This is a genomic window from Oceanicaulis sp. UBA6590 (assembly GCF_002433705.1).
GTDB lineage: Bacteria > Pseudomonadota > Alphaproteobacteria > Caulobacterales > Maricaulaceae > Oceanicaulis.
Genome location: NZ_DJIQ01000068.1, coordinates 1 through 45832 on the forward strand (window position 1 = coordinate 1; position 45832 = coordinate 45832).

Here is a 45832-nt window from a genome sequence, read left to right on the forward strand (position 1 = left end):
CGGGGCGTTTTGCATGTGGGGGTGTGGCGATCGTGATGATTCTCGCAGTCGCATCTGCGACGGTCTGTTGTGAATCAACCGCGCTCGGGATACATACGCGGTGTCAGCGTCGAGTCACTCGCCGCACCGGACGCTTTGGCGTCGTTTAAGCTCTTTGACAGCCCGACAGGGCGATCAATTCCCCGTCTGTGCGTAAGCCGCACCTGGCGAAGAGTTTAAACTGCCGATGTGGTGGTGAATCTTGTGACTAGGTGTTGACGGGGAGGGGCGGAACGCGTATTGCACGGTCCCTCTGACGAACTGGCAGTGCCCTTGGGCAAACGCAGTTCTCGAAGCGAAAAAAAATTGGATTGCAAGAGCTGCCGGGGCGTTCCGTCCTTTGCGCGGCTCTTGTGCATGTTGGGACCGGACCGATGGCGCAACAAAACATCAGAATCCGCCTGAAGGCGTTCGACCACCGCGTGCTCGACACTTCGGCGCGTGAGATCGTTTCCACCGCAAAGCGCACCGGCGCGAATGTGCGTGGACCGATTCCGCTGCCGACGCGGCTGGAGAAATTCACTGTTCTGCGCGGTCCGCACGTCGACAAGAAGTCGCGCGAGCAGTTCGAAATCCGCACGCACAAGCGGATGCTGGACATCGTAGACCCCACCCCGCAGACCGTGGACGCGCTGATGAAGCTCGACCTGTCTGCCGGCGTGGACGTCGAGATCAAGCTGGGAGCGTAAGGCCATGAAGCAGGCTGCATCCATGCGCACTGGCCTTCTGGCCAAAAAGCTGGGCATGACCCGCGTCTTCACCGAAGACGGCGATCATGTGCCGGTGACGGTGCTTCACCTGGACGGTCTCCAGGTGGTGGCACAGCGCACCTCTGAAAATGATGGCTATACCGCTGTCCAGCTGGGCGCGGGCAAAGCCAAGGCCAAGCGCACCTCCAAGGCGATGCGCGGCCACTTCGCAAAGGCTTCTGTCGAGCCCAAGCGCAAGCTGGTCGAGTTCCGCGTGCCGGAAGATGCGCTGATCGAAGCGGGCGCCGAGCTTTCCGCCGAGCACTTTGTGGTCGGTCAGAAAGTCGACGTGTCCGGCACCTCGATCGGTAAGGGCTTCGCTGGCGGCATGAAGCGCTGGAACTTTGGTGGTCTGCGCGCCTCGCACGGCGTGTCGATCTCTCACCGTTCCCACGGTTCGACCGGCCAGTGTCAGGACCCGGGCAAGGTCTTCAAGGGCAAGAAAATGGCCGGTCACCTCGGTTCCGAGCGTGTCACCATCCAGAGCCTTGAGATCGTCCGTGTCGACGCTGAGCGCGGCCTCGTGCTCGTGAAGGGCGCCGTGCCGGGCTCCAAGGAAAGCTGGGTCGAGATCCGCGACGCTGTCAAAGGCGTTGGCGCTGAGGATCTGCCGTATCCGGCCAAGCTGCTCGAAAAAGCCGATTCGGCTCCGGCCGAGGCTCCGGCTGAGGCTCAAGAAGCCCAGGACGAAGGGGCTAACTGATGAAACTCGATGTTGTGACGCTCGATGCCGGCAAAGCCGGCTCGATTGATCTCTCTGATGCCGTGTTCGGTATCGAAGAGGTCCGCGCGGACATCCTCCAGCGCGCCGTCAAGTGGCAGCTGTCGCGCCGTCAGGCCGGCACCCACAAGACGAAAGAGCGCGGTGAGATCGCCCGCACCAAGAAAAAGTTTGGTCGCCAGAAAGGCGGCGGCGGCGCCCGTCACGGTTCCCGCAACGCCCCGATCTTCGTGGGCGGCGGCGTGGCCCATGGCCCGCGCGTTCGCTCCCATGCGACCGAATTGCCGAAGAAAGTGCGCGCCCTGGCGCTCAAGCACGCCCTGTCCACCAAAGCCGGCGCCAAGCAGCTGGTGATCCTGGACGAGGCGCGTCTTGATGAAGCCAAGACCAAGGCTCTGACCGAGAAATTCTCGAAGCTGGGCTGGTCGAACGCGCTGATCATTGATGGCGAGACGCTGGACGAGAACTTCGCCCGCGCCGCCCGCAACATCCCGCTGATCGACGTTCTGCCGGCGCAAGGCCTGAACGTTTACGACGTGCTGCGTCGTGACGTGCTGGTCCTGACCAAAGCGGCTGTCGAGAAGATCAACGAGCGGCTCGCGCCGCAGGAGGCTGCGTAACATGCCCGCTGCTCGCCATTACGACACCATTCTGTCGCCGGTGATCACCGAGAAGGCCACCATTCTCTCTGAAGAGAACAAGGTCGTCTTCCGCGTGCCGCTGTCTGCGAACAAGAAAGACATCGCCGAAGCGATCGAAGAGCTGTTCAAGGTCAAGGTTAAGGCCGTGAACACCATCGTTCAAAAAGGCAAAACCAAACGTTTCCGCGGTATTGCGGGCAAGCGTGACGACGTCAAAAAGGCGGTTGTGACCCTGGAAGAGGGCCACTCCATCGACGTCAGCACCGGCCTGTAAGCGCGCAGAGGAGAGAGACCCATGGCTCTGAAGACTTTCAAGCCGACCTCGCCTGGCCGCCGCGCTCTCGTGCTGGTGGACAAGTCCGAGCTGCACCCCGGTCGTCCGGAAAAGACCCTCGTTGAAGGTCTGACCAAATCCGGCGGTCGCAACAACACCGGTCGCGTGACGTCTCGTCGTCGCGGCGGCGGCGCCAAGAAGCTGTATCGCGTCATCGACTTCAAACGTCGCAAGTTTGACGTGCCGGCGACTGTCGAGCGTCTGGAATACGACCCGAACCGCACCGCCTTCATCGCACTCGTGAAGTACGAAGACGGCGAACTGGCTTACATCCTGGCTCCGCAGCGTCTGTCTGCCGGCGACATCGTTGTCGCAGGCGAGCGCGTGGACGTTAAGCCGGGCAACGCCATGCCGCTGAAAGCGATGCCGGTCGGCACCATCATCCACAATGTTGAGCTCAAGCCGCTCAAAGGCGGGCAGATCGCCCGTTCCGCCGGCGCTTACGCTCAGCTGGTGGGCCGCGATGCCGGTTATGCTCAGGTTCGCCTGATGTCCGGCGAGCTGCGCATGGTGCACCAGGACTGCATGGCGACCGTTGGCGCGGTCTCCAATGCGGACCACCTGAACACCAATCTGGGTAAAGCCGGTCGCAAGCGTCACATGGGCAAACGCCCGGCCGTTCGCGGCGTGGCTATGAACCCGGTCGATCACCCGCACGGCGGCGGCGAAGGCCGCACCTCGGGCGGTCGTCACCCGGTCACCCCGTGGGGCAAGCCGACCAAGGGCCGCAAGACCCGGTCGAACAAAGCCACTGACAAATTCATCATTCGCTCGCGCCACGAGCGCAAGAAACGCTAAGGGACGGCTGCGCCATGCCTCGTTCTGTCTGGAAAGGTCCGTTTGTCGACGGATACCTCCTGAAGAAAGCCGAAGCTGCTCATGACGGCGGCCGCAAGCAAGCGATCAAGACCTGGTCGCGCCGCTCGACGATCATGCCGCAGTTTGTGGGTCTGACCTTCCAGGTCCACAACGGCAACAAGTTCATTCCGGTTCTCGTCTCCGAAGAGATGGTCGGTCACAAGCTGGGCGAATTCGCTCCGACTCGGACCTATTACGGCCACGCGGCGGACAAGAAAGCCAAGAGGAAGTAAGCGATGGGCAAGGCTGCAAATCCCCGCCGCGTCGCGGATAATGAAGCGCGCGCAAAGCTGCGGATGATCCGCATCAGCCCGCAGAAGCTCAACCTCATTGCCCAGCTGATCCGTGGCAAGAAGGTTGAACGCGCTCTGGCTGACCTGGAATTCTCGCGCAAGCGTCATTCCGCCGACGTCAAGAAGGTGCTCGAGAGCGCCATCGCCAACGCGGAAAACAACCACGGTCTGGATATCGACTCTCTGGTCGTGTCCGAGGCCTATGTGGGCAAAAACCTGGTCATGAAACGCTTCCGCGCCCGTGCGCGTGGTCGCGGCGCCAAGATCCTGAAGCCGTTTTCCGAGCTGACGATCGTCGTGCGTGAAGTTGAGGAGGCCGCCTAATGGGTCAGAAGGTTAATCCGATCGGCCTGCGCGTCGGCATCAACCGCACCTGGGAATCGCGTTGGTTCGCCAAGGGCGAGGAATACGCCGATCTGCTGCACGAAGACCTGCGCATTCGCGAGTACCTGAAAAAGGAGCTCAAGAACGCGTCCGTGTCGCGCATCATCATTGAGCGTCCGCACAAGAAGTGCCGCATCACCATTCACACGGCGCGTCCGGGTGTCGTGATCGGCAAAAAAGGCGCGGATATCGAGAAGCTGCGTCGCAAGGTCTCGAAGATGGTTGAGGGCGAAGTGTTCCTGAACCTCGTCGAAGTGCGCAAGCCGGAAGTCGACGCGACCCTGGTCGCCGAGAGCGTGGCCCAGCAGCTCGAACGCCGCGTGGCCTTCCGCCGCGCCATGAAGCGTTCGCTGCAGACCGCCATGCGCATGGGCGCCCTGGGCTGCAAGATCATGTGCGGCGGCCGTCTGGGCGGCGCCGAGATCGCACGCGTCGAGAAGTATTCTGAAGGTTCGGTTCCGCTGCACACCCTGCGTGCGGACATCGACTACGGTTTCGCTGAAGCCAAGACCGCGATGGGCATCATCGGCATCAAGGTCTGGATCTACAAAGGCGAGATCATGGAACACGACCCGATGGCGCAAGAGCGTCGCATGCTCGACTCTGGCGAGCAGCGCACCCGCTCTGGCCGTCAGGCAGCGTAAGCGGAACGAGGGAGTAGCACCATGCTTCAGCCGAAGCGCACCAAATTCCGCAAGGCGCACAAAGGCCGCATTCACGGTCAGGCCAAGGGCGGCTTCACGCTGACCTTTGGATCCTATGGCCTGAAAGCGGTCGAGCCGGAGCGGATCACCGCCCGTCAGATCGAGGCGACCCGTCGTGCGATCACCCGTCACATGAAACGGGCCGGTCGCGTGTGGATCCGGGTGTTCCCGGACCTGCCGGTGTCCAAGAAGCCGACCGAAGTCCGGATGGGTAAAGGTAAAGGCTCGCCGGAATACTGGGTGGCCAAAGTCAAGCCGGGCCGGATCATCTTCGAAATCGATGGTGTTCCGGATGATGTGGCACGCGAAGCACTGCGCCTGGGCGCAGCCAAGCTGCCGATCAAGACCAAAGTCGTCACCCGTCCGGGTGAGTAAGAGGAGGGAAGCATGAAAGCCGAAGACGTCCGCGCTCTCAGCGACGATCAGCTTCAGGACGAACTCCTCAAGCTGAAAAAAGAACAGTTCAACCTGCGTTTCCAACAGGCCACCGGCCAGCTGGAAAACACTGCGCGCTTTAAGCAGATCCGCCGGGACATCGCCCGGGTCAAAACGGATCAGCGCCGCCGCGCGCTTGAAAATTAAGGGGGCTTGGGTCCATGCCGAAGCGCATCCTTCAAGGCGTCGTGGTGAGCGACAAGCAGGCTAAAACCGTGATCGTGCGCGTTGAGCGCACCTTCCTGCACCCCCTGCTGCGCAAAACCGTGCGCCGTACGAAGAAATATCACGCCCACGACGAGTCGGGCGCGATCAAGGTTGGCGAGCGTGTCCAGATCCAGGAATGCACGCCGAAGTCGAAGCTCAAGCGGTGGGAGGTCGTCTCCGACCAGGCGTAAGCCTGATCGTGGATGATCCACTATTAACGGAGGATCGCGATGATCCAGATGCAAACCAATCTGGACGTGGCCGACAATTCCGGGGCCCGCCGCGTGCAGTGCATCAAAGTGCTGGGCGGCGCGAAACGCCGCTATGCCGGCGTCGGCGACATCATTGTCGTCTCGGTCAAGGAAGCCACGCCCAAGGGCCGCGTTAAGAAGGGCGACGTCCGCAAGGCCGTCGTCGTGCGCACCGCTCGCGACATCAAGCGTCGCGACGGCAGCGTCATCCGTTTCGACGGCAACGCGGCTGTTATTCTGAACAACAACAACGAGCCGGTCGGCACCCGGATCTTCGGCCCGGTTCCCCGTGAACTGCGCGCCAAGAACCACATGAAGATCGTCTCGCTCGCGCCGGAGGTCCTGTAACCATGGCTGCGAAGATCAAAAAGGGCGACAAGGTCATCGTTCTGACCGGTCGCGACAAAGGTAAGACCGGCGAGGTCACCCAGGTCCTTCCCAAGGAAGACCGTGTGGTGGTGTCGGGCGTCAACGTGGTCAAGCGCCACCAGCGTCCGTCCCAGACGACCCCGGGCGGTATTGTTGAGAAAAACGCGTCTATCCACGTGTCCAACGTGGCTCTGGTCGATCCGAAATCCGGCGAAGCCACCCGTGTGGGCTTCAAGGTCGAGGACGGCAAGAAAGTGCGCGTGGCCAAGAAATCCGGTGAGGTGATCGATGGCTGACGTTGCTGAATACGAACCGCGCCTGAAGACGAAATACCGCGAGGAAATCCGCGCGCGTCTGAAGGAAAAGTTCGGTTATGCGAACGAGATGATGATCCCGCGCCTGGACAAGGTCGTGATCAACATGGGCGTTGGCGAAGCGGCTCAGGATTCCAAGAAAATCCGTGGCGCGCTTGCCGATCTCGAAGCCATCGCCGGCCAGAAGCCGGTTGGCACGGTCGCCAAGAAATCCATCGCCGGCTTCAAGCTGCGCGAAGAACAGATGATTGGCGCCAAGGTGACCCTGCGCAAGGATCGTATGTACGAATTCCTTGATCGCCTGGTGACCATTGCTCTACCGCGCGTCCGCGACTTCCGCGGTCTGAACGGCAAGAGCTTCGATGGCCGGGGCAACTATGCGATGGGCTTGAAAGAGCACATCGTCTTCCCCGAGATCGACTACGACAAGGTTGAGAAGATCCGCGGTATGGACATCGTCGTCTGCACCACGGCCCGCACCAACGAAGAAGCGAAGGCCCTGCTGGCCGAGTTCGACTTTCCGTTCTCGAACTAACGCAGCAGGAGAGCGGGACCGTGAGGGTCTCGCACGCGAGGAGAAAACTGAATGGCTAAGAAGAGTGCAGTCGAACGCAATCTCAAGCGCCAACGCCTGGCTCAGCGTTTTGCTGCCAAGCGTGAAGCTCTGAAAGCGATCGCACGCGACACGGACAAGCCGGTTGAAGAGCGCTTTGCGGCGCAACTGAAGCTGGCCTCGCTGCCGCGCAACTCGGCGCCGTCCCGCATCCGTAACCGATGCCAGGTGACCGGCCGCCCGCGCGCGTATTATCGCAAGCTGAAGATGTCGCGCATTGCGCTGCGTCAGCTGGCCAGCCACGGGTTGATCCCGGGCATGGTCAAGTCGAGCTGGTAGGAGGGATTTAGATGTCCGTGAACGATCCTCTCGGCGATATGCTGACCCGTATCCGCAACGCGCTGATGCGCAAGCGGACCTCCGTGGTGACCCCGTCCTCGAAACTTCGCGGCCGCGTGCTCGAAGTGCTCCTGGAAGAGGGCTTCATCCGCGGTTACACCGAGACCACCGACGCCAAGGGCTTCAAGCAGTTCGAGATCGAACTGAAGTACCATGAAGGCCAGCCGGTGATCTCCGACATCAAACGCGTGTCCAAGCCGGGCCGTCGCGAATACCGCAAGGTGCGCGATCTGCCGCTCGTCATGAACGGCCTGGGCATCGCCATCATTTCGACCCCGCAAGGCGTGATGAGCGACGCAGTCGCTCGCTCCAAGAACGTCGGCGGCGAAATCCTTTGCCACGTCAGCTAGAGACAGGGAGGCCAGAACTATGTCGCGTCTAGGCAAACTGCCTGTCGAAATCCCCAACGGTGTGACGGCGAACGTCACCGGGGCGCAGGTGTCGGTCAAAGGCCCGAAAGGCGAACTCAGCTTCGAAGCGCCCGCATGCGTGCGCATCAAGCAAGAGGACAACGCCATTTCGGTCGAGATGGCTGAAAATTCGAAATTCGCGAAAGCCATGTATGGCACCGCGCGCGCCCGCATCAAGAACATGGTGCAAGGCGTGACCGAGGGCTTCAAGAAGGACCTCGAACTGATCGGTGTCGGTTATCGCGCTCAAATGCAGGGCAACGACCTCAAGCTCTCGCTCGGCTTCTCTCACGACGTCGTCTACACCCCGCGCGCGGGCGTGAAGATCGCGACGCCGAAGCCGACCGAGATCACCATTGAGGGCGCTGACGCCCAGACCGTGGGTCAGACCGCGGCGGAAATTCGCGAATTCCGTCCGCCGGAGCCTTACAAAGGCAAAGGCGTGAAGTATTCGAACGAATATGTCCGCCGTAAGGAAGGCAAGAAGAAGTAAGGGGCCAGGCGATGAAATCTGCTGCAGAACAAATGCGGCGCCGCGCTCAGCGCACGCGCACCCGGCTCCGCAAAATGGGCAACGGCCGTCCGAGACTCTCGGTCTTCCGTTCGTCCAAGAACATTTACGCCCAGATCATCGACGATGCGAACGGCGTGACCCTGGTGTCGGCTTCCACGATGGAAAAAGACAACAAGATCACCAAGTCCGGCGTCGAAGCGGCTGCCGAGGTCGGCAAGCTGGTCGCAGAGCGGGCGAAGGAAAAAGGTTTGACCGATGTGGTGTTCGACCGCGGCGGTTACATCTTCCACGGGCGTGTGAAAGCGCTCGCTGACGCCGCTCGCGAGGGCGGTCTGAACTTCTAAGGAGCGAACGCATGGCACGAGAAGACAATCGCGGCCGCGATCGCCGCCGCCGGGACGACGACAACGCCGAACCGGAACTGGTCGACAAGCTGGTCCAGATCAACCGCGTCGCCAAAACCGTGAAAGGCGGCCGGAACTTCCAGTTCGCCGCACTCGCGGTGGTCGGTGACCAGAAGGGCCGCGTCGGTTTCGGACAGGGCAAGGCGCGTGAAGTGCCGGAAGCCATCCGCAAGGCGACCGAAGAAGCCAAGAAGATGATGGTGCGCGTGCCGCTGCGTGAAGGCCGCACCCTGCACCATGATGCGAAAGGCCGTTGGGGCGCCGGCAAGGTGATCCTGCGCTCCGCCCCTCCGGGCACCGGCGTCATCGCCGGCGGTCCGATGCGTGCGGTGCTGGAATCACTCGGCGTTCAGGACGTGGTCGCGAAATCGACCGGTTCGTCCAACCCGTACAACATGGTTCGCGCCACGTTCGAGGCCCTGAAGGCCCAGAACAGCCCGCGCACCGTGGCCGCCAAGCGTGGCATCAAGGTCGCGGATCTGGTCGAGCGTCGCCAAGATGGCGCCAGCTCGCCGGAAGCCATCGAATCCTAGGAGGGACGCATGGCTGACAAGAAAACCCTGGTGGTGCGCCAAACCGGCAGCCCCATCCGCCGTCCGAAGGACCAGACCGCGACCCTCAAGGGTCTGGGCCTGGGCCGCATCGGCCGCGAGCGCGAGCTTGAGGACACCCCGTCTGTTCGGGGCATGATCCGCAAGGTCGCTCACATGGTTGAGATCGTGGAGGAGCGCGGTTAATCCCGCGCCCTCTCACCAAGGAGACAAACGATGCGCTTGAATGAACTGCGCGATAACGACGGCGCGACCAAGTCGCGTATGCGTGTCGGCCGTGGCATCGGCTCTGGCAAGGGCAAAACCGGCGGACGCGGCGTTAAAGGCCAGAAGTCTCGCTCGGGTGTCGCCATCAAGGGCTTTGAGGGCGGCCAGATGCCGCTCTATCAACGTCTGCCCAAGCGCGGCTTTAACAAGCCGAACCGCCTGGCGTTCGCTGAAGTGACCCTGGCCAAGCTGCAAGCCGCTGTGGACGCTGGCAAGCTCGACGCGAAAGCGCCGGTCGACGCCGAAGCGCTCATCAAGGCTGGCGTCATCCGCCGCGCCAAGGACGGCGTGCGCGTGATCGGCGGCGGCGAGCTGAAAGCGAAACTTGAGCTGACGGTGGCTGGCGGCTCCAAGCCGGCGATCGAAGCGGTGGAAAAAGCAGGCGGCAAAGTCACCGTCCTCGCCAAATCCGCCAAAGATCAGTCCGAATAAGCTGGCGTTGAGATAGACCGCTTCCTAACTGGAAGCGGTCCCTCCGCGCTTTGAGGGCTTTCTCAGGGAGCATCCGACCGATATGGCGTCAGCCGCTGAACAGCTCGCCCAGAACATGAATTTCGGGGCGTTCGCCCAAGCGAAGGAGCTGCAGAAGCGCATTCTGTTCACGCTCCTGGTCCTGGTCATCTACCGTGTCGGCACCTTCGTGCCGGTCCCGGGCATCGATCCCGCACAGTTTGCGCTGGCCTTCCAGCAGCAATCCCAAGGCGTGTTGGGCATGTTCAACATGATGTCCGGCGGCGCCGTCGAGCGCATGGCGATCTTTGCGCTGAACGTGATGCCGTACATCTCGGCCTCCATCATCATGCAGCTCATGGCGGCGACCATTCCGTCACTGGAGCGTCTGAAGAAGGATGGCGGGGAGCAGGGTCGCAAGCAGATCAACCAGTACACCCGCTATCTGACCGTGGTTCTGGCCGCCGCCCAGGCCTTCGCGATCGCCATCGGCATGCAGACCGTGACCGACGGCGCGTCCATCGCCATCAATCCGGGTCCGTTCTTCCTGATCACGACCGTCACCACCCTGGTGGGCGGCACCATGTTCCTGCTGTGGCTGGGTGAGCAGATCACCGCTCGCGGCGTGGGCAATGGCGTCTCCCTGATCATTTTCGCCGGCATTGTGGCCGAGCTTCCGCGCGCGCTGGTCAATGCGCTGCAGGCGGGCGCTTCAGGCAGCATCGCCGGTCCGGTCATCATCGCCATGCTGGTCGGCATCGTCGTCGTGCTGGCGTTCGTTGTCTTCATGGAGCGCAGCCAGCGTCGACTGCTGATCCAGTATCCCAAGCGTCAGGTGGGCAATCGCATGATGGGCGGGGAATCGAGCTTCCTGCCGCTCAAGCTGAACACGGCGGGCGTGATTCCGGCGATTTTCGCCTCCTCGCTGCTGCTCCTGCCGGCGACCATTCAGGGCTTTTCCCAGTCCGGTCCGGACTGGCTGGCCAATATCGTGGCCATGCTTGGCCCGGGACAGCCGCTGTTCCTGGCCTTCTACGCCGCCATGATCATCTTCTTCACCTTCTTCTACACCTCGCTGGTCTTCAATCCGGAAGAAACCGCGGACAATCTGAAGAAGTATGGCGGCTTCCTGCCGGGCATCCGTCCTGGCAAGCGCACCGCCGAGTATCTGGACTATGTGCTGACGCGCCTGACGGTCATTGGCGCTGCGTATCTGACTTTGGTCTGTGTTCTCCCCGAGTTCCTGAAGGCGCAAGTTTCGGGCATTCCGTTCTACATTGGCGGCACCTCGCTGCTGATCGTGGTGTCGGTGACGCTCGATACGGTTGGTCAGATCCAGTCCCATCTGCTGGCCCACCAGTATGAAGGCCTGATCAAGAAGACCAAACTGAGGGGGCGCAAGCGATGAACCTGGTATTGTTCGGCCCGCCGGGGGCGGGGAAGGGCACCCAAGCCAAGCGTCTGGTTGCCGATTACGGATGGCTTCAGCTCTCCACGGGCGACATGCTGCGCGCCGCCATTGCGGCCGGCAACGAACTGGGCCGTAAGGTCAAGGATATCATGGACCGTGGGGATCTTGTTTCCGACGAGATCGTCATCGCCCTGATCGAGGAACGCCTGCCGGAGGCTGAGATCGCCGGCGGCGCCATTTTCGACGGTTTCCCGCGCACCGTGGCCCAGGCCGAAGCGCTGGATGAACTCCTGGCGTCACGCAGCACGCAGATCGACAAGGTCGTGCGGCTTGTGGTGGATCAGGACGAGCTGGTGTCGCGTATGGAAAAACGCGCCGCCCAGGAAGGCCGCGCCGACGACACCGTCGAGGCGTTCAAGGTTCGGCTCGAGAATTACAACGCCCAGACCGCGCCGCTGATTCCCTACTATGAGGGGCAGGGCAAATTGTCTGATGTGGACGGCATGGGTCAGATGGACGAGGTTGCTGCACGTATTGCAGCGGCGCTCGACCAGTAAAGAGCAGCTTCCAGGCCGGTCCGGTCTGGAAAAACAGGACGGGTGGCTTCCTATCGCGGTTGACGCGACAGGTGAGCGCCTATAATAAGCGCCCTTCGCTCGCAGGGGCAGACGTCGAAATAAGCGCCGCCAAACCGGTTGCGCTCTTTCAGCGTCTTCTGCTGCGAAGGCTGATGAGACAAGGAGAGCGTCGTGGCACGTATCGCCGGCGTCAACATTCCGACTAACAAGCGCGTCACGATCGCGCTGCGCTATATCCACGGCATCGGCCCGGCTATGGCGGCGGAAATTTGTGAAAAGGTGGGTATTCCCGCCGAGAAGCGTGTGAGCCAGCTCACCGACGCTGAAATTCTGCAGATCCGTGAAGCCATCGACGCTGGCTACACCGTGGAAGGCGATCTTCGCCGTGAAGTCGCGGTGAACGTGAAGCGTCTGATGGATCTGGGCTGCTATCGTGGCCTGCGTCACCGTCGTGGCCTTCCGGTCCGCGGCCAGCGCACGCACACCAATGCGCGCACCCGTAAAGGCCCGGCCAAGCCGATCGCCGGCAAGAAGAAATAAGGAACGAGGGTAATGGCAAAAGAACCGTCCCGCGTCCGCCGCCGCGAGCGCAAGAACATCACGGCTGGCGTCGCGCATGTGAACGCCAGCTTCAACAACACCATGATCACCATCACCGACGCGCAAGGAAACGCGATTTCCTGGTCCTCGGCTGGCGCCATGGGGTTCAAGGGCTCGCGCAAATCCACGCCGTACGCTGCGCAGGTGGCTGCTGAAGATGCAGGCCGCAAGGCGCAAGAGCACGGCGTCAAGACGCTTGAAGTCAAGGTCTCCGGCCCGGGTTCGGGACGTGAGTCCGCGCTCCGTGCGCTGCAGTCTGTCGGTTTCACGATCACGACGATCCACGACGTGACCTCGATTCCGCATAATGGCTGCCGTCCGCCGAAGCGCCGCCGCGTCTAAATTCTTTCAGCGTCCGAGGCGCTGATTGACGACTTTGGTCCGGCGCGCAGCCTTCTGGCTGTCGCGCCGCACGCCTGAAGGGGTGATGTCCGTGATTGAAAAGAACTGGCAGGAACTGATCCGCCCGATGAAGCCGGAAATCCAACCTGGCTTTGATCCGGTGCGCCAAGCCAAGATCATTGCTGAGCCGCTCGAGCGCGGCTTCGGCATGACCCTGGGCAATGCGCTGCGCCGCATTCTGCTGTCCTCGCTGCAGGGCGCGTCGATCACGGCGGTGCAGATTGATTCCGTTCTGCACGAGTTTTCGTCCATCAAGGGCGTGCGGGAGGATGTCACCGACATCATCCTGAACCTCAAGCAGGTCGCGCTTCGCATGCATGGCGAAGGTCCCAAGCGTCTGACCCTGAAAAAGCAGGGCCCGGGCGAAGTGACCGCCGGCGACATCGAAGAGACTGCTGACGTCGAGATCATCAACAAGGATCACGTCATCTGCACCCTCGACGAGGATGCGGATGTGCGCATGGTCCTGACCGTGAACACCGGCAAGGGCTATGTCCCGGCTGACCGCAACCGCCCCGAGGACGCCCCGATCGGCCTCATCGGCGTGGACGCGCTCTACAGCCCGGTCAAGCGCGTCGCCTATCGCGTGGAAAACACGCGTGAGGGCCAGGTGCTCGACTATGACAAGCTGATCCTGGAAGTCGAAACCAACGGCGCTGTGACCCCCGAGGACGCCGTGGCTTATGCCGCTCGCATCCTTCAGGACCAGTTCCAGATCTTCGTGAACTTCGAAGAGCCTTCCGAAGCCCGTGCGGCCGAGGACGACAAGCCGGAGCTGGACTTCAACCCGGCCCTCCTGAAGAAGGTGGACGAGCTGGAGCTGTCGGTGCGTTCGGCGAACTGCCTGAAGAACGACAACATCGTCTATATCGGCGACCTCATTCAGAAGTCCGAGGCGGAAATGCTCCGCACCCCGAACTTCGGTCGCAAATCGCTCAACGAGATCAAGGAAGTTCTCGCACAGATGGGTCTGCATCTGGGCATGGACGCGCCGAACTGGCCGCCGGAGAACATCGAAGATCTCGCCAAGAAATATGAGGATCAAATCTAGGAGGAACGCCGCGAGGCGTCCCTAACCGGGATTGAAGGAGAAAACCGATGCGTCATGGCGTCGCCCACCGCAAGCTTAACCGCACCTCGACTCACCGTCGCGCCATGTTCGCCAACATGGCCGCGTCGCTGATCGAGCACGAACAAATCGTCACCACCCTGCCGAAGGCCAAAGAGCTCAAGCCGATCATGGACAAGCTCATCACCCTGGCCAAACGCGGTGATCTGCATGCTCGCCGTCAGGCGATCTCCAAGATCCGCAACAAGGATCAGGTGGCCAAGCTGTTTGAAACCCTCGGCCCGCGCTACGAAGAACGCAATGGTGGTTACACCCGCGTTCTGAAAGCCGGTTTCCGTCATGGCGACAACGCGCCGATGGCGGTTATCGAGCTGGTTGATCGCGATCCCGAAGCCAAAGGCGCCGCCGATCGTGCGCGTGAAGAGGCTGTCGAGGGCGCTGAAGACTAAGGCCTTCGCACTTTCGAACGAGACAAGGGCCGCATCCTTCGGGATGCGGCCCTTTTCGTTTGCGCGGGACTAAGCGCCTCTAGGCGTTGAAACAGATCTTGTTGCCATCAAGATCGCGCACATAGGCGGAGTAATAGGGGCCGCGTTGTCCCGGCTTTCCCTCATCCGTCCCGCCCAGTTCGAGAACTCTCCTGTAGATCGCGTCGACCTGCTCGGGCGCGCCGACATGAAAACCGATCATTGTTCCGTTGCCGTGTGTCGCTGGCTTCCCATCAAAGGGGTCCGCCACCGCAAAGGCGAACCCGTCGCCCAGCCAGTTGGACATCCGGTCGGTCTGTGCGGCCTGTACGATGCCGAAATGGCTGAAGAGCTGGTCGTAGAAGCGGATTGCAGCCTCCATATTGTTGGTGCCGGCGACGAAATAATTCATTTGCACGTCTGTCTCTCCTGAGTGCGTCTGTGACGTTGAGAGACAAGGTTATTTCCAAATATGACATTTTATGTCGTATTTGGTGAATGACGAGATCAGACGCGTCCACCAGATTGCAGCGGCTTGAAAGGCTCACGGCGCAGCTGCAAGCTGAACCGTTTTGCGTCATCAAGGATTTGGCCAAGACCCATGGTGTCAGCGAGCGCACCCTGACGCGGGACCTGGCGTTGTTGCGCGAGCAGGGGCTGCCGATCGAGACTGATCGCGGACGCGGAGGCGGCGTGCGACTGGATCGCCGCTGGGGCGTCGGACGACTGAACCTCGCTTATGCAGAGGCGGTGGATCTGCTCATCGGCATCGAGGTGGCGCAGCAATTGGGATCGCCGATCTTCCTGGCCAGCCTGGACGCGGTCCGACGCCAGCTGATCGCGTCCTTCTCGCCAGAGAAGCGCGAGAGGGTGGAGGCGCTGAAATCGAGAATTCTCGTCGGCGTCACCTCGTCCACTTTTGTACAGGCGAGCGCGTCTTTGCCGCCCGATCCAGTGGTGAAGGCTTTGCACCAGGCGTTCATCGACAAGGAAGTCCTCGATATCTGCTATCAGCGCGAGGACCTGATGGTCACAGAGCGGCGGATCGAGCCGCATTACCTGCTGCTGAAATACCCGGTCTGGTATGTCATCGCCTTTGATCATCTCAGGGGCGAGCCGCGGACGCTGAGATGTGACCGGATCCGGGAGGCGCGGCTGACCGGCGCACGCTTCACGCTTCGGCCCAAATCGCAATTCGAGCATATCTGGACTGAAGGCGGTCTGCTCGCCTGAGGTCGGCTAATCGCCGCCAAGCGCCTTGCGGGCCTTGGCGCGGTGCGTATCGGTAATGGCGCCGCCAACTTGCAGGATGATGGTCGTCAGCACTGTGCCGTCATCGGCATAGCCGACGAGTCCCAGAAAATCGGGAATGATGTCGACGATCCACAGGAAGTAGAGCAGGCCGAAGGCGAGGGCGGCGCGGGCCTGCAAGGGCGTCTCAGGATCGCGCATGGCGTAATAGGCGGCGACCAGATCCTCCAGGAACGGGATCTGGCGCGCCACACGCTGGACCTTCGGCCAGAAATTGGCCTCGACCTTGGCTTCATCCTGCTCGAACTCCGCCTCGGTACGCTCGGATGCTTCCTCCACCCGCTGATGGGCCAGCTCTTCCGCCCGGTCGAGCGCTTTGGTCCGGCCGTCCTTGTAAAGCGGCGCATAGGCTTTCTCGGCGCGGGACTGGATCTTCTCCAGAGCCTTGTCGCCCTTGCCGCGTCTGAAGATGAAGGTCTCGATCTGTTTGCGCATGATGCATCCCCCTGGGGGCAGTATATCCCGTTTGAGAGCGAACGCCGCGACGATCTTGCGAAACCGTAATCGCTCAGCCCCTGTTCAGGCCGCTTGCCTGATCTTACATCGGCCTATCACTATTTTCGTGTTTGCTGGCTTAGCCCGAGGAGATTGCTCCATGATCCGAACCCTGTCGCTTGCGCTGTTGACCAGTGTGGCCCTTGTCGCTCCGGGAGCGGCGCAGGAGCGGGCGGTCCCTGAAACACAGGCTCAGGTTCAGCTCTCCTTCGCCCCTGTTGTGCGGGAGGCGGCGCCGGCTGTGGTGAATGTCTATTCGCGTCGCGTGATTGCTCAACGCACCCCATTCGCAGGCGATCCCTTTTTTGAGCGTTTTTTCGGACCGCAGGTGCGAGAGCGCGAGGTGAACTCGCTGGGCTCCGGCGTGATCGTGGATTCCACCGGCGTCATCGTCACCAACAATCACGTCGTGCAGGGCGCACAGGATCTGCGCGTCGTCCTGTCCGACCGGCGCGAGTTCGAGGCGGAGCTGCTCCTGGCGGATGAGCGCACCGATCTCGCAGTTCTGAAAATCGACACGAACGAAGCACTGCCGGTCCTGCCGTTCGATGAGGCGGGCGACAGCGAGGTGGGCGATCTGGTGCTGGCCATCGGCAATCCGTTTGGCGTGGGCCAGACCGTCACCTCCGGCATTGTGTCGGCGTTGGCCCGAACCGATGTCGGCATTTCAGACTATGCCTTCTTCATCCAGACCGATGCAGCCGTGAACCCGGGCAATTCCGGCGGCGCGCTTGTGGATATGGACGGACAGCTGATCGGCGTGAACACGGCGATCTTTTCGCGCTCGGGCGGATCAAACGGCATCGGCTTCGCCATTCCGTCTGAAATGGTGCGCACGGTCGTCGAGGCCGCGCTTCAGGATGGCGAGATCATCCGCCCCTGGCTGGGGGCGCGCCTGCAGCCGGTCACCCAGGACCTGGCGAGCTCCCTGGGGCTGGACCGCCCGCGTGGAGCGATTGTCGCCGATATCTGGCAGGGCGGGGCCGCGGACCGGGCCGGTCTCCAGCAGGGGGATGTGGTGGTGGCCGTTGATGGCGTGGAAGTGAATGATGAGGTGGGCGCCCGTTTCCGCTTCGCCACGCGCATGATTGGCGACACTGCAGAGCTTTCGGTTCTGAGGGACGGGCGTGAGCGTGTCTTGCGCGTGGATGCGGAACCTGCGCCAGGCGCGATTGAGGGCGCGCGCATGGAGATCACGGGCGAGAACCCGCTTCATGGCGCCGAGCTGGTTCAGCTCAGCCCGGCCTTCAACGAAGAGAACGGCATCGACCCCTTCATGAACGGGGTTCTGGTGTCTTCGGTCGCGCGCCGCTCCGCCGCCGCCTATTTCGGTTTCCAGCCCGGCGACCGCATCCTGTCCATCCAGGATGAGCGTGTGGATAATCTGGTCGATCTCAACCGCATTCTGCGAGAGAAAGAGGGCGCGGACAGCTGGCCGATGGAAATCGAACGGCGGGGCGAACGATTCTCACGGACGCTGTCTCTCTAACCGGTCTGCTTGCGTTCGGATATCGCGAGGTCCCAGTCCAGCCAGGACTTGGCCTCGTCGATGTCGCGAAATTGCGCGATCAGCCGGTGATTCAGACTGATTGTCGTGTCGATCAGGGTGTATTCCAGCTCCTGGCGCTCGGAGGCGGGGTCGTAAACGACCGCAATCCGCCCCGACCCGCCGCTCAGGCAGGCGGAAATAGCACGCCCGAACGCGATCGCGTCAGCCTCGTCTAGATGCGACTTTGAGAGGCCTGGCAGGACAAGCAGGCGAATGCGGTTGCAATAGGGGCAGGTCTGCATGAATTGCAGGAAGCGTTGAGCGGCCTCAGCCGTGAAGGCGTCCCCCACATCAAGTATGACCCGACCCTGTCCTTCTTCGAGAATGCGCATGAGGCGTCCAGTGAGTTATAAAGGCATAACCACACTGTAAGTAGGTTCGTTCGGAGCCGTTACAAGACTGTCACAAAAAAAGAGTGTGCGCGGTCCGCATCAATCTCGCGCCAGGGCGCGCCAGGCGATGTCGCGGCGGCAGACGCCCTCGGGCCAGTCGATCATGTCCACCGCGGTGTAGCAGCGCTCCACGGCCTGTTTGAGGTCATCGCCGACAGCGGTGACGTTCAGCACCCGACCGCCATTGGCCACAAGCTCGCCGGCTTCATTGGTCCCGGTCCCGGCGTGGAAAATGGTGACGCCTTCGACCTCTCCGGCCTCCTTGACGTTCGAGATGACCGAGCCCTTGTGGTAATGGCCCGGATAGCCCCGGGTCGCCATCACGACGGTGGCTGACGGACGGGCCTGGTCCACAGTTGGCAGCAATTGTGCGAAATCCCGCGCTGGCATGCCGCCCGTGGCGCAAGCCAGCAGCACGGGCACGATATCGTCGAGCATGGACGCCATGAGCACCTGACATTCAGGGTCGCCAAAACGCACATTGAACTCGACGACTTTCGGCCCCTCCGAGGTCATCATGAGGCCTATGTAAAGAACGCCCTGATAGGGATGGCCGGCCTCATTCAGGCCATTGATCATCGGCGCGGCGATCTTTTCATCCACCTCGGCCATGAGCGCAGGCGTCATCACGGGAGCGGGACAATAGGCGCCCATGCCGCCGGTGTTGGGACCTTCGTCATTGTCCAGAAGCCGCTTGTGATCCTGGCAGGCGGGCAGGGTGATGCGGTTCACCCCGTCGGTGAGGACGAAGACGCTGGCCTCCTCGCCATGCATGAATTCTTCAATGACCAGTTCTGCGGAAGCATCGCCGAACTTACCCGACAGCATCTCCTCGGCTTCCGCCTTGGCCTCGTCCAGGGTCGGGGCGATGACGACGCCCTTGCCTGCGGCCAGACCGTCCGCCTTGAGCACATAGGGCGCCTCCAGCGTGTCGAGAAACGCCTTGGCCTTGTCGACCTCGGTGAAGCGGCCATAGCGGGCGGTCGGCACGCCCAGCTTGGCCATCAGATCCTTGGAGAAGCCCTTGGAGGCTTCAAGCTGGGCCGGCTCCCTGTTCGGGCCGAACACGTCAAAGCCGCGTGCGCGCAAACGGTCCGCGGCGCCGAGCGCGAGGGGGACTTCAGGACCAATGACGATGAGATCGGGTTCGAGCTGCAGGACGAGCTGTTCGAGCTTCTCCACATCATCAGGCTGCACGTCGAAGCAGGGACCGAACTGGTCCATGGCCGGCGAGCCGGGCGCAGACCAGATGGTGTCCACCAGCGGGCTTTGGGAAATCTTCCAGGCAAGGGCATGCTCGCGGCCGCCCGATCCGATGATGAGAATGTTCATGGTCCGCCCTTGTGGTCCTGAAAGCGAGAAGTCAGAAGGTCTGCGACAGCTGAATGGCCCCGACGGGCGCGCAGGTCAACGGCGCCTGAGCGGTACACGCAATCCGAATCCGCGGCTAGGGTGACGGGATGACAGACGCCAGCGCTTCCAACACGCCCGAATATACGGTTTCCGAACTCTCCAACGCTCTCAAGCGGACGGTCGAGCAGGCCTATGACCATGTGCGTGTGAGGGGGGAGCTGGGCCGCGTGACCGTCGCCAAGTCCGGCCATGTCTATCTCGACATGAAGGACGACAAGGCGGTCATAGACGGGGTGATGTGGAAAGGCGTCGCCGCTCATCTCAATTTCCGGCCAGAGGAAGGGTTGGAGGTGATCGCCGAGGGGCGTCTGTCGACCTTCCCCGGGCGCTCGAAATACCAGATGATCATCGAGCGGATGGAGCCGGCGGGCGAAGGAGCGCTTATGGCGCTTCTGGAAGCGCGCAAGAAGGCGCTCGCGGCCGAAGGCCTGTTCTCTCCTGATGGAAAGCGCGCACTGCCCTTCCTACCGCGCGTGATCGGGGTCGTGACCTCTCCGACAGGGGCGGTGATCCGCGATATTCTGCATCGTCTGGAAGACCGCTTCCCGGTCCATGTTCTGCTCTGGCCCGTCCTGGTGCAGGGCGAGAAGGCGGCGGATCAGATCGCCCATGCGATCGAGGGTTTCAACGCGATTGAGCCGGGCGGGCCAGTGCCAGTTCCCGACGTTCTGATTGTGGCGCGAGGCGGCGGTTCGATCGAGGATTTGTGGTGCTTCAACGAAGAGCGCGTCGTGCGCGCCGCCGCTGCCTCTCGCATTCCGCTGATTTCAGCGGTTGGGCATGAAACCGACACCACGCTGATCGATTACGCCTCGGACCGTCGCGCGCCCACGCCGACAGGCGCGGCCGAGATCGCCGTGCCGGTCCGGCGCGAACTGGTTGAACGCATCTCCACAACCACCGCCCGGCTGATGAGCGCCCTGGTGCGCGGTCTTGATCGCAAGGCGGCGGATCTGAAATCCGCTTCTCGCGGCCTGCCCAGCCCTCGGGCCACACTCAATGAGAACAACCAAAAGCTCGACTTCATCGCCAGCCGGCTCAATGGCGCGGCTCAGTCGGGTCTGGAGCGCAAGCAGACCCGATTGCAGGCGGCGGCGCTCCAGATGCGGCCCACGGCCCTCAGGCGCGATCTGGCGATCAAGGGCGATCGATTCCAGCAGTCCGGCGCCCGGCTGGAACAGGCGTTTCGCCGGGAACTCGGTGATCAGGCCCGGACGCTCGGATCTCTGGGCGCGCGACTCGAGGCGCTCTCGCACAAATCGGTGCTCAGGCGCGGGTTTGCTCTGGTGAAGGATGAGTCCGGCGCGCTGGTGCGCCAGGGCGCGGCCTTGACCTCCGGTCAGGCGGTGACGCTGGTATTTGAGGACACGACGAGGGGGGCCATCGTTGACGGCGCATCTTCGGCCTCGCCCTCCAGCGCTCCTGAGCCTGCTGCGCGTCCAAAATCCGCGACGACATCCCGAAAGAAACCGTCCAGTCCGGATCAGGGCAGCCTGTTCTAGGCGGCGTTCAGCTTGGCCAGGAATTCGGTCATGTCGCTCTGGAGCTGGCTGGCCAGCCTTCCAAGCGAATCAGAGGCCTGAACGACGGAGTGCGCCGCCGTACTGGTCTCCTCGGCGCCAGTCTGGACCAGCAGGATCTCCTCGGACACCGAACCGGCGCTTCGGGCTGTCTGATCCGTGGTGCGGCTGATTTCGGCTGTGGCTGCGCTTTGTTCTTCCACGGCGCTTGAAATGGTGGTGCTCACCTCATTGACCTGCTGGATCGAGCGGGTGACGGCCTGGATGGCGCTCACAGCCCGCGCGACCACGCTCTGGATATGGGAAACTTGCTGTGAAATCTGGTCGGTGGCCTGGGCGGTCTGGCTTGCCAGCGCCTTGACCTCGCTTGCGACGACGGCGAAACCCTTGCCCGCTTCACCGGCGCGCGCAGCCTCGATGGTGGCGTTCAGCGCCAGAAGATTGGTCTGGTCAGCCACGGTTTCGATGAGCGAGATGATCTCACCGATCGTATCCGCCGCAGCGCTCAGCTGGGCCATGGTTTCGCTCGTCTCTTCGGCTTCCGCATGCGCGCCGCTGGCGGTTTCGGAGGACAGAGCCACATTCTGCGCGATCATCTGAATGGCGCCGTCGAGCTCGGATGCGGCCTGGGCCACCATTTGCGCTGTGACATTCGCCTCTTCTGCAGCGGCGGCGACGGTCTCCGAGCGGGACGAGGCCGATTGGGCGGTATGGGACATGGAGCGGGCTGTCTCGGAGAGTTCTGCAGCCGCGCTCGAGACGGTTCGGACGATCGTGGAGACAGAGCGCTCGAAATCGTTCGCCAGCCGTCGACGTTCGGCGTCCCGGCGATTGCGCATATCCGCCTCGATCGTGCTCAGACACAGATCCATATCCAGGAAGGCCGCCTTGGTCAGCGCCTGGATATCGGCGTCGAGACGCTCGATGACGCCTCGGCGCATCAGTCCGGCTTCTTTCAGGCGCAGGCGATTGAGTGCGCACAGCACGCCGCTGATCACTTTCTGGTAGGCGGCGAAATACCAGCGCTGCTCCAGTTCAAGGCGGGCGTGGGTCATCCCGATCCTGGAGACCGAAGTCACGTAGTCCTGAGCAAAACGGGCCGAGCAGATTTCCATCCAGTGCTCGAACTGCTTCTGCTGCGCATGGCGGCGAATGGCGTCAGTGGGAAAGAAAGCTGCGGTTGCAGGCGTGTCGAGGACATCGGCATAGAACTGGTCCAGCACGCCCGGCAGTATCTGCTCGATAAAGGGTTTCAGCCGGCGCAGAGATTCACGGTCCGACTCTGAAAAGTCGAGAAATTCCAAGCGGGAACCCAAGTCGGCTCGAATTCTGGCGGAGGCTTCGGCCACATCCGCAGAGAAGGAGTCAGACACTTCGCTCATATCATTAGTACCCGATGCAAGTTGCGCCAGAGTGCTCCGAATAACGTTATTATACAATAACTTGGAACTACATCTCTATTGTGGCGTCCTGCATAGGGTCTGAGGTTTAAGCGGCCCTTAACCGGGCAAGGAAGTCGGCCACATCCGAGCGGAGCTTGGCGGCCTGTTGGCCCAGTTCATCAGAAGACCGCACCAAACCTTTGGCGGACGTCGCCGTGCTCTGCACGCTGTTGAGCACGCCAGCGATGGTCTGGGACACAGACCCCGAGCTTTGGGCGGTCTGTTCCGTGTTCCGGCTGATCTCGGCGGTTGCCGCGTTCTGTTCTTCCACGGCGGCGGAAATCGAGGTGGAGACGCCATTGACCCGTTCAACCGACCGCGCCACGTCTTCAATGGCTTCGACCGCGCTTTTCACAACCGTCTGTATGTTGTTGATCTGTTGGGAGATTTCGTCAGTCGCTTTGGCGGTTTGTCCGGCCAGTGACTTCACCTCGCTGGCCACGACGGCGAAGCCCTTGCCGGCGTCGCCAGCGCGCGCCGCTTCGATCGTGGCGTTCAGCGCCAGCAGATTGGTCTGTTCGGCCACGCCCTCGATCAGGGTGATGATCTCACCAATTTTCTGAGCGGCTTCATCCAGCGTATTCATGGTGACGCGTGTGCGTTCCGCCTGTTGGGCGGCCTGCGAGGATCCGGAGGCCGCTTCGCCTGCGCTGGCTGAAATCTCCTGGATGGCCTTGGTCAGTTCCGATGACGCGCCCGCAACGCTTTGTGCGGTCGCGGTGGCTTCCTCTGCAGCCGCGGCGACGGTGGAGGCCTGCTGGGATGAGGTTTCCGCGTCTCTCGCCATGGAGCGCGCGCTTTCCGCCAGATCGGTCGAGGTCTTGGCGAGTGTGTCTGAAATCGCTCCGATCTGGCCTTCCATTTCGGTGGCCAGCTGATCGAAGATCGCCAGACGCTCTTCGTTCTGACGCTCATAGATCACGGTCAGCACCAGCTCCATGTCGAGCATGACAGCCTTGACCAGAACCGAGACCCGTTGACGCGCGGCTTCGGAATGGCGTTTCCAGTTGATGGGTGAGCCTTTCTTGCGCTGATCGTTCAGCACGGCTTCGATCAGTCCCATCATCAGGAAGTTGTAGGCGCCGAAATACCATTGCGGCTGGAGTTTCAGTCGGGCGTGCGCGTCGCCGATGGCGGTGACGGAGCGGGTGTACTCGTCATCGAACTTGGCGTCCGCGATTTTCATCCAGTGTTCGAGTTGCTTGTCGCGAGCATGTTTGACGCCAGCATCACCGCCGAACATGCCGTAGATTTCCGGCCAGCCCTTCAGATGCTCGTAAAAAGCGTCCAGGGTGGCGGGAAATTCCCGGGCGATGACAGGTTTGAGTTCTCGAAGCAGCTCGCGTTCCTGCTCCTTGATCTTCATGAAGGCGATGCGCGTTTTATAATCGATCGAGAACGACATGGTGACCTGCGGGATAGCTGTTAAGCGTCGAAATTGAGCACGTTCACACACTCGATTCAGTCTGGTTAACAGGTCATTTCGCGTCTGCGTTGTGCGGCGTCAGTTCTTGAAGGCCGCCAGCACATAGGGACGCGCCGACCAGACCGTCAGCAGCGCCAGAAACCAGACCGCCCCAACCCAGTAATGATACCACAGGGCGAGGTCGGTCATGCCGATCATCACCAGAACGAAGGGCGCGGCGGTAATCACCATCTGAAGCGCGGTCTTGATCTTGGCGGTCGAGGTTACGGTCAGAGCGCCTTTGGAGGGGAGGATAAAACGTAGGGCTGTAATGGCGGCGTCCCGCCCGATGATCGCGATGACGGGCAAGACGAGATAGGCGTCAAAACCGCTAATGACGCAGTAGGCGATCAGATACCCGCCCACCAGCACCTTGTCGGCGATGGGGTCGAGCAGGGCGCCGAGGGCGCTCTGCGCGCCCATGGCCCGCGCGAGCCATCCATCGAGCCAGTCCGTGAGGGCCGCGACCACGAAGACTGCTGCGGCAATCAGCCCCAGTCGGACCGCGTCTGATTCCAGCATCGCCAGCGAACTTTGCACCAGCACCCAGCCGCCAATCACGCCCGCCAGGGCGCGTCCGATGGTGAGGATGTTGGGCAGCTGTCGCAGGACGCTATTCATGGAAATGCTCATAGATCTTCCGGGCGAGGGCTCTGGAGACGCCCTCAACGGCTTCGAGATCCGCCAGATTGGCGCGGGAGACGGCCTTGGCAGAGCCGAAATGCTTCAGAAGCGCGCTCTTGCGCGTGGCGCCAACGCCGTCGATCTCGTCGAGCGGATTTTCGCGTATCTGTTTGGCGCGCTTGGCCCGGTGGCCGGTGATGGCGAAGCGGTGCGCCTCGTCACGGATGCGTTGAAGGTAATACAGCACCGGATCATTCATGGGCAGGCGGATGGGCGGCTTGCCGGGCATGTAGAAGACTTCCCGGCCCGCATCCCGGTCCGGGCCCTTGGCCACGGCGGCGACGGCGACATCATCCACCCCGAGCTCTTCCATGACCTCCATGACCGATGAAAGCTGGCCCTTGCCGCCATCGATCAGGATAAGATCGGGTACAGGAACGCCGTCCTCGCGTTCCTTCTGAAGCCGGGTGAACCGGCGCCGGATCATCGCCTGCATCATGGCGAAGTCGTCATTGGTCGCCGCGTCATCGCCTTTCATGTTGAAGCGGCGATAGCTCTGCTTATCGAACCCTTCAGGGCCCGCCACGATCATCGCGCCGAGCGCATTCGTGCCCTGGATGTGGGAGTTGTCATAGACTTCGATCCGCTCCGGTCGCTCTTCCAGACCAAAGACCCGCGCCACGCCGTCCAGCAGTTGCGCCTGGGAGCGGCTTTCCGCCAGATTGCGGCCCAGCGCTTCCTTGGCGTTGCGTTCGGCCGCTTCCACGAGCGCTTTCTTCGAGCCGCGCTTGGGGGTCCTGATCTCGACCGGATGACCGGCGCGCAGGGTCAGGGCTTCGGCCAGGAGCTCGGCCTGCTGCGGGTCAGAACTCGTGAGGATCAGGCGCGGCGCCGGCTTGTCGTCATAGAACTGGGCGATGAAGGCGGACAGAATCTCGTCCGGCGCCGCATCCTGTTCGTGCTTGGGATAGAGCGCGCGATTGCCCCAGTTCTGCCCGGCGCGGAAAAAGAAGATCTGCACACAGGTCTTCCCACCTTCCTGATGCAGGGCGATGACGTCGGCGTCCTCCACGCCGTCCGGATTGACGTCCTGCTGGCTTGTGACGGCGGCGATGGCGCGGATGCGGTCTCGCAGCTTGGCGGCGGTCTCAAAGTCGAGATTTTCAGAGGCCGCGGTCATCTCGTCCTGAAGCCGCTGGCGCAGGCTGTTTGACCGACCCGACAGAAAGTCCTTCGCCTCGCGCACCAGCTCGTCATAGTCGGCCGGGCTGACAAGATCGACGCAAGGCCCTGCGCAGCGCTTGATCTGATAGAGCATGCAGGGACGGGTCCGGCCCTCATAAACGCTGTCGGTGCAGGTTCTTATACCGAAAGCCTTCTGCAGCGTGTTCAGCGTGTTGTTGACCGCGCTGGGGCTGGCGAAGGGGCCGAAATAATCGCCCTTGGCCTTGCGCGCGCCACGATGCTTGGTCAGTTGCGCGCTTTCATGATCGCGGCGGATCAGGATGTAGGGAAAGCTCTTGTCATCACGCAGCAGGATGTTGAAGCGGGGCTTCAGGCGCTTGATGAGGTTTGCTTCAAGCAGCAGCGCTTCGGTCTCGGTGCGGGTGAGGACAAACTCCATCGACCGCGTCAGCGAGATCATCAGGGCGATGCGATTGGTGTGCCCGCCGGACTTGGCGTAGTTCGACACCCGGTTCTTGAGCTTCTTTGCCTTGCCCACATAGAGGACCTCGCCATCCTCGCCATACATGCGGTAGACGCCCGGCCCCTGGGACAGGTTCTTTACATAGTCGGCGATGATCTCCGGCCCGGTGCGATACTCCTTCGGCGCCGGCCTGGGGCCAGCGTCGGAGGCTTTGTCGAGCGGGGGCGCGTCGGGGCGGTTGGCTTTGACCATGGGCCTAAGATAGGCGCGAAGTTCTGAGTCGTCAGCGCCAGCGGCTGAGGCTGACGCCCACGCTCTCGGCATCCTCGAGAGCGGTCAGCTTGTCGAGCGTCAGGTCAAGGCGTTTCACGCGTGGATCGGCGAACAGGGTGTCGGCGATTGTCTGGGCGAGGTCTTCCAGCAGATCATGATGCGCGGACCCCACGATCTGACGCACGGTCTCGGCCATGGCGGCGTAGTTCACCGCTTCCCCGAGGGCGCCATTGGGATGCGTGGCTTCAGGCGCGACCTCGGCGGTCAGGCTGATCTCCAAAGGCTGCTTGCGGCCGCGCTCTGAATCATAGACGCCCACTTCCGCCTCAAGGCGGAGGCGATTGACGCGCACGCTGACCCGCTCGCCTGCATAATCAGGACGGGCGTTCGCGGCGTTTTGTGCAGCCAGGGCGTCGAGTTTCATAAAGCGGCCTCTACATCCAGTCTTCAGGAGCGGTATAAGCCGGAATGGCCCGGCGCCAAACCGCTCTGGGCCGATAGAGTGCAGATAGGATTATCATGGGCGACCCTTCGAGCCAAAAACCTGCAGCGCTGGTCACCGGCGGCGCCAAGCGACTGGGCCGCGCCTTCATCGAGGCGCTGGCTGCGGACGGCCATGATGTGATCATCCATTACAACAGCTCGGCGGATGAGGCCGAGGCGCTGGTCAAAGAGATCAGAGGCGTGCGCGCCATCGCGCTGGGCGCCGATCTGTCAAAGCCGGAAGAGGCGGCAAGCCTGGTCGCACGCGCCAATCAAGCGCTGGGTCCCGTGGGCGTTCTGGTCAATTCCGCCTCGATCTTCGAGCAGGACCAGCTTGAGGATCTGGGCGCCGAGAGCTTTCACCGTCACATGACGGCGAACACGCTGGCGCCGGCGCTTCTGACAAAGGCGGTGGCCGGGCAAGGGCTTGAGCGCGCCAGCGTCGTGAATGTGCTTGATTACAAGCTCTTCAATCTCAATGCCGATTATTTCTCCTACACGCTCTCCAAGGCCGCATTGAAGACCATGACGGAGATGCTGGCGAAGTCGCTGGCGCCGAAAGTCCGGATCAACGCCATCGCGCCGGGCCTGACCCTGCCGAGCGCGCACCATTCCGAAGCCGAGTTCCAGCGCGTGCATGACGACAATCCGCTCAAGTGCGGCTCGACGCCGGAGGATCTGGTCGCGGCGCTGCGCTTCTTTGTGAATACGCCGTCAGTCTCTGGGCAGATTGTCTGCGTGGACGGAGGCCAGCATTTCGACCCCCGGCTCCGCCGGGATGTGTTCGAGGCGTTATGATTGGGGTCACGCCCGTGGGCGTGACGATCCTCGCTAAAGCTTCGGACGCGCGGTCGCGCTTGCGAACCCTGCGGGTTCGGTTTGCTGTTACGCTTCATCCTGAAGAGTGAGTGGGGACATTAAACCCTCTTTCCCGGCGTAGGCCGGGATCCAGAGATCGTCTGGCGCTGCGCATTCGGCTCTGGGCCCCTGCCTTCGCAGGGCAAGAGAAGTGTTTTAATGACAGGATGAATCCGCGTTAGCCGGACAAACGGTTCTCTGAGACCTTCACCGAGTATCGGAACGCTAACCCCGACGCACCACGGCCTTCTCGCCACAGCTCGGGCGGCGGATCTCGACAGCAGTCAGACCTGGCAGGGTTTTCTCGAGGCGCTCGAACACCCAATAGGCGATCGCTTCCAGAGACGGATGCTCCAGACCTTCCACATCATTGAGGAGGCGGTGGTCGAGCTGTTCGCGGATCTTGTTGATCTCGGCCTCGATTTCCCAGAAATCCTTGACCATGCCGCTTTCGGCCGCACGCGAACCGGTCAGCGTCACCGTGCCGGCGAAGGAATGCCCGTGCATCCGCGAAAACGGATGATCAGCGTCCTTGTGCTCGAAATGGTGCGCTGCGTCGAAGGTGAAGTCCTTCGAGATTTCCAGGTGCAGATCGGTCATGGTCAGGGTTTCATGCTCAAGCAAGGCGCGCCATATACAGGCAAAGCGTACAAAAGAGAACCGTTCCCGGCTGTTTGTCGCAGTCCGGGCCAGAGAGAGCCGATATGAGTGAAACGCCCGCCCGTCCCGCGTTGACGCCGAAAACCATCCTTCTCTGGGCTTTGCCCGTACTGGCGGGCATCCTCGTGCTGATCCTCAGCTACGCGCTCCACTGGGAGCCCTGGTTCGGCTTCGCCAGCATCATCGCCGGCGCGCTCCTGACCGTCATGCTGATCGGCAATCACTACAAGGTGGGGCCGGACGCCTGATCAGGCCTTGGCCTTCATCGTCACCAATGACCAGACATGGCCGTAAGGGTCGCGCACCTTGCCGTGCCGGCCGAAGAACTCCTCGGTGACATCCCGGATCGAGGTGCATCCGGCCTCGACCGCGCGTTGGTGCCAGGCGTCCGCGTCGTCCACCTGAAGACTGATCGTGAAGGTGGTGCGGTCGCCCAGCGTTGGCGGCGCCACATTGCCGGTCATGGCTTCGTGTTCGGGAAACTCGTCCGCCATGAAGATCACTCCGCCATTGATGCGCAGGGCGGCGTGGCCGAGCTTGCCTTCAAACTCATAGCGTTCAGCTTCTTCCGCGCCGAAGGCCTGTTCATAGAAGCTGATGGCTTCTATGCCATTGCGCACGCTCAGATAGGGCGTGACGGGGTTGGGTTTCGTCGTCTCACTCATCTCTGCGCTCCGCTGGTGTGAACATTTGCGAACACGGGTCAGCTTAGCCCATAGTCCGCGCCATGAGCGATCTGTTTTCCTCCGCCGGTCTTGAGACCGAAGCGCCACGCCCGCTGGCCGACCGTTTGCGCCCGCAAACGCTCGAGGATGTGGTGGGCCAGGACCATGTGCTGGGCCCGGATGGCCCGCTGGGGCGCATGCTCGCGCAGGGGCGCCTGTCCTCGTTGATCCTGTGGGGGCCGCCGGGCGTGGGCAAGACCACCATTGCGCGTCTCCTGGCTGAAAGGGCGGGGCTCGAGTTTGACGCTATCTCGGCGGTCTTCTCCGGCGTCGCCGATCTCAAGAAGGCGTTTGATCGCGCCCGCGCCCGTCGTCAGGCGGGGCGAGGCACGCTGCTGTTCGTGGACGAGATCCATCGCTTCAACCGCGCCCAGCAGGACGGCTTTCTGCCGGTCGCCGAGGAGGGGATCATCACCCTTGTGGGCGCCACCACGGAAAATCCCAGCTTCGAGCTCAACGCCGCGCTCCTGTCGCGCTGTCAGGTGATGGTGCTCAAGCGGCTCGACGCCGAAGCGCTGGAAAAACTGCTCAGGCGCGCCGAGGCCGAGGAGGGGACGACGCTGCCCCTGACCGAAGAGGCGCGCGAAGGCCTGATCGCCATGGCGGATGGCGATGGCCGCTACATGCTGAACCTCGCTGAAGAGCTGATCGCGCTGAAACCCGAGACGCCTCTGGACCTCAAGGACCTCTCCTCGGTGCTGCAAAAGCGCGCCCCGGTCTACGACAAGGACCGGGAGGAGCATTACAACCTCATCTCGGCGCTGCATAAGTCCGTGCGCGGCTCGGACCCGGATGCCGCGCTCTACTGGCTGGCGCGCATGCTGAGCGCGGGCGAGGACCCGCTCTATCTGGCGCGCCGCATCGTGCGCATGGCGAATGAGGAGATCGGCCTCGCCGACCCCGGCGCCGTGCACGCGGCCCTTGCGGCCAAGGATGTCTATGAGTTTCTGGGCAGTCCGGAAGGCGATCTGGCGCTGGCCCAGGCCGTGGTCCACATCGCGTGCGCGCCCAAATCAAACGCGGTCTACACCGCCTGGAAAGCCGCCCTGCGCACCGCCAAGGGAACGGGTTCCCTCATGCCGCCCGCCCATATCCTCAACGCCCCCACCAAGCTCATGAAAGAGGTGGGTTATGGCAAGGGCTATGAGTACGACCATGACGTGGAAGGCGGCGTCTCGGGCCAGAACTATTTCCCCACCGAAATGGGCAAGCCCCCCACCTTCTACGAGCCCAAACCCCAGGGCCGTGAAGCAGCCCTGCTGGAACGGCTGGAGCGGTTTCGCGCGGTGCGGGCGGAGCGGGCCAAGCGCGGAGAGTAGGTTTTCTCACCCTAGCGACCCATCCCCACCGCCTGATCCTCTTGCGCCATCGCGCTCACGCGCCTAACCCTCTCGCCCATGCAACATGTGCTTCTCATAGCGCTGGGCGGCGCGCTGGGCGCGGTGTCGCGGCACTTCGTCAATCAGGCGGGTCTCAGGCTCATCGGGCCGGAATGGCCGTACGGCACGTTCACGGTGAATGTGCTGGGCTGTCTGATGATGGGGCTGCTGGTGGGCTGGCTGGCCAGTGCGGGCCGTCCGGACGCCACCGAGCTGCGTTATGCGCTGGGCGTCGGGTTTCTGGGCGCGTTCACGACGATGAGCGCCTTCTCCCTGGATGTGCTGGTGATGGTGGAGCGCAAGACTTATGTGATGGCCGCGATCTATGCGGGCGGAACGCTGATGGCTTCTCTGGCCGCAGTGTTCGTCGGGCTGATCCTGGCGCGAAAGGTGTTTGCCGCATGAGCGGAGTACAGACGGTTGAAGTCACCCGCGATGAAGACGAGATGCGCGTCGATCGCTGGTTCAAGAAGCATTTCCCTCATGTCCGCCATGGCATGATCGAGAAATTGCTGCGCACCGGCCAGATTCGCGTGGATGGCGGCCGGGCCAAGGGCAATCAGCGCCTCAGCGCGGGCCAGTCCGTGCGCGTGCCGCCCATGCCCGACGCCGGCGAGCCGCGCGACCAGGGCTCGATCACCCGTCAGGATGCGCAGTTCGCGCGTTCGCTGGTGATCTATGAAGACAAGCAGATGATCGCGCTGAACAAGCCGCCGGGACTGGCGGTGCAGGGCGGCTCCAAGGTGACGATGCATCTGGATCATTTGCTGCAGGCCTTCGGCAAGGGTGATCAGAAGCCCAGGCTGGTGCATCGGCTCGACAAGGACACCTCCGGCGTTCTGGTGGTGGCCAAGACCGCCCAGAGCGCCAAGCGTCTGGCGCGCCTGTTCCAGACCCGTGACGTGAAGAAGACCTATTGGGCGATCTGCCTGGGGCTTCCGGCGCCGCGCGCGGGCGAGATCAAGGGCTTCATGAAGAAGTCCATGGAAGGCGATCGCGAGCTGATGGTCGGCGCCCGTCATGGCGAGGAGGGCGCCCAGCACGCGCTGACCCGCTATGCGGTGGCCGACAATGCCGGCGCGCGGGCATGCTGGGTCGTGCTGCGGCCCGAGACCGGGCGCACCCATCAGCTGCGCGTGCACATGCAGGCCATGGGGCATTCGATCTATGGCGACGGCAAATACACCTGCGATTATCCCGATCCCGAAGGCCTGTCGCGCAAGCTGCACCTGCATGCGCGCAAGATCGAGATTCCGCGCGAAGGCCAGAAACCGCTGGTGATCGAGGCGGACCTGCCCAAACACATGGCCGACAGCTTTGACGCGCTCGGGTTCAATCCGGGCGACAATCTGATGCTGGTCGAGGAGGCGCTCGAATGAGCGAACTCAAGCTCGCCGTCTTCGATATTGACGGCACGCTCGTTGACAGCCGCGAGGTGATCCACCGCGCCATGACCCGCGCCTTTGATCGCGCCGGTCTGGGCGAGATCTCCTATGACAAGGTGCGCATGATCGTCGGGCTGGAGCTGGGCGAGGCCGTGGCACAACTCGCCCCGGCCGACTATCCCGTCGAGCGCGTGCCCGAGCTGGCGAATTTCTACAAGCAGGCCTTTGTGGAGATGCGCGCCCAGGACGGGTTCTCAGAACCGCTCTATGCGGGCGCGAAAGAAACCGTTGAACGGCTCGCCGATGAAGGCTGGCTTCTGGGCGTGGCGACCGGCAAGGCGCGGCGCGGGCTCGACATCGTGTTCGAGCATCACGACCTGCACAGATACTTTCAGACCTTCCAGACCGTGGATGGCGGGGCGGGCAAGCCCGATCCGCGCATGGTGCTGGATGCGATGAAGGAAACCGGCGTCGACGCCCATCGCACCGTGATGATTGGCGACACCAGTTGGGATATGCGCATGGCGCGCGCGGCGCATACTCATGCGCTGGGCGTGAGCTGGGGCTTTCACACCCCTGAGGAGATCGCCGAGGGCGGCGCCCACTCCATCCATGATGAATTTGATTGTCTGAATGCGGCGCTCGACGCCTTTGCGGAAAACGGAGCCAGCGCGGCATGAGCATGTCCAAGGCGAAAGCCGAGAACCGGGAACTGCCCAAGCGGTTCTATAAGGAGGTCAGCACTCAGCCCGGCGAGGGCGGCTGGTCGATCCTGCTCGATGGTCGTCCGGTGAAGACCCCGGCCAAGCGCGCCCTGCACGTGCCGTCCGAAACGCTGGCGACGGCGCTCGCGGCGGAATGGGCGGCGCAGGAGACGGTGATCGACCCTTTCACCATGCCGATTACCCGCATCCTGCATGTGGCGCTCGACCGGATGGAAGCGGTGCGCGAAGGCGCAGCCGAGGAAGTGGCGAATTTCGGCCGCACTGACCTTCTGAGCCATCGCGCTGAGGAGTCCCAGCTCGCCGCCCGTCAGGCGGAACTGTGGGACCCGTATCTGGAGTGGGCGAAAACCGCGCTCGACGCGCCGCTCAACGCCGCTGCGACCGTGCTGGCTTTGGAACAGCCTGAAAGCTCCATCGCGGCGCTCAAGGCCCGCGCTCTGGCGCAGGATGATCTGCGTCTGACGGCTCTGGTCAGCGTCACGCCCATCCTTGGCTCGGCGATCCTGGCGTTCGCGCTGCTCGAAGGCGAGGCGGACGCCGAAGCCGTCTGGAAAGCGGCGCGCGTGGATGACGATTACCAGATCGAGCGCTGGGGCGAAGACGCCGAAGCCGCGCTCGCCGCCGCCAACCGCAAGCGCGACCTCATCGCCTGCGAGACCGTCATGCGGGCGCTGGATGAGGCGGGGCTTTAGCTCAGACGTTGAAACCCCGGCCAAGCGGAGCGACCAAACCCACTCACTTCTCTTCCCCCGCGCAGGCGGGGGCCCAGAGCCGAGAGCTCAACGTTTCATGACCTCTGGATCCCCGCCTACGCGGGGAAAGAGGATGAGGGAATTCAGCTCAGCACCACCCATGATTTGCGCCCACCGCCAGACCGGTGCTAGCTAGCTCACAACGAACAAAAAACTTGGGAGTGAAGGCTGATGAAAGCCGTCCTGGAACAGCTCGACGCGAAACGTGAAGCGGCCCGCATGGGCGGGGGCGAAGCCCGCATCAAGGCCCAGCATGAAAAGGGCAAGCTGAGCGCGCGCGAGCGTCTGGACGTGCTGCTGGACGAAGGCAGCTTTGAAGAGCTCGACATGTTTGTCGAGCATGATTGCACCGAATTCGGCATGGCCGACAAGAAGATCCCCGGCGATGGCGTGGTGACGGGCTCCGGCACGATCAATGGCCGTCTAGTCTACGTCTTTGCCAAGGATTTCACCGTGTTCGGCGGCTCGCTGTCCGCCGCCCACGCCCGCAAGATCTGCAAGGTGCAGGATGCGGCGCTGAAGAACGGCGCGCCGATCATCGGCCTGTTTGACGCCGGCGGCGCCCGCATCCAGGAAGGCGTGGACGCGCTGGGCGGCTATGCCGAGATCTTCCAGCGCAACACGCTGGCCTCGGGCGTGATCCCGCAGATCTCCGTCATCATGGGCCCGTGCGCGGGCGGCGATGTCTATTCGCCCGCCATCACCGACTTCATCTTCATGGTGAAGGACACCTCCTACATGTATGTGACGGGCCCGGACGTGGTGAAAACCGTCACAAACGAGGTCGTCACCCATGAAGAGCTGGGCGGCGCGTCCGTCCACGCCAGGAAATCCGGCGTCGCCGAGGGCGCGTTCGAGAACGATATCGAGGCGCTGGTCCAGGTGCGTCGCCTGATCGACTTCCTGCCGGCGTCCAACCGTGAAAAGCCGCCGCTCCGGGAGGTGTTCGACGCGCCCGACCGCGCCGAGCCGAGCCTTGATACGCTGGTGCCGCCGAACCCGAACAAGCCCTATGATATCAAGGAATTGATCGAAAAGGTGGCCGATGAGGGCGATTTCTATGAAATCGCGCCCGATTACGCGACCAATATCGTGGTGGGCTTTGGCCGTCTGGAAGGCCAGACCGTGGGCTTCGTCGCCAACCAGCCGCTCTCGCTCGCGGGCGTGCTCGACATTGACGCCTCCAAGAAGGCCGCGCGTTTCGTGCGTTTCTGCGACGCCTTTGAAATTCCGCTTATCACCTTTGTGGACGTGCCGGGCTTCCTGCCGGGCACCAAGCAGGAGTATGGCGGGCTGATCAAGCATGGCGCGAAGCTTCTGTTCGCCTATGCCGAAGCCACCGTCCCCAAGCTGACTGTCATCACGCGCAAGGCCTATGGCGGCGCCTATGACGTGATGGCGTCCAAGCATTTGCGCGGCGATATCAACTATGCCTGGCCGAGCGCGGAAATCGCGGTGATGGGCGCCAAGGGCGCGGCGGAAATCATCCACCGCAAGGATCTGGGTGATGAAGCCAAGATGGCCGAACACACCAAGGCCTATGAAGACCGCTTCGCGAACCCGTTCGTCGCGGCCTCACGCGGCTTCCTGGATGATGTGATCCAGCCGCACAACACCCGCTTCCGCCTGATCAAGGCCCTGCGCACCCTGCGCAACAAGGAACTCACCAATCCCTGGAAGAAGCACGACAATATTCCGCTCTAAAGCGTGTCGCAATGAAAGATGTTTTCTCTCCGAAGGCATTCAATAAGGAAGCTCAACTAGAGCTCTTTAAAACTCAAGATGATCTAGCCATTGTACTGAGGGCGCATTTTTTACTTGAGAAAATGTCTATCGCAAAGTTGACGGAAGTGCTGCCTGGTTTTGATGGGTTGTATGGTGATCGTTCTGATTTGGCGGTTGCAATTGCTTATTTTAGAGCTCTGGGTGCACCCGAACACATATGGAGACCTCTGAAATATTTGCAAAAAATGAGGAATAGTTTTTCTCACGGCAAATCAGAGCAAATATTAGACAGTGATTGCAAGGCGCTCAGGTCGCATATGAGACCGTATTGGGACTATCAGCTTGATGGAAAAATCATCATTCAAGAAAGTGGGATGTATATAGAATCTGGACCAAGTAATGCATCCGAAATTCCAGCCTCAATATTATTTAAAATAATGGTTTCTTTGATTCATCTCGATGTTTGTTGCTTGGGTTGCCGGATACAGATTCAGCACGATAATTTTTCTAATAGCCATGTATTTTCATGGTTTAATCAGATCGAGTAGTTGGTTTCGGCGCTCTGGCGTTAGCGACTTATCCTCCCCCACCCAAACCGCGCCTATCCTTTGCCTTTCCCCGGTTGAGAGGCGGATCGCGACCGCTGGTTTGGGACGGGGAGCGGCGGCGCAGGCCGTCGGTGAAGCCTTGAGTGTGACAGGGGTTCGCCAGCGTCGGGAAGGCCGGTTCGTGCTTACCCTTTGTCTTTAAGACACATTCCGAGCCGGTTTTCCCGCGTTCGCCCCCTCAGCCCATCGGGCATGAGGCGTTTTGGCGTGCGTGAACCCCACGGTCTCTTTCCCCGCGCAGGCGGGGATCCAGAGCCGGAAGTGTAGCGCTTGATGATCGCTGGGTCCCGGCCTTCGCCGGGAAAGAGGGGGGTATGAAAACCTGAAACCCCGGCCAAGCGGAACGCAGAGCCGGGGTCCCAAGCAGAATAAGGCGCATAGAGCGGAGGGAGGTCCCGGGTCTCGCTACGCTCGCCCGGGAATTCAAAGCGTTTGAAAGCCCGCTATTCGAGCTCGACCGCTTCGACCTTGCCGTTTTCCAGGACCAGCGCCAGCTCGCCGCGTTTGAGGCGCAGGGCTTCGGCGCCGAACACGTCCCGACGCCAGCCCTTGAGGGCGGGGATGTCGGCATTGTCGTCGGCGGCGAGTTTTTCCAGATCGGGCACGGTGGCGATCAGGCGGCTGGCGACGCCTTCCTGGTCGGACACGACCTTGAGGAAGACTTTCAGCATTTCGATGATCGGGCCCAGATTGGGCGGGCTCGCTTCGGGCTTGTCCACCTTGGGGGCATAGGCCTTGGGGTCCGCCAGCGCTTCGGTCATCAGCGCGATCAGGCGCTCGGCCGGCTTTGAGCGTTCAAAGCCCTTGGGCACCGCGCGCAGGCCCTTGAGATCATCGAGCGAGGTCGGCGCGGCGTGGGCCAGCTCATACAGGCCATCATCCTTGATGATGCGCGAGCGGGGAATGTCGCGGGTCTGCGCTTCGGTCTCGCGCCACAGCGCGGCGGCCTTCAGGCCCGCCAGCCATTTTGCCGTGGTCTTGCGCAGCTTCAGACGCTTCCAGGCGTCTTCAGGGTGCATTTCATAGGTGGCCGGGTCGGTGAGGGTCTTCATCTCCTCGGCCAGCCAGGCCTCGCGGCCCACCTTGGCGAGCTTCTCGCGCAGGATCGGGAACAGGTCGCGCAGATGGGTCACATCGGCGAGCGCGTATTCCTTCTGCTTGTCCGACAGCGGGCGGCGCGACCAGTCGGTGAAGCGCGACCCCTTGTCGAGGTTCACCTTCACCAGCGCGCGCACCAGATTGTCGTAGGAGATCGAGTCGCCCAGCCCCACGGCCATGGCCGCGATCTGGCTGTCAAAGAGCGGTTTGGGGATGATGCCGCCGCCTTCGTGGAAGAAGATCTCCAGATCCTGCCGGCAGGCATGGAAGACCTTGATGACGTTCTGATCGGTCAGAAGATCATAGAAGGGTTGAAGGTCGAGGCCTTCGGCCAGAGGGTCGATCAGCACTTCTGTGTCATCGCCTGCGGCCTGAATCAGGCACAGCTGCGGCCAGAAGGTGCTTTCGCGCATAAACTCTGTGTCTACGGCGACATATTCAGCCTGGCGCAGCTTGGCGCACGCCTGGGCGAGGGACTCAGTATCGGCGATCCATTCCATAGCGTGCTCGATTATACCGAACTTCGCCCTTTGGCGAGCCTTCTGCTCACTGAGCGCTTTTTCGCCGCGCCAGCATGCGCCAGATGATGAAAAGCGCGGCCCCCAAAGAGCCCAGAGCGACAAATCCATAAGCGGCCTGCAAGGGCAGGGCGCTGGCCCCGATCACAAGCAGCACTAGCGGGCCCAGAGTGCCGCCCAGCCCGTTGAGCACGCCGGACGCCGCCAGAAGGCGCCCGCGCATCTCTTCCTTCGCGCGACGTTGCGCCATGGCTTGCAAGGGCACCAGGAACAGTCCGCCGCCAACCGCCGAGGCCGCAAGATCAAACAGGATCCGCCAGTTCGCGCGGTCCATCAGGAAGGCGTCGGCGCTGATCAACGCCTCGCCGGGCGCGCGACCGAGCGTGTAGAGCGCAATATCGGTCGGAAAGACGGTCAGCATGATCGCGCCAATGAGCGAAAAACGCAGGGCGTCGCCGGATTTGGCCAGTGACCCGCAGATCACTGCGCCCAGAGCCGCGCCAATGGTGAAGATCAGCTGGAAGACGGCAACCACGCCTTCATCCGCGCCCAGAACGTCACGCGTGAAGAGCGGCAGCACGGTGATGACCGCCGCGGCCAGCATCCAGAACCACGCCACGCCCAGCAAGGGCCGCAGCACGTCCGGCGCCCGGAACGCAAAGCCCAGCATGCGCGGGGTTTCCCAGACCACGCCCAGAACGCCCCAGCGGACCTTGAGATCCGGATTGCCGCCCGGGGCCGGGGTTTGCTGGCGCATGGCGATCCAGCCCAGCACGGCCATCACCACCAGAAGCGCGCTGATCAGGGGCACGCCCCAGTCCGGCGCGATCAGCAGCGTGCCGCCAATGGCGCCCACAAGGATGGCGACATTGATGGCGCCCGAGAGCGCGGCATTGGCGGGGACGAGCTCTTCCGGCGCCATCAGAGAGGGCAGCGCGGAATTGCGCGCGGGCAGGAAGAAGGTCGATTGCACGCCCATCAGGAAGAGCGTGACGAGGAGCGCCAGCGGCAGCTGGAACACGAATCCGATGGCGGCGAGGATCATCAGGATGATCTCGGCGAACTTGGCGATGCGCATGATCTTCGTGCGGTCAAACCGGTCCGCCACCTGACCCGCAATGGCGGAGAAGGCGAAGATCGGAACGGTGAAGGCGGTGGCCGCCAAAGGCACCATGATCTGATTGTCGAGGCCGAACACCGTCCAGCCCTGATAGGTCGCCAGCGCCACCAGCGCATAGCGGAACAGGTTGTCGTTGAAGGCGCCCAGGGTCTGGGCGACCCAGAGCGGCAGGAAGCGGCGCTGGGTCATCAGCGCAGAGACGATCTTCAGGCTCATTTCAGCCCCTCCTTCACCAGCGCGTCGGTGCGCGCTTCGATCACGGCTTCCAGCCGTTCCATGAATGCATCCTTCTCAAGGCCGGGTTCGATCGGGTCGAGAAACTCCACGACAGCGCGGCCCGGGGTTTTGCGGAAGGATTGCTGGTCCCAGGCGAGGCCCAGATTGGTGGCCACCGGAACGCAAGGCCGGTTGAGATCAGCGTATAGGTGCCAGACGCCCTTGCGATAGGCATGTTTCTCGCCCGGCGCGGCCAGATGGCCCTCGGGATAGATCAGAACGTCACGGCCTTCGCGGCGCAGCACGTCCAGACCCTCATTCATCCGGGCGCGGGCCTCATCGCCCCCGCCATTGGAGAGGACTATCGCGCCGAGCTTTTTCAGGATGCGGCCCACCAGCGGGAAGCGATAAAGGTGATCGCCCGCCACAAAGGACAGATTGGCGAGTTCGGAGATCATCACGAAGCCATCGCCCCAGCTCTGGTGCTTGGCGGCGATGACGGCGGGCTGGCGCGGCAGGCGGTCCCGGCCGCGCACCTCGATGCTGACGCCCGCGATGAAATAGAGCGCGACCCGCTGGGCCGAGCCGTACATCTGGATTCCATAGGCGAGGGGCTTGCGGCCTGGGATAAGCGCCAGCAGCGAGCAGACCAGCGCAAAGATCACGGTGATCAGCCAGTAGGCGACGAAATAGGCGGCGGAGCGGATCATGGGAATCCTCCTGTAGCCGTCGTGAAAAGGGGAGTGGATCAGGCTGCCTTGAGGGCGGCGAGCGCAGCGCGGGCCAGCTCGGCCTTGCGCACGGTCATCAAGCCGTGCAGCCGTCCAGCCATGCGGTGAGCGGCGGGCTGGAGCACCACGCCGAGCGCGGCGGCGGTCTTCAGCTCCGGATCGCCGGGCGGACAGTCGCCAGCCTCGATGCCCCGCGCGACGGCCTCTGCGATGAGGCGGACCGGGTCGGGGCGGCCTTCGCGGTCTGTGCGGCCAAAGCGGAACATGTGGATGAGGTGGTATTCAAACAGCGCCGGGTCTTCGTCCGCCGCCTCGCAATAAACCTCCACAACGCGGGTCACGGCGTCCTCAAACCCGTCCGCGTCTTCCAGCGCGGTTTCAACGAGATCGAACAGGCGTGAGTGGATGGCCTCGAACAGGGCCTCGGCCAGCACTTCCTTGCTCTTGAAGTGACGGTAGATCGAGCCTTCCGCCACTTGAGCGGCGCCGGCGATCTCGCGGGTGGAGACCGCGTCGACGCCGTTTTGTGAGAACAGCACCAGCGCCGCGCGTTCGATCCGCGCCTTGGCGGTGCCGTCCACGGCCGTCACGCCGCGCGGGTCAGGGGCGTCCGGAAGTGCGTCATTCGCCATTGTCATCTCCAGTTCTCTCAGCCCTGTCTGGGAGGGCGCTCGTATATCGAGTGAGCGTTCACTCACCGCGCCGCCAATCTGCCTTTCAAAATCGGGGCTGTCAATACTGAGTGAGTGTTCACTCGCTCTTGTGCTCTCGTTTCGCAAACTCCCGGGCGAAACATGGTCGTAGACGGACCATCTCAGGTGGACCATGGGAGGCGAAGGGTTCTGAAGGTGAAGATGATCCAGGGGAAACCCGGTCTCTGGCGCGGCATCGGTGAGGGGGATGAAACTCGCCGGGTCAGGCGATGTGTGATCTCGACGCCAGGGCTTCCGCCTCCAGCTCCCGCGTACGGACTTCCACACGCGTCTGAAGCTCTGTCATGAAACTGCGGCTGTCTGTATCTGCGCTCATAGCAGGCAGGAATTCGATCACGGCCGTGCCCGGATAGAGCACCGGCTCCTGTTCTGGCCAGAAACAGCCCAGATTGGTGGCGACGGGGATGACCGGACGATCCAGAGTCTGGGCCAGACGGTGTACGCCCTTGCGGAAGCGGCGTCCGCCGCCGACGGGCGTCAGGCCGCCTTCGGGAAAGATCAGGGCCGAGCGGCTGTCTCGCGCCAGACGCGCCACGCCTTCATCCAGCGCGCCATTGGCGCGCCGGCCGGCGTCATTGTCCACCACCACCGCTTCGGCGCGTTGCAGATACAGCCCCACCAGCGGGAAGCGCAGCATATGGTCGCCGATGACGTAGGCGAGGGCGGGGTCACGCGCGAGATGACACAGGCCGTCGCCATAGGATTGGTGCTTGGCGGCGAGGATGACGGGCTGATCCTTCGGAATATGCTCAAGGCCGCGATACTCGACCCTGACGCCGCAGAGTTGCAGCCAGCGCCGGAAGAGTTTGGCGAACGCGTCGATGGCGAATGTCGCAGGTCTCGGGCCCGGCCATAAAAGAAGCGGTGAGCACAGAATCGCCAGCGTTCCCGCCAGCGCCCAGAAGCCGGTATGGAAGATCTTGGCGCGCATGGAGGCAAATTCGTTGTGTTCGCTCCGCCTCACAAGCGCTCAGTGTGCAGCGCTTTGCGCTTAACTCTGTTGCATGGCTTGACAGAAAGGCCGCAAACGTTCCTTTTCCAACCGCTTCTCGACCGCCCAATTGAAACGGACGAATTTCCATGCACGCCTATCGCACTCATACCTGCGGACAGCTGCGCAAAGCCCAAATGGGCGAAACCGCGCGTCTTTCCGGCTGGATCCACCGTAAACGCGACCATGGCGGTCTGCTGTTCGTGGACCTGCGCGACCATTACGGTCTGACCCAATGCGTGCTGGAGCCTGATAATCCCAATTTCGCGACCCTCGAGCGCATGCGCGCAGAGAGTGTGGTCACCGTGACCGGCAAGGTCGTGGCGCGCACCGAGGACACCATCAACCCGAACCTGCCCACGGGCGAGATCGAGCTGCTGGTGGAAGACCTTGTGGTCCAGTCCGCCGCCGAGGAGCTGCCGCTGCCGGTGTTCGGCGAGCCGGACTGGTCCGAGGAAGTGCGCCTGAAGCACCGCTATATCGACCTGCGCCGTGAGAGCCTGCACAAGCGCATCGTGCTGCGTTCGAAGATCATCGACTCTCTGCGCCGCCGCATGGTCGATGAAGGTTTCACCGAATACCAGACCCCGATCCTGACGGCGTCCTCGCCCGAAGGCGCGCGCGACTTCCTGGTGCCGTCCCGTCTGCATCCGGGCCATTTCTACGCGCTGCCCCAGGCGCCGCAGCAGTTCAAGCAGCTGATCATGGTGTCCGGCTTTGACCGCTACTTCCAGATCGCGCCCTGCTTCCGTGACGAAGACGCCCGCGCCGACCGGGCGCCGGGTGAATTCTACCAGCTCGATATGGAAATGAGCTTTGTCACCCAGGACGAAGTGTTCGGCGTGATCGAGCCGGTTCTGGCGGGCGTGTTCAACGAATTCGCCGATGGCCGTGAAGTGCCTGAGGGCGCGTTCCCGCGCATCCCGTACGCCGAAGCCATGCGCAAATACGGCTCGGACAAGCCAGATCTGCGCAACCCGATCGAGATGGAAGCCGTCACCGAGCATTTCGCCGGTTCGGGCTTCAAGGTCTTTGCGGGCATGATCGAGAAGAACCCGAAAGTGGAAGTCTGGGCGATCCCGGCTCCCAAGGGCGGCAGCCGCGCCTTCTGCGACCGGATGAATTCCTGGGCGCAGAAAGAGGGTCAGCCGGGTCTGGGTTACATCTTCTGGCGTGAAGAGAACGGCGCGCTGGAAGGCGCGGGCCCGATCGCCAAGAATATCGGCCCCGAACGCACCGATGCGATCCGCACCCAGCTGGGCCTTGAGGCTGGCGACGCGGTCTTCTTCGCGGCGGGCGAGCCGTCCGCCTTCGCCAGCTTCGCCGGCAAGGCGCGCGACGTGGTCGGCCGTGAGCTTGATCTGTTTGAGAAGAACGTCTTCCGCTTCTGCTGGATCGTCGATTTCCCCATGTATGAATGGGATGACGAGAACAAGAAGGTGGAGTTCTCCCACAACCCGTTCTCCATGCCGCAGATGGATCCCGAAGCGTTCATGGCGCTCAGCAAGGACGACCATGAGACGCTTCTGGGCCTGAAAGCCTGGCAGTACGACATCGTCTGCAACGGTATCGAGCTGTCCTCGGGCGCCATCCGGAACCACCGTCCGGACGTCATGCTGAAAGCCTTCGAGTTCGCCGGCTATGGCGCGGATGTAGTCGAAGAAGCCTTTGGCGGCATGCTCAACGCTTTCCGCTATGGCGCCCCGCCGCACGGCGGCATCGCGCCGGGCGTGGACCGTATCGTGATGATGCTGGCCGATCAGGAGAATCTGCGCGAAGTCGTGATGTTCCCGAAAGACCAGCAGGCCCGCGACCTGATGATGAACGCGCCGGCGCCGGCCGAGATGCGTCAGCTGCGCGAACTGCACCTGCGCACCGTGGTCCCCGAAGCCAAAAAAGAAGGCTAGGGGCCAGGCGTCAGCCAGACATGAAAACGGCGGGTCATCGCCCCGCCGTTTTTTTATGGGTTCAGCGTTCTTCCTGGGGAGGTTGTGGCGGTCGCGGCGGCTGGGGCCGTTGGTCGCGGTCTTCCTGGCGCTGACGGCGCTCCTCGGCCCGCTGGGCGGCCTCCTGCTGGCGACGCGCCCGCTCGGCCTCCTGTTCGGCCCGACGAGCCTCGATCCGCTCCAGCTCCGCCTGCATGCGCGGGGTCGGTTGCTTGGGCGGAAAAACCGGGGCGGCAGCGGGATCGGACGGCGTCTCCAGGACAGGTTTCGGGGCAGGGCCCGCCTGTTCGAGAATCGTGCGGATGTGATCGCCCAGCTCCGTCGGATGAATGTCGAACTCCCAGCTCACATCCTGCAGATCGCCATTCGCCTGGGCTTCAGCGAGGGCGCGCGCAGCAACGCGCAGGGAGTCGCGAACGACTTCGGCTGTGGCCTGTTCGATCGCCAGTTCGACGCTGTCCTGACTTTCGGATTCGTTGATGCGGACGGTGATGTCCTGAGCGGCGCTGCGCAATTCGGCGACGGCCTGACGCAGGGCCAGAGTCATTTCGCGCTCGCGCATGCGATTGGTGAGACCGTTTTCGGCCAGCGCGGCTTCAAGTTCGGCGCTGACACGTTCCAGCTCGTCGCGCTGGGTTTCAAGGCTTGGCGAAGGGACAGCGGCCACAGCCTCAGACGATCGGCGCAGCGTGAAGACCAGCGCGCCATCTTCCGAGCAGCGCGTCAGCGTATAGTCGAAGGGCAGACGGGTGTTCTCATCGCCGCAAACATGCTGGAAACTCTCCGCGGTCAGACCGCTCGCATCGCGCAGATCCGTCGATGACAGATTGACCGCTATGAAACGCGCATTCGAGAATTCGGTGTCGCGCAGGTCTGCATAGCTGAGGTCGGTGTTCTCGAAAATCACGTTCTGGAACAGGCCGCCGCGGGCGTCCACGCCGCGCAGCCGGGTTCCGAAAAAGTGCGCCCGGGTCAGATTGGCGTCGCGCAGATTGGCGTGACTGAAATCGGCTTGCCGGAACACGGAGTAAGGCAGGTTGGCTTCGCGCAGATTGGCGGCGGTCAGGTCAGACAACAGGAAGACGCTGCCCTGAAGGTCGGAATCCTGAAGATCCGAACTGCGCAGGCTGACCTGATGAGCGCGCAGGCGCTGCAATTGCGCATCCTGCAGATTGGCGCCGTCGAGCGTGACATTGGACAGACGGGCCTCGGTCAAGGTGGCGTCCATGAAGTCCGCGCCCGTCAGGTTCAGGTCCACCAGCTGGGCGCCCAGCATCTGAGCATCGGAAAAATTGGAGCCGGACAGGTCGCCACCCACGATCTGGGCGCCGGCCAAGTTGCCGTCTGCGAATACGCAGGACCGACAGTCACCGCCAATGTAGAGACGGCGATGCGGTTCGCCGGCTTGTCCGGGGGCGGACAATACCGTGCTGAGCGCCAGAGCCAGTATGACGGTGCGATAATGCATGATTTAGATGTAGTCCGCTTGCCGTCAGGGAGCGACTTAATTCGTAGTAAGTTGCAGTGAACCCGTTTAGCGGCAAGGTGAAATCGACAGCCCTGCCGGTAATTGCGTGCTTTCGTCGCCGCACGCGCGGTCGAGTTGTGACTGGGTCAGTCCGCGCGTCGCAGCCATCTCGGCGCCCGACAGATTCGCGCCGTCCAGACGCGCGCCCGTCAGGTCCGCGCCGCCAAAATAGGCGCCGACCGCGGTCACCCGGCTCATATCGGCGTAGGCGAAGCTCGCTGCGGTGAAGCGGGCGCCGAACAGGTTGGCGATCGACAGATTGGTGCGGGTGAAATTCGCCCGGTTCATTGTGGCCAGGCTGAGATCGGCCTGACGCAGACGCGCTCCGGACACATCCACGTCCGGAAGGTCGAGATAGCTCAGATCCGCCTGGAACAGGTTGCAGCCCGGACAGGACTGGCCGGCTTGAACGCGCGCTATCTCGCTGGCGTTCTGGGCGAAAGCCGGGCTGGCGACGCTCAGCGCGAGACCCAGAAGGACCGAAATCTGTTTCATCATGGCGCATACCCTGTCAGTTACCGGTCCGGGTCTCGCAAGTTTCAGGCCTGCCCCCTAGACCTTTCCGGCCCAGCCGCACGCATCGCACCCCAACAGACCTGCGTTTTCAATCACGGTGAAATGTCCGCATTCCGGGCAGGGGTCGCCATGATAGTTGACGATATGGTCTTCCAGCCGCTCCACATGGGCGCCGCCGGATGATCCGCCGCCAGATTTGGGTTTGGGATCAAATTCGAACCCGCTGCCTTCTGCAGCGTCCTCAGACTTTCCCGGCTTGGGGCGGCTCCCCAGCATGACCACATTGTCGGGCAGCTGACCTCGGGAGAAGCCCTTGGAGATCAGGCTCGCAGGATCGGCCTCTCGCACCAGCTTCTCCTGTTCGACGCCTTTGCCCAGCCCGCCGGGATCGTAATTGTGCGGATCGGTCTGGGCGAGGTCTTCACGGCCCAGATAACTCACCGCCAGTTCGCGGAAGATGTAATCGAGGATCGAGCTGGCGTGCTTGATGGAGTCGTTGCCGTCCACATCGCCAGCAGGTTCGAAGCGGGTGAACAGATAGGCGTCCACATATTCTTCAAGCGGCACGCCGTATTGCAGGCCGATGGAAATGGAGATGGCGAAATTGTTCATCAGCGAGCGGAAGGCGGCGCCTTCCTTGTGCATGTCG

59 protein-coding genes are annotated in these 45832 nt (G+C 62.5%); 40 read left to right on the forward strand and 19 right to left on the reverse strand.

All coding sequences use genetic code 11. The features are described 5' to 3' along the window. The first annotated feature begins 413 nt into the window (after positions 1 to 413). The 27 genes from rpsJ to rplQ all read left to right on the forward strand — a co-directional run bounded on the left by rpsJ (position 414) and on the right by rplQ (position 14356). Positions 414 to 728 carry a 30S ribosomal protein S10 gene (gene rpsJ / locus B2Z70_RS14725; RefSeq protein WP_009801138.1) on the forward strand — a complete coding sequence of 105 codons (315 nt, stop codon included), beginning with the start codon at positions 414 to 416 and terminating at the stop codon, positions 726 to 728. Between the two features lie 22 nt (positions 729 to 750). After that, positions 751 to 1491 (forward strand): 50S ribosomal protein L3, encoded by a 741-nt coding sequence (gene rplC, locus B2Z70_RS14730; RefSeq protein ID WP_009801137.1) that lies wholly within the window; start codon positions 751 to 753, stop codon positions 1489 to 1491. Next, on the forward strand, positions 1491 to 2129 hold the full coding sequence (gene rplD, locus B2Z70_RS14735; protein WP_009801136.1) for a 50S ribosomal protein L4: 639 nt from the start codon (positions 1491 to 1493) through the stop codon (positions 2127 to 2129). The genes rplC and rplD overlap by 1 nt, the downstream gene beginning before the upstream one ends. Position 2130: 1 nt before the next feature. Further along, positions 2131 to 2424 carry a 50S ribosomal protein L23 gene (locus B2Z70_RS14740; protein ID WP_009801135.1) on the forward strand — a complete coding sequence of 98 codons (294 nt, stop codon included), beginning with the start codon at positions 2131 to 2133 and terminating at the stop codon, positions 2422 to 2424. A gap of 21 nt (positions 2425 to 2445) precedes the next feature. Further along, complete coding sequence (rplB, locus tag B2Z70_RS14745) at positions 2446 to 3282, forward strand: 50S ribosomal protein L2 (protein WP_292984314.1); 837 nt, start codon at positions 2446 to 2448, stop codon at positions 3280 to 3282. A gap of 14 nt (positions 3283 to 3296) precedes the next feature. Beyond that, positions 3297 to 3575 carry a 30S ribosomal protein S19 gene (gene rpsS, locus B2Z70_RS14750; protein WP_009801133.1) on the forward strand — a complete coding sequence of 93 codons (279 nt, stop codon included), beginning with the start codon at positions 3297 to 3299 and terminating at the stop codon, positions 3573 to 3575. 3 nt (positions 3576 to 3578) lie between these two features. Next, positions 3579 to 3959, forward strand: coding sequence for a 50S ribosomal protein L22 (gene rplV / locus B2Z70_RS14755; protein WP_292984317.1), 381 nt, complete (start codon positions 3579 to 3581; stop codon positions 3957 to 3959). After that, positions 3959 to 4663 (forward strand): 30S ribosomal protein S3, encoded by a 705-nt coding sequence (gene rpsC / locus B2Z70_RS14760; protein ID WP_009801131.1) that lies wholly within the window; start codon positions 3959 to 3961, stop codon positions 4661 to 4663. Before rplV ends, rpsC begins: the two co-directional genes overlap by 1 nt. Positions 4664 to 4684: 21 nt before the next feature. Further along, on the forward strand, positions 4685 to 5098 hold the full coding sequence (rplP, locus tag B2Z70_RS14765; protein WP_009801130.1) for a 50S ribosomal protein L16: 414 nt from the start codon (positions 4685 to 4687) through the stop codon (positions 5096 to 5098). 12 nt (positions 5099 to 5110) lie between these two features. Next, positions 5111 to 5305, forward strand: a complete 195-nt coding sequence (gene rpmC / locus B2Z70_RS14770; RefSeq protein WP_009801129.1) for a 50S ribosomal protein L29 — start codon at positions 5111 to 5113, stop codon at positions 5303 to 5305. A 14-nt stretch (positions 5306 to 5319) separates the two neighbouring features. Then, positions 5320 to 5556 (forward strand): 30S ribosomal protein S17, encoded by a 237-nt coding sequence (rpsQ, locus tag B2Z70_RS14775; protein ID WP_009801128.1) that lies wholly within the window; start codon positions 5320 to 5322, stop codon positions 5554 to 5556. A 39-nt stretch (positions 5557 to 5595) separates the two neighbouring features. After that, on the forward strand, positions 5596 to 5964 hold the full coding sequence (gene rplN, locus B2Z70_RS14780) for a 50S ribosomal protein L14 (RefSeq protein WP_009801127.1): 369 nt from the start codon (positions 5596 to 5598) through the stop codon (positions 5962 to 5964). Positions 5965 to 5966: 2 nt separating this feature from the next. Further along, positions 5967 to 6281, forward strand: coding sequence for a 50S ribosomal protein L24 (gene rplX / locus B2Z70_RS14785; protein WP_292984321.1), 315 nt, complete (start codon positions 5967 to 5969; stop codon positions 6279 to 6281). Then, positions 6274 to 6834 (forward strand): 50S ribosomal protein L5, encoded by a 561-nt coding sequence (rplE, locus tag B2Z70_RS14790; protein WP_292984324.1) that lies wholly within the window; start codon positions 6274 to 6276, stop codon positions 6832 to 6834. Before rplX ends, rplE begins: the two co-directional genes overlap by 8 nt. Positions 6835 to 6885: 51 nt before the next feature. Next, entirely contained in the window at positions 6886 to 7191 is a 306-nt protein-coding gene (gene rpsN, locus B2Z70_RS14795) for a 30S ribosomal protein S14 (protein ID WP_009801124.1), read from the forward strand. Positions 7192 to 7202: 11 nt separating this feature from the next. Next, positions 7203 to 7601 (forward strand): 30S ribosomal protein S8, encoded by a 399-nt coding sequence (gene rpsH, locus B2Z70_RS14800; protein ID WP_009801123.1) that lies wholly within the window; start codon positions 7203 to 7205, stop codon positions 7599 to 7601. A 19-nt stretch (positions 7602 to 7620) separates the two neighbouring features. Beyond that, positions 7621 to 8154: a 50S ribosomal protein L6 gene (rplF, locus tag B2Z70_RS14805; RefSeq protein WP_009801122.1), complete on the forward strand. Its 534-nt coding sequence runs from the start codon at positions 7621 to 7623 to the stop codon at positions 8152 to 8154. A gap of 11 nt (positions 8155 to 8165) precedes the next feature. Beyond that, complete coding sequence (gene rplR, locus B2Z70_RS14810; protein ID WP_040612431.1) at positions 8166 to 8519, forward strand: 50S ribosomal protein L18; 354 nt, start codon at positions 8166 to 8168, stop codon at positions 8517 to 8519. Between the two features lie 11 nt (positions 8520 to 8530). Beyond that, entirely contained in the window at positions 8531 to 9112 is a 582-nt protein-coding gene (gene rpsE / locus B2Z70_RS14815) for a 30S ribosomal protein S5 (protein ID WP_009801120.1), read from the forward strand. Between the two features lie 9 nt (positions 9113 to 9121). Next, entirely contained in the window at positions 9122 to 9316 is a 195-nt protein-coding gene (rpmD, locus tag B2Z70_RS14820; RefSeq protein WP_009801119.1) for a 50S ribosomal protein L30, read from the forward strand. A gap of 30 nt (positions 9317 to 9346) precedes the next feature. Then, entirely contained in the window at positions 9347 to 9829 is a 483-nt protein-coding gene (gene rplO / locus B2Z70_RS14825; protein WP_292984328.1) for a 50S ribosomal protein L15, read from the forward strand. Positions 9830 to 9911: 82 nt separating this feature from the next. Then, positions 9912 to 11255 carry a preprotein translocase subunit SecY gene (gene secY, locus B2Z70_RS14830; RefSeq protein ID WP_009801117.1) on the forward strand — a complete coding sequence of 448 codons (1344 nt, stop codon included), beginning with the start codon at positions 9912 to 9914 and terminating at the stop codon, positions 11253 to 11255. Beyond that, positions 11252 to 11815 (forward strand): adenylate kinase, encoded by a 564-nt coding sequence (locus B2Z70_RS14835; RefSeq protein WP_009801116.1) that lies wholly within the window; start codon positions 11252 to 11254, stop codon positions 11813 to 11815. The genes secY and B2Z70_RS14835 overlap by 4 nt, the downstream gene beginning before the upstream one ends. Positions 11816 to 12007: 192 nt before the next feature. Next, complete coding sequence (rpsM, locus tag B2Z70_RS14840; RefSeq protein WP_009801115.1) at positions 12008 to 12376, forward strand: 30S ribosomal protein S13; 369 nt, start codon at positions 12008 to 12010, stop codon at positions 12374 to 12376. Positions 12377 to 12388: 12 nt separating this feature from the next. Beyond that, positions 12389 to 12778, forward strand: a complete 390-nt coding sequence (gene rpsK / locus B2Z70_RS14845) for a 30S ribosomal protein S11 (RefSeq protein WP_009801114.1) — start codon at positions 12389 to 12391, stop codon at positions 12776 to 12778. A gap of 91 nt (positions 12779 to 12869) precedes the next feature. Continuing rightward, the gene (locus B2Z70_RS14850) at positions 12870 to 13889 is read left to right on the forward strand and encodes a DNA-directed RNA polymerase subunit alpha (protein ID WP_348764665.1); all 1020 of its coding nucleotides are present in this window, start codon (positions 12870 to 12872) and stop codon (positions 13887 to 13889) included. Between the two features lie 47 nt (positions 13890 to 13936). Then, a complete protein-coding gene (rplQ, locus tag B2Z70_RS14855; protein ID WP_009801111.1) occupies positions 13937 to 14356 on the forward strand; it encodes a 50S ribosomal protein L17 in 420 nt (139 codons plus the stop codon). A gap of 79 nt (positions 14357 to 14435) precedes the next feature. On the opposite strand, the gene B2Z70_RS14860 is transcribed toward rplQ, so the two are convergent. Beyond that, complete coding sequence (locus B2Z70_RS14860; protein WP_348764663.1) at positions 14436 to 14792, reverse strand: VOC family protein; 357 nt, start codon at positions 14790 to 14792, stop codon at positions 14436 to 14438. A gap of 80 nt (positions 14793 to 14872) precedes the next feature. On the opposite strand from B2Z70_RS14860, the gene B2Z70_RS14865 reads away from it, so the two are divergent. Beyond that, positions 14873 to 15607, forward strand: a complete 735-nt coding sequence (locus B2Z70_RS14865) for a helix-turn-helix transcriptional regulator (RefSeq protein WP_292984333.1) — start codon at positions 14873 to 14875, stop codon at positions 15605 to 15607. A gap of 6 nt (positions 15608 to 15613) precedes the next feature. Here B2Z70_RS14865 and B2Z70_RS14870 read toward each other — a convergent pair whose 3' ends face one another. Further along, the gene (locus tag B2Z70_RS14870) at positions 15614 to 16120 is read right to left on the reverse strand and encodes a YkvA family protein (RefSeq protein ID WP_292984335.1); all 507 of its coding nucleotides are present in this window, start codon (positions 16118 to 16120) and stop codon (positions 15614 to 15616) included. Between the two features lie 160 nt (positions 16121 to 16280). On the opposite strand from B2Z70_RS14870, the gene B2Z70_RS14875 reads away from it, so the two are divergent. After that, entirely contained in the window at positions 16281 to 17669 is a 1389-nt protein-coding gene (locus B2Z70_RS14875; protein WP_009801107.1) for a Do family serine endopeptidase, read from the forward strand. Here B2Z70_RS14875 and B2Z70_RS14880 read toward each other — a convergent pair. Together B2Z70_RS14880 and purD are read right to left on the reverse strand one after the other, a co-directional pair. Next, positions 17666 to 18061: a hypothetical protein gene (locus B2Z70_RS14880; RefSeq protein ID WP_292984337.1), complete on the reverse strand. Its 396-nt coding sequence runs from the start codon at positions 18059 to 18061 to the stop codon at positions 17666 to 17668. The two genes, B2Z70_RS14875 and B2Z70_RS14880, sit on opposite strands and share 4 nt — an antisense overlap. A gap of 99 nt (positions 18062 to 18160) precedes the next feature. Continuing rightward, entirely contained in the window at positions 18161 to 19453 is a 1293-nt protein-coding gene (gene purD, locus B2Z70_RS14885; protein WP_292984339.1) for a phosphoribosylamine--glycine ligase, read from the reverse strand. A 128-nt stretch (positions 19454 to 19581) separates the two neighbouring features. Between purD and xseA the strand changes: the two genes are divergently transcribed. After that, complete coding sequence (gene xseA / locus B2Z70_RS14890; RefSeq protein WP_292984341.1) at positions 19582 to 21036, forward strand: exodeoxyribonuclease VII large subunit; 1455 nt, start codon at positions 19582 to 19584, stop codon at positions 21034 to 21036. Here xseA and B2Z70_RS14895 read toward each other — a convergent pair. The 5 genes from B2Z70_RS14895 to folB all read right to left on the reverse strand — a co-directional run bounded on the left by B2Z70_RS14895 (position 21033) and on the right by folB (position 26930). Then, positions 21033 to 22436 (reverse strand): globin-coupled sensor protein, encoded by a 1404-nt coding sequence (locus B2Z70_RS14895; RefSeq protein WP_292984343.1) that lies wholly within the window; start codon positions 22434 to 22436, stop codon positions 21033 to 21035. The genes xseA and B2Z70_RS14895 overlap by 4 nt on opposite strands. Before the next feature lie 106 nt (positions 22437 to 22542). Next, complete coding sequence (locus B2Z70_RS14900) at positions 22543 to 23901, reverse strand: globin-coupled sensor protein (RefSeq protein WP_009801102.1); 1359 nt, start codon at positions 23899 to 23901, stop codon at positions 22543 to 22545. Between the two features lie 99 nt (positions 23902 to 24000). Beyond that, complete coding sequence (locus tag B2Z70_RS14905) at positions 24001 to 24582, reverse strand: CDP-alcohol phosphatidyltransferase family protein (RefSeq protein WP_292984346.1); 582 nt, start codon at positions 24580 to 24582, stop codon at positions 24001 to 24003. Further along, the gene (uvrC, locus tag B2Z70_RS14910) at positions 24575 to 26485 is read right to left on the reverse strand and encodes an excinuclease ABC subunit UvrC (protein WP_292984348.1); all 1911 of its coding nucleotides are present in this window, start codon (positions 26483 to 26485) and stop codon (positions 24575 to 24577) included. Before uvrC ends, B2Z70_RS14905 begins: the two co-directional genes overlap by 8 nt. A gap of 31 nt (positions 26486 to 26516) precedes the next feature. After that, positions 26517 to 26930, reverse strand: a complete 414-nt coding sequence (gene folB / locus B2Z70_RS14915; protein WP_009801099.1) for a dihydroneopterin aldolase — start codon at positions 26928 to 26930, stop codon at positions 26517 to 26519. 95 nt (positions 26931 to 27025) lie between these two features. On the opposite strand from folB, the gene B2Z70_RS14920 reads away from it, so the two are divergent. Next, on the forward strand, positions 27026 to 27787 hold the full coding sequence (locus B2Z70_RS14920) for an SDR family oxidoreductase (protein ID WP_292984350.1): 762 nt from the start codon (positions 27026 to 27028) through the stop codon (positions 27785 to 27787). 285 nt (positions 27788 to 28072) lie between these two features. Here the strand turns inward: B2Z70_RS14920 and B2Z70_RS14925 are convergent, their stop codons facing one another. Continuing rightward, positions 28073 to 28447: a 6-carboxytetrahydropterin synthase gene (locus tag B2Z70_RS14925; protein ID WP_292984352.1), complete on the reverse strand. Its 375-nt coding sequence runs from the start codon at positions 28445 to 28447 to the stop codon at positions 28073 to 28075. Between the two features lie 104 nt (positions 28448 to 28551). Here B2Z70_RS14925 and B2Z70_RS14930 point away from each other — a divergent pair, with 104 nt between their 5' ends. Then, the gene (locus B2Z70_RS14930; protein WP_009801096.1) at positions 28552 to 28755 is read left to right on the forward strand and encodes a hypothetical protein; all 204 of its coding nucleotides are present in this window, start codon (positions 28552 to 28554) and stop codon (positions 28753 to 28755) included. On the opposite strand, the gene B2Z70_RS14935 is transcribed toward B2Z70_RS14930, so the two are convergent. Continuing rightward, positions 28756 to 29172 (reverse strand): VOC family protein, encoded by a 417-nt coding sequence (locus B2Z70_RS14935; protein ID WP_009801095.1) that lies wholly within the window; start codon positions 29170 to 29172, stop codon positions 28756 to 28758. A gap of 62 nt (positions 29173 to 29234) precedes the next feature. Between B2Z70_RS14935 and B2Z70_RS14940 the strand changes: the two genes are divergently transcribed. From B2Z70_RS14940 to B2Z70_RS14970, 7 genes are all read left to right on the forward strand, one after another. After that, the gene (locus B2Z70_RS14940) at positions 29235 to 30551 is read left to right on the forward strand and encodes a replication-associated recombination protein A (RefSeq protein ID WP_292984355.1); all 1317 of its coding nucleotides are present in this window, start codon (positions 29235 to 29237) and stop codon (positions 30549 to 30551) included. Between the two features lie 78 nt (positions 30552 to 30629). Continuing rightward, entirely contained in the window at positions 30630 to 31016 is a 387-nt protein-coding gene (gene crcB / locus B2Z70_RS14945) for a fluoride efflux transporter CrcB (protein ID WP_292984357.1), read from the forward strand. Further along, complete coding sequence (locus tag B2Z70_RS14950; RefSeq protein WP_292984359.1) at positions 31013 to 31990, forward strand: RluA family pseudouridine synthase; 978 nt, start codon at positions 31013 to 31015, stop codon at positions 31988 to 31990. Before crcB ends, B2Z70_RS14950 begins: the two co-directional genes overlap by 4 nt. Next, a complete protein-coding gene (locus tag B2Z70_RS14955) occupies positions 31987 to 32676 on the forward strand; it encodes an HAD-IA family hydrolase (protein WP_292984361.1) in 690 nt (229 codons plus the stop codon). Before B2Z70_RS14950 ends, B2Z70_RS14955 begins: the two co-directional genes overlap by 4 nt. Continuing rightward, a complete protein-coding gene (locus B2Z70_RS14960; RefSeq protein ID WP_292984363.1) occupies positions 32673 to 33413 on the forward strand; it encodes an ATP12 family chaperone protein in 741 nt (246 codons plus the stop codon). Before B2Z70_RS14955 ends, B2Z70_RS14960 begins: the two co-directional genes overlap by 4 nt. 231 nt (positions 33414 to 33644) lie before the next feature. Beyond that, the gene (locus B2Z70_RS14965; RefSeq protein WP_292984365.1) at positions 33645 to 35177 is read left to right on the forward strand and encodes an acyl-CoA carboxylase subunit beta; all 1533 of its coding nucleotides are present in this window, start codon (positions 33645 to 33647) and stop codon (positions 35175 to 35177) included. Between the two features lie 11 nt (positions 35178 to 35188). After that, positions 35189 to 35746: a hypothetical protein gene (locus B2Z70_RS14970; protein WP_292984367.1), complete on the forward strand. Its 558-nt coding sequence runs from the start codon at positions 35189 to 35191 to the stop codon at positions 35744 to 35746. 503 nt (positions 35747 to 36249) lie between these two features. On the opposite strand, the gene rnd is transcribed toward B2Z70_RS14970, so the two are convergent. From rnd to B2Z70_RS14995, 5 genes are all read right to left on the reverse strand, one after another. Further along, positions 36250 to 37404, reverse strand: coding sequence for a ribonuclease D (rnd, locus tag B2Z70_RS14975; RefSeq protein ID WP_009801086.1), 1155 nt, complete (start codon positions 37402 to 37404; stop codon positions 36250 to 36252). A 46-nt stretch (positions 37405 to 37450) separates the two neighbouring features. Then, positions 37451 to 38758 (reverse strand): MFS transporter, encoded by a 1308-nt coding sequence (locus B2Z70_RS14980; RefSeq protein WP_292984369.1) that lies wholly within the window; start codon positions 38756 to 38758, stop codon positions 37451 to 37453. Beyond that, on the reverse strand, positions 38755 to 39468 hold the full coding sequence (locus B2Z70_RS14985; RefSeq protein WP_292984371.1) for a lysophospholipid acyltransferase family protein: 714 nt from the start codon (positions 39466 to 39468) through the stop codon (positions 38755 to 38757). The genes B2Z70_RS14980 and B2Z70_RS14985 overlap by 4 nt, the downstream gene beginning before the upstream one ends. A 38-nt stretch (positions 39469 to 39506) precedes the next feature. Further along, entirely contained in the window at positions 39507 to 40121 is a 615-nt protein-coding gene (locus tag B2Z70_RS14990) for a TetR/AcrR family transcriptional regulator (protein ID WP_292984373.1), read from the reverse strand. Positions 40122 to 40404: 283 nt separating this feature from the next. Beyond that, the gene (locus B2Z70_RS14995; RefSeq protein WP_292984375.1) at positions 40405 to 41133 is read right to left on the reverse strand and encodes a lysophospholipid acyltransferase family protein; all 729 of its coding nucleotides are present in this window, start codon (positions 41131 to 41133) and stop codon (positions 40405 to 40407) included. A 149-nt stretch (positions 41134 to 41282) separates the two neighbouring features. Here B2Z70_RS14995 and aspS point away from each other — a divergent pair, with 149 nt between their 5' ends. Beyond that, complete coding sequence (gene aspS, locus B2Z70_RS15000; protein ID WP_009801081.1) at positions 41283 to 43100, forward strand: aspartate--tRNA ligase; 1818 nt, start codon at positions 41283 to 41285, stop codon at positions 43098 to 43100. Positions 43101 to 43161: 61 nt separating this feature from the next. On the opposite strand, the gene B2Z70_RS15005 is transcribed toward aspS, so the two are convergent. The 3 genes from B2Z70_RS15005 to B2Z70_RS15015 form a co-directional block, all read right to left on the reverse strand. Next, positions 43162 to 44607: a pentapeptide repeat-containing protein gene (locus B2Z70_RS15005; protein ID WP_292984379.1), complete on the reverse strand. Its 1446-nt coding sequence runs from the start codon at positions 44605 to 44607 to the stop codon at positions 43162 to 43164. 66 nt (positions 44608 to 44673) lie between these two features. Further along, positions 44674 to 45165 (reverse strand): pentapeptide repeat-containing protein, encoded by a 492-nt coding sequence (locus tag B2Z70_RS15010; RefSeq protein ID WP_009801079.1) that lies wholly within the window; start codon positions 45163 to 45165, stop codon positions 44674 to 44676. Between the two features lie 54 nt (positions 45166 to 45219). Further along, positions 45220 to 45832: TSCPD domain-containing protein (locus B2Z70_RS15015; RefSeq protein ID WP_518167580.1), on the reverse strand; the 613-nt coding region annotated here is incomplete at its 5' end.

What these genes read in the sequence shown, in the direction of transcription:
- rpsJ (WP_009801138.1), top strand. Translation starts at nt 414, where the DNA reads ATGGCGCAACAAAACATCAGAATCCGCCTGAAGGCGTTCGACCACCGC.
- rplC (WP_009801137.1), top strand. Translation starts at nt 751, where the DNA reads ATGCGCACTGGCCTTCTGGCCAAAAAGCTGGGCATGACCCGCGTCTTC.
- rplD (WP_009801136.1), top strand. Translation starts at nt 1,491, where the DNA reads ATGAAACTCGATGTTGTGACGCTCGATGCCGGCAAAGCCGGCTCGATT.
- B2Z70_RS14740 (WP_009801135.1), top strand. Translation starts at nt 2,131, where the DNA reads ATGCCCGCTGCTCGCCATTACGACACCATTCTGTCGCCGGTGATCACC.
- rplB (WP_292984314.1), top strand. Translation starts at nt 2,446, where the DNA reads ATGGCTCTGAAGACTTTCAAGCCGACCTCGCCTGGCCGCCGCGCTCTC.
- rpsS (WP_009801133.1), top strand. Translation starts at nt 3,297, where the DNA reads ATGCCTCGTTCTGTCTGGAAAGGTCCGTTTGTCGACGGATACCTCCTG.
- rplV (WP_292984317.1), top strand. Translation starts at nt 3,579, where the DNA reads ATGGGCAAGGCTGCAAATCCCCGCCGCGTCGCGGATAATGAAGCGCGC.
- rpsC (WP_009801131.1), top strand. Translation starts at nt 3,959, where the DNA reads ATGGGTCAGAAGGTTAATCCGATCGGCCTGCGCGTCGGCATCAACCGC.
- rplP (WP_009801130.1), top strand. Translation starts at nt 4,685, where the DNA reads ATGCTTCAGCCGAAGCGCACCAAATTCCGCAAGGCGCACAAAGGCCGC.
- rpmC (WP_009801129.1), top strand. Translation starts at nt 5,111, where the DNA reads ATGAAAGCCGAAGACGTCCGCGCTCTCAGCGACGATCAGCTTCAGGAC.
- rpsQ (WP_009801128.1), top strand. Translation starts at nt 5,320, where the DNA reads ATGCCGAAGCGCATCCTTCAAGGCGTCGTGGTGAGCGACAAGCAGGCT.
- rplN (WP_009801127.1), top strand. Translation starts at nt 5,596, where the DNA reads ATGATCCAGATGCAAACCAATCTGGACGTGGCCGACAATTCCGGGGCC.
- rplX (WP_292984321.1), top strand. Translation starts at nt 5,967, where the DNA reads ATGGCTGCGAAGATCAAAAAGGGCGACAAGGTCATCGTTCTGACCGGT.
- rplE (WP_292984324.1), top strand. Translation starts at nt 6,274, where the DNA reads ATGGCTGACGTTGCTGAATACGAACCGCGCCTGAAGACGAAATACCGC.
- rpsN (WP_009801124.1), top strand. Translation starts at nt 6,886, where the DNA reads ATGGCTAAGAAGAGTGCAGTCGAACGCAATCTCAAGCGCCAACGCCTG.
- rpsH (WP_009801123.1), top strand. Translation starts at nt 7,203, where the DNA reads ATGTCCGTGAACGATCCTCTCGGCGATATGCTGACCCGTATCCGCAAC.
- rplF (WP_009801122.1), top strand. Translation starts at nt 7,621, where the DNA reads ATGTCGCGTCTAGGCAAACTGCCTGTCGAAATCCCCAACGGTGTGACG.
- rplR (WP_040612431.1), top strand. Translation starts at nt 8,166, where the DNA reads ATGAAATCTGCTGCAGAACAAATGCGGCGCCGCGCTCAGCGCACGCGC.
- rpsE (WP_009801120.1), top strand. Translation starts at nt 8,531, where the DNA reads ATGGCACGAGAAGACAATCGCGGCCGCGATCGCCGCCGCCGGGACGAC.
- rpmD (WP_009801119.1), top strand. Translation starts at nt 9,122, where the DNA reads ATGGCTGACAAGAAAACCCTGGTGGTGCGCCAAACCGGCAGCCCCATC.
- rplO (WP_292984328.1), top strand. Translation starts at nt 9,347, where the DNA reads ATGCGCTTGAATGAACTGCGCGATAACGACGGCGCGACCAAGTCGCGT.
- secY (WP_009801117.1), top strand. Translation starts at nt 9,912, where the DNA reads ATGGCGTCAGCCGCTGAACAGCTCGCCCAGAACATGAATTTCGGGGCG.
- B2Z70_RS14835 (WP_009801116.1), top strand. Translation starts at nt 11,252, where the DNA reads ATGAACCTGGTATTGTTCGGCCCGCCGGGGGCGGGGAAGGGCACCCAA.
- rpsK (WP_009801114.1), top strand. Translation starts at nt 12,389, where the DNA reads ATGGCAAAAGAACCGTCCCGCGTCCGCCGCCGCGAGCGCAAGAACATC.
- rplQ (WP_009801111.1), top strand. Translation starts at nt 13,937, where the DNA reads ATGCGTCATGGCGTCGCCCACCGCAAGCTTAACCGCACCTCGACTCAC.
- B2Z70_RS14865 (WP_292984333.1), top strand. Translation starts at nt 14,873, where the DNA reads ATGACGAGATCAGACGCGTCCACCAGATTGCAGCGGCTTGAAAGGCTC.
- B2Z70_RS14870 (WP_292984335.1), bottom strand. Translation starts at nt 16,120, where the DNA reads ATGCGCAAACAGATCGAGACCTTCATCTTCAGACGCGGCAAGGGCGAC.
- B2Z70_RS14875 (WP_009801107.1), top strand. Translation starts at nt 16,281, where the DNA reads ATGATCCGAACCCTGTCGCTTGCGCTGTTGACCAGTGTGGCCCTTGTC.
- B2Z70_RS14880 (WP_292984337.1), bottom strand. Translation starts at nt 18,061, where the DNA reads ATGCGCATTCTCGAAGAAGGACAGGGTCGGGTCATACTTGATGTGGGG.
- purD (WP_292984339.1), bottom strand. Translation starts at nt 19,453, where the DNA reads ATGAACATTCTCATCATCGGATCGGGCGGCCGCGAGCATGCCCTTGCC.
- xseA (WP_292984341.1), top strand. Translation starts at nt 19,582, where the DNA reads ATGACAGACGCCAGCGCTTCCAACACGCCCGAATATACGGTTTCCGAA.
- B2Z70_RS14895 (WP_292984343.1), bottom strand. Translation starts at nt 22,436, where the DNA reads ATGAGCGAAGTGTCTGACTCCTTCTCTGCGGATGTGGCCGAAGCCTCC.
- B2Z70_RS14900 (WP_009801102.1), bottom strand. Translation starts at nt 23,901, where the DNA reads ATGTCGTTCTCGATCGATTATAAAACGCGCATCGCCTTCATGAAGATC.
- B2Z70_RS14905 (WP_292984346.1), bottom strand. Translation starts at nt 24,582, where the DNA reads ATGAATAGCGTCCTGCGACAGCTGCCCAACATCCTCACCATCGGACGC.
- uvrC (WP_292984348.1), bottom strand. Translation starts at nt 26,485, where the DNA reads ATGGTCAAAGCCAACCGCCCCGACGCGCCCCCGCTCGACAAAGCCTCC.
- folB (WP_009801099.1), bottom strand. Translation starts at nt 26,930, where the DNA reads ATGAAACTCGACGCCCTGGCTGCACAAAACGCCGCGAACGCCCGTCCT.
- B2Z70_RS14920 (WP_292984350.1), top strand. Translation starts at nt 27,026, where the DNA reads ATGGGCGACCCTTCGAGCCAAAAACCTGCAGCGCTGGTCACCGGCGGC.
- B2Z70_RS14925 (WP_292984352.1), bottom strand. Translation starts at nt 28,447, where the DNA reads ATGACCGATCTGCACCTGGAAATCTCGAAGGACTTCACCTTCGACGCA.
- B2Z70_RS14930 (WP_009801096.1), top strand. Translation starts at nt 28,552, where the DNA reads ATGAGTGAAACGCCCGCCCGTCCCGCGTTGACGCCGAAAACCATCCTT.
- B2Z70_RS14935 (WP_009801095.1), bottom strand. Translation starts at nt 29,172, where the DNA reads ATGAGTGAGACGACGAAACCCAACCCCGTCACGCCCTATCTGAGCGTG.
- B2Z70_RS14940 (WP_292984355.1), top strand. Translation starts at nt 29,235, where the DNA reads ATGAGCGATCTGTTTTCCTCCGCCGGTCTTGAGACCGAAGCGCCACGC.
- crcB (WP_292984357.1), top strand. Translation starts at nt 30,630, where the DNA reads ATGCAACATGTGCTTCTCATAGCGCTGGGCGGCGCGCTGGGCGCGGTG.
- B2Z70_RS14950 (WP_292984359.1), top strand. Translation starts at nt 31,013, where the DNA reads ATGAGCGGAGTACAGACGGTTGAAGTCACCCGCGATGAAGACGAGATG.
- B2Z70_RS14955 (WP_292984361.1), top strand. Translation starts at nt 31,987, where the DNA reads ATGAGCGAACTCAAGCTCGCCGTCTTCGATATTGACGGCACGCTCGTT.
- B2Z70_RS14960 (WP_292984363.1), top strand. Translation starts at nt 32,673, where the DNA reads ATGAGCATGTCCAAGGCGAAAGCCGAGAACCGGGAACTGCCCAAGCGG.
- B2Z70_RS14965 (WP_292984365.1), top strand. Translation starts at nt 33,645, where the DNA reads ATGAAAGCCGTCCTGGAACAGCTCGACGCGAAACGTGAAGCGGCCCGC.
- B2Z70_RS14970 (WP_292984367.1), top strand. Translation starts at nt 35,189, where the DNA reads ATGAAAGATGTTTTCTCTCCGAAGGCATTCAATAAGGAAGCTCAACTA.
- rnd (WP_009801086.1), bottom strand. Translation starts at nt 37,404, where the DNA reads ATGGAATGGATCGCCGATACTGAGTCCCTCGCCCAGGCGTGCGCCAAG.
- B2Z70_RS14980 (WP_292984369.1), bottom strand. Translation starts at nt 38,758, where the DNA reads ATGAGCCTGAAGATCGTCTCTGCGCTGATGACCCAGCGCCGCTTCCTG.
- B2Z70_RS14985 (WP_292984371.1), bottom strand. Translation starts at nt 39,468, where the DNA reads ATGATCCGCTCCGCCGCCTATTTCGTCGCCTACTGGCTGATCACCGTG.
- B2Z70_RS14990 (WP_292984373.1), bottom strand. Translation starts at nt 40,121, where the DNA reads ATGGCGAATGACGCACTTCCGGACGCCCCTGACCCGCGCGGCGTGACG.
- B2Z70_RS14995 (WP_292984375.1), bottom strand. Translation starts at nt 41,133, where the DNA reads ATGCGCGCCAAGATCTTCCATACCGGCTTCTGGGCGCTGGCGGGAACG.
- aspS (WP_009801081.1), top strand. Translation starts at nt 41,283, where the DNA reads ATGCACGCCTATCGCACTCATACCTGCGGACAGCTGCGCAAAGCCCAA.
- B2Z70_RS15005 (WP_292984379.1), bottom strand. Translation starts at nt 44,607, where the DNA reads ATGCATTATCGCACCGTCATACTGGCTCTGGCGCTCAGCACGGTATTG.
- B2Z70_RS15010 (WP_009801079.1), bottom strand. Translation starts at nt 45,165, where the DNA reads ATGATGAAACAGATTTCGGTCCTTCTGGGTCTCGCGCTGAGCGTCGCC.